Raw genomic sequence first — 57,218 nt, 5'->3', positions numbered from 1 at the left:
CGGCCAGCACCGGGGGTCGGGCCAGCCGCCACTGCTTGTTGTAGGTGGCCCGGCCGTGGAAGACCTGCTCCCAGGCCGCCGCCCCGCTGGCCACCATGGCCCGACGGGCCGGTTCGGGCAGCTCGGCCCAGGCTCGGTCGGCCGCCGGCCACGCGTAGTTCGGATCGATCATGAGGTGTCCTTCATGGTCAGGTGGATGGCGGTGGCGAGCTGGTCCCGGCCGGGCTGTACGGCCCGGTCCAGGGCGGGCGCGAACGGCAGGACCGCGCCGTCCGGTCGGGTGACCCGGCGCGGCGGGGCGAGCAGTCGCACCCGCTCCAGCACCGAGGTGATGATCTCGGCGGCCATTCCGCAGGCCCGGTTGCCGTCGTCGAACACGACGAGGCGTCCGGTGCGGGCCACCGACTCGGTGAGACCGTCGATGTCGAACGGGTACAGGGTGCGCGGGTCGAACACCTCCACCGAGACCTGGTCGGCCAGCTCGTCGGCCACCGCGAGCGCGTCGTGCACCAGGTGCCCGATCGCGACCACCGTGACGTCGCAGCCGAAGCGGTGGATCCGCCCCCGGCCCAGCGGCACCGGTGACAGGTCGTCGACGTCGTCGCGTACGTCCATCGCTCCGGCGGGCGCGAACACCACCACCGGGTCGTCGTGGCGGATCGCGGTGACCAGCAGCCCGTACGCGTCGGCCGGGGTGGCCGGTACGACGGTGACGACGCCCACGTGCGCGAAGAGGCTGTACGGGTGGTCGGAGTGCTGCCCGGCCCAGCCGGTCCGCGACCCGGAGCCGGGCACCAGGTAGGTGACCGGCACCGCGCACTGCCCCCCGGTCATCAGCGGGAACTTGTGCGCGTGGTTGACGATCTGCTCGAAGACCAGGAACAGCAGCGACGGGATCTGGAACTCGATCACCGGCCGCAGCCCGGCCAGCGCCGCCCCGGTGGCGAAGCTGGTGAACGCCTGCTCCGACAGCGGGGTGTCGCGGACCCGGTCGACGCCGAACCGCTTGGCCAGACCGGTGGTCACCATCGACGCCCCGACCTGGACGTCCTCACCGAGCACGAAGACCGCCTCGTCGCGGGTCAGCTCGTCGGCGAGGGCCCGGGCCAACGCCCGCCGGTACGACAGTCGGGGCACCTCACCCACCTCCGGTGCGGGCGGTCAGGCCGCTGGCGTACAGGTGGGCCAGGGCGTCGGCCGGGTCGGGGTGCGGGCTGGCCAGGGCGAAGTCCACCGCCGCGTCGAGTGTCGCCTCGACCTCGGCGTCCACCGCCGCCCGGTCGGCGTCGGCGAGACGTGCACCCTGGATGTCCACCGGGTCCCGGGACCGGCCCCGGGTCACCTCGTCGGGCGGGCGGTAGTCGAGGCGTACCGCGTGTTCGAAGGTGTGGTGGACGTCGAAGCGGTAGGTACGGGCCTCGATCAGCTCGGGGCCGCCGCCGACCCGCATCCGGTCGACGGCGGCGGCCGCGGCGACGCGTACCCCCTCGGGGTCCTGGCCGTCGACCACCACGGCCGGGATGCCGAACGCGGCGGCCCGGCCGGTGATGCTGCCGGCCACCGCGCCGCCGACCGGCATGGTGGTGGCGTAGCCGTTGTTCTCGCAGACGAACAGCACCGGTACCCGCCAGAGCGCGGCCAGGTTGAACGCCTCCAGCAGCATCCCCTCGTTGACCGCGCCGTCGCCGAAGAAGCTCACCCCGACGGTGTCGCGGCCCCGGCGGCGGTGCGCCCACACCGCGCCCGTGACGATCGCCCCGGAGGCCCCCACTATCGCGTTGGCGCCGAGCACACCGAGGCTCAGGTCGGCGGCGTGCATCGACCCGCCCCGCCCGGCGTTGAGACCGGTGACCCGGCCGCACAGCTCGGCGAGCATCCGGGCCGGGTCCGCGCCCCGGGCCAGCACGTGCCCGTGGCCGCGATGGGTTCCGGCGAGCACGTCGTCGGCGCCCAGGGCGGCGCAGACGCCGGCGGCGATCCCCTCCTGACCGAGGTACGGGTGGATGCCGCCGACGATCTGCCCGCCGTGGACCAGCTCCACCGCCCGCTCCTCGAACCGGCGGATCAGCCGGACCGTGCGGTAGAGCCGGACCGGGTCGGCGTCGGTCACGCCGGGCCCTTGACGGCGGCGAGGATGTCGTCCCAGAGGCGGGCCCGGGCGGCGAGCGCGGTGTTGACCGTGTCGGCGCACTCCTGCCACTTGGTGTCGTCGTCGCCGCACAGGTCGGCGAGCATCTGCATGGCCATCGGGGTGTGCTGTTCGCCGTCGACCTCGATGTGCCGTTCCAGGTAGTCGACGAACGTGTGCAGCCGGTTGCTGACCTCGTTGACCGAGACGACCTGGGTGAACATGTCCGGGATGAGGTCCTCCCGGCCGAACGCGAACGCCGCCGCCTGGCAGTGCACCGGGGTCGACTCGATGATCTGCCAGGTGGTCGCGGCGAACCTCGCCGACGCGTCCGGCACCCCGGCCTCGACGAGCGCCTCGCGTACCGGCCGCCCGGCGCGCAGCAGGTCGACGAGTGCGTTGACGGCGGTGGTGTCCGCGCCGGCCTCGCCCATGCCCCGCACATACAGCTCGAAGTGGCTGATGTAGCCGCCGCCCAGCTCGTCGCTCTCCTCGACCATGACGATGTCGTTGATCAGGCGGCGGCTGCCGGTCGGCCCGGTCGGGATCCACGGCACGGTGACGCAGGTCAACTGCCGCTGCAACGACTTCAGCAGGGACATGAAGTCCCACACCGCGAAGACGTGGTGCTCCATGAAGGTGACCAGCGCCTCGTGATTGTCCAGATTGGCGTAGAGGGGGTGCTTGACCACGGCGTCACGCCGGTCGGTCACCGCCCGCTCCAACCGTTCGATGCCCGGGTGCGTCTTCCCCCAGTCGTAGCGTGACATGTCAGCCTCCCTGTTGGGCGCGGTGGCGCCAGATGATCGGGCAGTAGTCGGGGTCGGCGTAGTCCGGTCGCCCCTCGTGGGTGCGGCGGACCAGCACGTCGTGGTTGTACGCGGCGAGCGTGCCGTCGGAGAGCGGATACTCCCGCCAGGCGTTGTCGCCGTCCTGCAGGTGCAGCGAGATCGCCTGTCGGGGGCGACCGCTGACGTTGGGGCCGCTGCCGTGGTAGGTGCGGCAGTGGTGGAAGCTCACGTGCCCCTTGGGGATCACCATCGGGATCTTGCGGATCTCCGCGCCGTTGTGCGCGGCGTTCTCCGCCAGCATCTCCTCCAGCTGGCTGCGGTCCCGGTCGGCGAAGTGCCGCACCACCGTGTCGTCGGCGCCGATCTCCTTCCACAGGTGCGAGCCGTCGACCATGGTGATGGTGCCCATCTCCTCCCCGCAGTCGTGAAACGGGATGAACGCGGTGAGCATCTTCTCCGACGACGAGGACGCCCAGTAGTGCTTGTCGAAGTGCCAGGGCACGATGTTGCTCGGCTCACCGTCGATGGGCGGCTTGTAGATCAGCGTGGACTGGAAGACCCGGATCTCGTCGGCCTCGGCGAGGCGGGCGGCGACCGCGCCGATCAGCGGCTTGCGCAGGATCGCGCCGATCCCGTCGTGTTCGTGGTGGACGTAGTCGTTGTGCCGCTGCACCGGCCCCTTCGACGGGTCCCAGTAGGCCAGCTTCGGTGGGCGTACCGGCAGCCGCCGGTCCCGCTCCCCGTCGTAGTAGCGCTGCGCGGCGGCGGCGAGCGCGTCCACCTCGTCGTCGGTGAACACCTTCTTCGACAGGTACCAGCCGTGCTCGGCGTAGTGGCGCACGTCCTCGTCGGACGGCAGCAGCGCCCGCTCCTCGGCGGTCAGCACGGTCATGCGCCCACCTCCTGTGGGGTGGCCGCCACGGCGGCCAGTTCCCGTTCCTTGGCCTCGTAGAGCGCCTTGATGTTGCCGCTGCCGAAGCCCCGCGCGCCGCGCCGCTCGATCAACTCCAGGAACAGCGTGCGGCGCACGTGCATCGACTCGGCGAAGATCTGCAACAGTTGGCCGTCGTGGTCGGAGTCGACGAGCACGCCCAGCTCACGCAGCCGGTCCAGGGGCGCGTCCACCCGACCGACCCGGGCCTCCAGGGTGTCGTAGTAGCTGCCCGGGGTGCCCGCGAAGCGCACCCCGCGCCGACCCAGCGCCTCGACGGCGGTGAGGATGTCGTCGGTGCGCAGACCCAGGTGCTGCACTCCCCCACCGGCGTGCTGGTCGAGGAAAGCGTCGATCTGCCCCGGCCGCCGGGCCCGGTCCGGTTCCAGCAGCACCACGGTCACCCGACCGGTGCGGCTCTGCACCACCTTCGAGTTCATCCCCTGCCCGTCGACCTCGATGTGCTCCTCGAAGATCTGCGCGAAGTCGAACAGCGCCTCGAAGTGCCGGACCGTGTCGTCGAGCTGACCCGGTGGCACGCACACCGCCAGGTGGTCGATCTCGGCGAGCACCGGCGGATGCTCCTGCACCGGGGACGCCGTCGGCGTGATGGCGCCGGGCAGGAAGTCGCCCCGGTCCCCGCGACGCTGCACCAACCGGTGCCGCACGTCGGCGAAGCCGTCCACCTCGGCGACCACCACCTCGGCGTCCGCGCCGGCGAGGGTGGTCGGTGGCGTCACCCCGGTCGCGCCGCGACCCACCAGCTCGGCGTACGCGGACGCCACGTCGTCGACCTCGACCGCGACGACCGCGATGCCGTCACCGTGGCGCTGCACGTACCGCGCCGCCGGATGCTCGGCGCTCAGCCCGGAGGTGAGCAGCAACCGGATGTCGCCGTGGCAGAGCAGCAGTGAGCGCTGCCCGTCCAGCCCGGTCTCCGGGCCGCCCTGGCCACAGATCTCGAAGCCGACGGCGGTGCTGAAGTAGAAGGCCGCCTGCCGGGCGTCCCCCACGTAGAGTTCGATGTGGTCGATACCACGGATGTCCATGTCCCCTGAAACCCCTCCCACACGATTCCCCCGTACTGCCGTCCGGGCGCGCCCGCCCGGGATGCCGCGTCGATCACCCCCTCGGCTCGGCGACCCGGGCGAGCAGCAGGCTCACGTTCTGGCCGCCGAACCCGAACGAGTTCGTCACCGCGTACTCCGGGTCGGCCTTACGCGGGGTGCCACGGATGTGGTCCGCCGGGCAGGCCGGGTCCGGGTCGTCGAGGTGGTACGTCGGCGGCAGCAGCCCTCGACCCAGCGCCAACGCGGTGGCCGCCGCCTCCAGCACCCCGGAGGCGCCGAGCAGGTGACCGGTGAGCGCCTTGGTGGAGCTGACCGGCACGCCGCCGACGCCGAAGACGTCCGCGAGGGCTGTCGTCTCCGCGACGTCGCCGCGCTTCGTGGCCGTGCCGTGCGCGTTGACGTAGCCGACCGCCGCCGCGGGCACACCGGAGCTGCGCAACGCGCGGCGGATGCAGGCGGCCGCGCCGGCACCGTCCGGGCGGGGCGCGGTCGGGTGGTACGCGTCGGTGGTCGCCCCGAAGCCGGCCACCTCGGCGTACCCGCTCACCCCCCGCGCGGCGGCGTGTTCGGCGTTCTCGATGACCAGCAGCGCGGCACCCTCGGCCAGGACGAAACCGCTGCGGGAGGTGTCGAACGGCCGGCTGGCGCGGGCCGGGTCGGTCCCGGCGCGGGCCAGGGCCCGCGCGTTGCCGAAGGTGTCGGCGAAGGTCGGGAAGAGCGGTGCCTCACTGGCCCCGCAGAGCACCACGTCGGCCTCGCCGGTCGCGATCAGCCGGACCGCGTCGGCGACCGCCTGCGCCCCGGACGCGCAGGCGGTGCCGACCGACGAGCTGTAGCCCCGGATGCCGTGCGCGATGGCGATCCGCGCCGCCGGCATGTTCGGCAGGATCCCGGTGAGCAGGTACGGGCTGACCGCCGCCCGGCCCCGGTCGGCGCGGGCCAGGACCTGAGCCTCCAGTGTGGCCATCCCGCCGACCCCTCCGACGATCACCCCGATCCGCTCGGGGTCGACGTCGCGGCCCACCTCGATGCCGGCGTCGGCGAGCGCGTCGGCGGCGGCGAGCAGGGCGAGCACCACGATCCGGTCCAGCACCCGGGTCTCCGGCCCGGACGTCACGGTGCGCGGGTCGACGTCGGGCAGCAGACCGGCGACGTCCAGCGACTGTGCCGCCGGGTGCCCGTCGGGAGGGCGGGTCAGCCCGGAGCGGCCGGTGGTCAGCGCGTCGAAGGTCTCCTCGACACCCCGCCCGACCGGGGTGAACAGACCCATCCCGGTGATCAGGGCGCTCACGGGATCGCCTCGGTCAGATAGCGCTCCCGCAGGGCCACCTTGCGGACCTTCCCGGTCACCGTGACCGGGATGTCGGCCGAGCGCACCGGCACGACCCGGCGCACCGTCGCGCCGACGTCCGGGCCGAGGGCCGCCCGGACCCGCTCGGTGCGGTCCTCGGCCTCGTCGGCGCCGGCGGCCAACTCCAGCAACACGTCGGTGACCACCTCGCCGGCCTCGGCGACGATCACCACGGTGCAGTCGGTGACGTCCGGGCAGGCGGCGAGGATGCGCTCCTCGCTCAGCGCGGTGTAGAAGCGTCGACCGTCACCGGCGTCGACCGCGTCCACCGCCCGGTCCAGGTGGTAGTAGCGGCCGTCGGTGTCGGCGCGGACCAGGTCGCCGGTGAGATACCAGCCGCGCTGGCGGAACCGGTACGTGGTGGCCGAGTCGTTCCAGTAGCCGCGGAACAGCGACGGCGAGTCGATGCCGAGGAAACCCACCTCACCTGTCGGCACCGGTTCGCCGTCGGCGTCGAGCACCGCGACCGTGGCGAACCGGTACGGGCGGCCGATGCAGCGGCCGTACCGGTCGGTGTCGGCGCGGTGGGTGATGTGGAACATCGAGTGCCCCATCTCGCTGGAGCCCAGCCCGTCGATGAACACCGAGCCGGGCACCTTCGCCACCCCGTCGCGGGTGACGGTGTCGTGCCAGCCGACGGCGACGAGGCGGCGGATGTGCGGCTCGTGCGAGGCGTCGCCGGTGTTGAACCACAGTCGCACCGAGTCCAGGTCGTACCCGGACAGGTCGAAGCGGGCCAACTCGGCCCAGGTGACCGAGAAGCCGAAGACACCGTCCGGGTGCCAGCGTTGGATCGCGTCGAGCACCCGTGCGCCGTCCTGCTCGGACAGCAGGAACATCTCCGCCGAGTTGCCCAGCGCCTGGTTGACCATCAACACCGTCGCGGTGTGCGGGGCGGGCAACGCGTTGAGGATCCGGTGGGTGCCCTGCGCCTGGGGCATGGTGAGCAGGTGCCGGGTGGCGGCGAAGAGGCTGGCGTGGGAGTGCAGCACCGCCTTGGGCACCCCGGTCGTCCCCGAGGTGTGGGTGATCACGATCGGGTCGTCCGGGTGGTGCCGGTAGTGCGCCGGGGCGGCGGACGGGTCGCCCGTGCCGGCCTGCGCGGGGGTGCCGAGCAGCGGTACGCCCAGGTCGTGCCCGGCCAGCGACGCGGTGTGCGCGTCGTCGGCGAGCACACCGACGCCCCGCAACCGGCGGATGTACTCGGCGGCGATCTCCGGGCGGAGCTTGCCGTTCATCAGCGCCGGAATGGCGCCGAGGCGGGTCAGCGCCAGGAAGCTGAGCACCATGTCGGCGGCGGCGGTGGCCCAGACGGCGACCGGGTCGCGGGGGCGTACCCCGTGCTCGTGCAGCCAGGCGGCGCGGGCGGCGACCCGCTCGTCGAGCCGACCCAGTGTGAGTGGCACCTCGGCCGGGTGCCCGTCGACGGCGGTGTCGAAGGTCAGGCCGGGCCCGTCCGGGTCGGCGCCGTGCGCCAGCACCCGGGCCAGCACGTTGCCCGCGCCCACCTCGGGGTCGGCGGCCAACGCGGCGCGTAGTCCTCGTCTCCTCATTGTCGTCCCTCTCCCCCCAGCAGCACCGCGACCGCCTCGGTCGGCCCGTCGGGTGCCTGTTCGATCAGGATCAGCAACACCTCGTCGGCGTCGCCGTCGTCGCGCAGCAGGTTCGCCTCGGCGACGCCGTCGGCGTACGGGTCACCGGTCGGGCTCAGGCAGACCACCGGGCCGCGCAGCCCCCAACGCGCCGCGACGTGCCCGGCGACGCTGTTCGGCACGGACTGGAAGAAGAACAGCGGTCCGACCCGTGCACCGGCCTCGACAGTGGCCCGGACGTGCTCCGCGCTGACCCGGTCGCCGCTGGCGCTGACCAGCACGATCCCGGTCCGCACCCCGACCGGTACCTCCGCCGTCGGGTACCGCCGCCGCAGGCACCGCTCCGCCACCGCCACCACCACGGGAGCGAACGGCGAGAACACGAACCCGGCGACTCCCGGTGGCTGGTCGTCGTCCCCCGTCTCCGGCCAGCGTGCCCGTGCCGACCCGCCCGGCCGGCTACTGGACCCGCTCACCCGGTCGGGGTCGTCGGTGCGGACGCCGGACGGTCGCTGGACCTCGGGGGCGGTCACGGCACGCCGACCAGGAGGGCGGTGTTGGCGCCGCCGAACGCCGCGTTCAGTGTCAACGCGTGGGTCGCGGCCGTCCGGCGGGGCCGGTCGACGATGACGTCCACGGCGCAGCCCTCGTCCGGGGCCAGCCAACCGGCGTTGACCGGCAGCGCGCCGTCCCGGAGCGCGAGCGCGGTGACCACCAGTTCGAGCAGCCCGGACGCCTCCAACGCGTGCCCGTGCACCGACTTGGTGGAGCTGACCGGCACCTGCGCCGCGTGTCCGCCGAGAGCCCGGTGCAGGGCCGCCGCCTCGGCGGCGTCGCTCTGCGGGGTGCCGGTGGCGTTGGCGTTGACGTAACCGACGGCCTGCGGTGGTAGGCCCGCTCGGCGCAGCGCGGCGTCGATCGCGCGGGCCAGCCCGCCCCCGGTCGGGTCCGGCTGGCACGGGTGGAAGGCGTCCCCGGCCCGTCCCCATCCGGCCACGGCGGCCAGCGGTTCGGCCCCGCCCCGACGCCCGTCCGACGATTCGAGGACCACGGCGGCCACCCCGTCGCCGAGCAACAACCCTCGACGGCCGGCGCTGAACGGGCGGACCGCCCCGTCGGCCGCGAGGGCTCGGCCCGCGTCGAAGAGCGCGAACTGGTCGGACTCCACCAGGTAGCCGGCGGCGACCACCACCCGGTCGACGTCACCCCGGGCGATCAGTGTCGCCGCGTCGGCCACCGCCGTGCTCGCCGACACGCACGCGCTGGTGTAGACGCGGGTGTGCCCGGACAGTCCACAGTGGTCGGCGAGCCGGTCGGCGAGCGCGCCCGGTGCCGGACCGGGCCCCGTCGGTCCGCCGTGCACGGCGAGCAGCAGGGCACACCCGGCGCGCTGCGCACCGGTCAGCCCGGCCGCGCCGCAGGCCGCGTCGACCGCGGCGGCCAGTTCGTCGGGGAGCGTACCGACGTCGGGCAGGGTGGCCGCCACGGTGACCCGGCGGGCGGTGGTGTCGAAACGGCGTACCGCGGCGAACGCCGGGACGCCGGCCAGCGCGCCGGCGAGCTGGGCCTCGGCGCCCCGACCCAGGGCACTGACCGCGTGTACGCCGGTGAGCTGCGCGACGCGCCGCTCAGTCATCTGCGGAGGTCGTCAGGGACGCCCGGAACACCGCCAGCGCGTCGTCGACGGTACGGATTCGGGCCAGCTCGTCGTCGGTGAGGTCGAGCCGCCGGTCGTAACGCTGCTCGACGAGGTGCACCAGCCAGGCGAGCTCCATCGAGCCGACCCGGTCGGACACCTCGGCAGCCGGTTTCGCGGTGAGTTCGGCGAGCATGGTCAGCAGGTCAGCTCGCCCCAGGTCGGGCTGACCGCCCATCAGGCTTCGTCGCTCGTCGCCGCCGCACCGCTCGTCGCCGCACCGCTCGTCGTCTCGGCCACGCGGTCGGCGACCATCGTAGTGAACTCCCCGACCGTCATCAGGGCGAGCTGCTCGGACTCGTCGTCGGCGAACGTCACGCCGTACCGGTCCTCCACCCGGACGGACAGGTCGGCCAGGGCGAGCGACTCCAGGTCGACGCCGGCGGGGCCGAGCGTGGTGTCGTCGTCGAGCCCCTCGACGTCGTAGTTCATGTCGGCGAGCTGCTCGACGACGAAGGCGCGGACCTCGGCTCTCATGGATAACCTCTCTGGGTGGGCCAGCTGACGGCGTCCGGTCGGGACACCGCCTACGTGTGGGTCGGCCGGCATACCGGCGGTCAGCCGGATCCGGCCGCTGAACTGCTGCGCCGGGCGGGCGCTCTGCTGCTCGACCGTCCGGCCGCCGAGCTGGTGCTGACGCACGAGCGCGACGGACGGCCGGTGCTCCGCACGGCCCGGTCGGTGCGCCTGCCGGTCAGCGTCAGCCGAACCGCCGGGCTGGTCGTGGTCGCCGCCCGCCGCTGTGGCGCGGTCGGGGTGGACGTGGAACGGATCCGGCCGCTGCCCGCGCTCGCGCTGGCCCGCCGCTGGTTCCCGCCGGCCGAGTCGACCTGGTTGACCGGCCGACCGGAGGCCGGGCGGGCGGTGGACTTCCTGCGGCTGTGGACCGCCAAGGAGGCGGTGGGCAAGACGCTCGGGCGGGGCCTGCGCGGCGGCGGGTTGCTCCGGGAGATGCCGCCCTCGGACCGGCCGTTGCGACGGGTGCCCGGCGCCGACGCCGTGTGGGTCGGCCACCCCGTGCTGGACGAGCGTGTCGTTCTCGCCGTCGCGGTGCGCGCGACGACCCAGGTCGGGGTCGAGGTGGTGCAGTGGCCCGGTCACGACGACGCCGCCGACCGCAGCGCGTCCGTCGAGCGGACCAGTTTGCCGGTGGTGGTGCGGGGCAACCGGTCGAGCAGCCGCAGCACCCGAGGGCGCTTGTAGCCGGCCAACCGCTCGGCGAGGAGCTTGTCCAGCGTCTCCTCCGACAGGGGGCCGTCCGGCTGGACGTACGCGGTGATGCCGTCGTCCCACACGACCACCGTGGCGGCCACGCCGGGCAGCTCGGCGATGCTCGCCTCCACCTCGGTCAGGTCGACCTTCATACCGCCGACGGAGACCTGCGAGTCGAGTCGCCCGCGCACGGTGACCAGACCGGTGTCCGGGTCGACGGTGCCGGCGTCGCGGGTGTGCAGCCAGCCGTCGGCCCAGCGGGTCGGGTCACTCAACCCGACGTACGGTGAGGCCGGGCAGGACACCCACAGTTCGCCGCCGGACTCGCGGACCTCGATGCCGGGGGCGGGGGCGATCGACGGTCGGTGTGCCCCGTGCAGGTCGGTGCCGATCACGCCGACCTCGGTCATCCCGTACATGTTGCCCAGCGGCACCCCGTACCGGTCGGTGAACGCCCGGGCGACCGCGGCCGGCACCAGCTCGCCGCCGGTGGTCATCCGCCGCAGCTGCGGCAACGGACCGGCTGGGCGGGTGGAGGCGAGCAGTCCGATGTGGAAGGGCACGCCCAACACGGTGGCCGGCGTCGCGTCGGCGGCGACCGCGGCCAGCACCGCGTCGCCGCTGAGCCGCTGCGGCGGCACCAGCTCGACCCCGGCGTGCAGCCCGTAGAGCAGGCCACCGACCAGGCCGAGCACGTGCACCATCGAGGGCAGCAGGATGATCCGCTCGCCGGGCAGGGCGACGCCGTCGATCTGCGTGTAGCGGCGCACCTCGGCGACCAGGTCCGGCGCCGTGCGGCCGATCACCTTGAACGGTCCGGTGGAGCCGGAGCTGAGTTGGATCACGGCGTGACCGCTGACCGCCGGTCGGCCGGCGTACGGGGTGACGCCCTCGGTGACGTCGACGAAGATCTTCAACGCGCCGTCGCCGCTGCGGATCGGCGCGACCACCACCTGCGGAGTGAGCCGGGCCAGGGCGCGGTCCACCTCGTGGTCGGTCAGCCGGTGGTCGAGCAGGATCGCCTGCGCCCCGGCGCGCCAGGTGGCCAGCAGGTTCACCACGTACGCCAGCGACGGCGGTAGCCGCAGCGCGGCGGCACCGCCGGGCCGCAGTCCGGCCGTGACGAGCCGACCCTGCGCGGCGGTGACCAACCGGTGCAGGGTGGCCCGGTCGATCGGCTCGGGCAGACGGAGACAAATGTCGGTCGATCGGCCGGCGAACAGGATTTCGTCCACCCATCCGGGGTCCGTCGCCGTAGGATCTTCTGCCGTCATTGCCGTTCACCGCCCAGCATGAAAGAGGGCGAATCCGCCCATCACGTACGCTTGTCGGGGTGCTGCGGGGAACCATACGGCGCGCACAGGACCATTGCTAGATGCAAATGGATGGATCAAAAGGAGCGGCCAGCCGGATTGCCGACAGCCCGTTCGGCGGGCAGGATCAGGCGCGTGCCTCGGCACAGCGTCACCGTGGCATGACGCCTCGTACCACCGTCGCGCGCCCTCAGCCGGACGGCCGATGGCGACTCTCCACCCGCCGCCACCCGCCCTCGACACCAAAGATCCGCGCGACATCGGGGATGGTGCTGCCTCCCGCGAATCGGAGACAGCACCATCAGCGATGTTGCGCGGATCTTGTCAGCAGCGCCGACCCGTCAGGCCAGGGCGGGTGTCTGGGCGTGGATGTGGAACCGCAGCGAACGGGCGTCGGTGAAGCACTCCCGCATCGGGCGTACCAGGTCCCGGTGCTCCGGGCTGCGTTCCCAGGTCTCGAAGTCGGCCAGGCTCGCCCACTCACTGGTGATCAACCACTGTTCCGGGTCGGTCGACGACCGGCACACCTGGTCGACCAGGTGTCCCGGCACGCCGTCGGCCACCAGGTGCCGCACCTGCTCGTACGCCTCCAGGAACGCCTCGGTACGCGGCACCGGCACCCGCACCAGGAAGACCACCCGGGCCCGTTGCTCGGTCATGACGGTTGCCCCTTCGTCGGCGCGGCCCCGCGCAGGACCAGCGTGCTGTTGAAGCCGTCGAAGCCACGCGCGCAGACCAGCGCGAGGCGGTTGCGCGGCCGACGGTGCTCCCGCAGGAAGTCCAGGTCGCACCCGTCGGCCACCTCGCCCGGACCCGCCGACGCCGGCAACGTGTCGTGCGCGAAGGCGAGCAGCGCGGTCGCCACGTCCAACGCGGACCCACCCTGGTACGCCCGCCCGGTCAGCGGCTTCTGCGTCGTCACCGGAGGCGGTCGGTCGCCGAACACCGCCCGCAGGGCCTCGGCCTCGCTGCGGTCGTAGCGGGGCACCCCGAGCGCGTCGGGCAGCACCACGTCGACGTCGGCCGCCGCGACGCCGGCCCGGTCCAGGGCCAGCCGCATCGCCCGCGCGTACTGGGCCACGTCGCCGGCGCTGTCCGCCGTGGTGTGCGCGGCGTCGTGGGTGGAACCCCAACCACTCACCTCGCCGTACACCCGGGCGCCCCGGGCCACTGCGTGCCCCAACTCCTCCACCACGAACACCGCACCCCCCTCGGCCGGCAGGTAGCCGCTGGCCGCCGCGTCGAACGGCAGGTACGCCCGCTCCGGGTCGGTCACCTCACTGAGCAGCCCGGACCGCAACTGGCACGCCAACGCGTACGGGCTGAGCGGGCACTCGGTCGCCCCGGCGATCACCACCGGAGTGCCCCGGCGCACCGCGCGGGCCGCGTGCGCGAGGCTGTCCAACCCGCCTGCCGTCTCCGCCACCAACACCCCGCTCGGACCCTTGAACTGGTGGTGGATGGAGAGCTGCCCCACGCTGGCCGCGTAGAACCAGGCGATCGACTGGTACGCCCCCACCGTCCGCGACGCCCCACCCCACAGCCGTTGCAACTCCCGCTGACCGAACAGGTTGCCCCCGGACGAGCTGGCCAGGGTCACCGCGTACCCGTATGGGTCGGGTGCCCGCTCGGGCAGACCGGCGTCGGCCAGCGCCAGCCGGGTGGCCGCGAAACCGATGTGCGTCCACCTGTCGGTCTGCACCAACTGTCGGCTGTCCGCGTAGGAGTCGGGGGTGAAGCCGGGCACCTCCCCGCCGTTGCGGGTCGGGTAGCCGGACGGGTCGAACAACGTGATCGGCCCGGTCCGGCGGGTGCCGGTCAGCACCGTACGCCAGTGCGCGTCCGCGCCGACACCACTGGGCGCGACCACACCGATCCCGGTCACCACCGCCCGGGCTGCAGGCGCGCTCACACCGTCGCGCTGCCGCGGGGCGCCCATGCCCTCGTGCAGCTCCGCGGCGTGGGCGCCGTCGCGCCGGTCAGCGGCGCTCACGCCGCCACCTTCCCGGGCAGTCGACGGAACACCATCGCCGACTGGAAACCGCCGAACCCGCTGCCCACCGACAGGGCCACGTCCACCGGGACCTCCCGCGCCTCGTTCGGCACGTAGTCCAGGTCGCACTCCGGGTCCCGGGTGCTCCAGTTGGCCGTCGGCGGCACCACACCGAACTCGATCGCGAGGGCGCACGCGGCCATCTCGATCGACCCGATCGCACCCAGCGAGTGCCCCACCATCGACTTGATCGAGCTGATCGGCACCTGGTACGCGCGCTGACCCAGCGCCCGCTTGAACGCGGCCGTCTCGTGCCTGTCGTTCTGCCGGGTGCCCGACCCGTGCGCGCTGATGTAGGACACCTGCTCCGGGATGATCCGCCCCTGTCCGAGCGCATCGGTCACGGCCAGACTCATCTCCAACCCGTCCGGCCGCAACCCGGTCATGTGGTAACCGTTGCTGCGGCTGGCGTACCCGGCCACCTCGCAGTAGATGTGCGCCCCACGCCGCAGGGCGTGCCCGGCCTCCTCCAACACCAACACCGCCCCACCCTCGGCCAGCACGAACCCGTGCCGGTCCGCGTCGAACGGACGCGAGGCGTGCGCCGGGTCGTCGTTGTCCGGGCTGGTCGCCTTGATCGCGTCGAACGACGCCACGGTGACCGGCGAGATCGGCGAGTCCGACGCACCGGCCAGCATCACGTCCGCCTCACCGTCCACGATCATCTGGTGGGCGTACCCGATGGCGTCGATGCCCGAGGTGCAACCGGTCGACACCACCTGCGCCGGACCGTGCCACCCGTGCCGGCAGGCCACGTCGGCGGCGAGGCTGCTGGGCACCAACGCCTGATAGAGGTACGGGCCACCGCGCGTCGCGTCGACCAGCCACCGCCGGCCGTGCTCGCTGACCGTGACGTACTCCTGCTCCAGCGCCATCGTGCCGCCCACAGCGGTGCCCAGCACCACCCCGGCCCGGTCCCGCTCCGCGTCGGTCAGCACCAGTTGGGCGTCCGCGACCGCCTCGGCGGAGCAGGCCAGCGCGAACTGGACGTACCGGTCGGCCCGCCGACGCTCGACCTCGCTGAGGCCCGCCGCGACCGGATCGAAGTCACACTCCGCGGCGATCTGCGACCGGAACGGCGACGGGTCGAAGAAACTGATCCGCCGGGTGGCGGTCCGCCCCTCGGTGATGGTCTTCCAGAACCGGTCCCGGCTCGCGCCGCCCGGGGCGACCACCCCCACCCCGGTCACCACCGTGCGGCGCCTGGTCATCACGCCACCTCTGTTCGCGACTGCGGGGCTCGCAGAACCGGCTCACTCCTCGCGCTCACGACGCCACCGATTGTTCGCGACTGCGGGGCTCGCAGAACCGGCTCACTCCTCGCGCTCACGACGCCACCGATTGTTCGCGACTGCGGGGCTCGCAGAACCGGCTCACTCCTCGCGCTCACGACGCCACCGATTGTTCGCGACTGCGGGGCTCGCAGAACCGGCTCACTCCTCGCGCTCACGATCCGCCTCGCTGCTCGACCAACTCGGTGTCGACGTGCCCCAACTCGGGGCGCGGGGCGAGCGGACCCAGGTGGAAGACCACCTCGGCCGGCTCGACGCCGGTGTTGCGCAGCCGGTGCCGCACGTTCACCGGGACGAACAGGCCCTCGCCGGTGGCCAGCAGCGTCGGCTGGTCGTCCAGGTCGACGGTGATCGCGCCGCGCACCAGGTACAGGAACTCCTCGCTGTACGGGTGGTAGTGCTCGGCGATCCGCTCCCCCGGCGCGAGCGTCGCCACCCCGAGGAACCCGGAGGTGCTGCCGACGGTGCGGGGGCCCAGCAGGACCCGCAGCTCACCGCCGCGCCGCCGATCGGCGGGTACGTCCCGGGCGGCGATCGGCCGGGTGCTCAGGTCACTCATCGTCGGCTCCCGTCGACTCGTCCCCGGCCGCCGGGTGGCCCTGCTCGGCGCGCTGCCGGGCGATCCGCTCCACCCGGTCCTTGATCACTGCGAGTTGGATGACGCTGTTGGTGTTGATCCGCTCGGTCATCGCGGCGTTGTCGACGGGTGCGGTCGGCTTCATCGCGAAGTCCTGCGTCCAGGTCATCCGGGTGCCGCCGGCCTCCTCGGTGTAACGCCAGTGGATCCGCATGTACTCGAACGGCCCGGTCTCCACCCGGTGGGCCCGCACCTGGCGGCTCACCGGGTCGGCGGTGCGTTCACTGACCCAGCTCCAGGCCACCCCGTTCTCGTCCGGGTACATGGTGAGCCGGAACCGCACCGTGTGCCCGTCGCGGTGCAGGATCTCCACCACGGCGTACTCGGTGAACAGCTCGGTCCAGTTCGCGACGTCGTTGGTGACCTCCCAGACGACCGGGAGCGGCGCGTCGACGACCACGGTGTTCTCGGTGTGTCCGGGCGGGTCGGCGCGGTCGGCGACCAGGTCGGCCACCGCCGCGATGCTCAGCTGCCCGGCCTCCTCGGGGATGGTCACCTGCCACCGGTCGGCGACGACGGCGGAGAGTTCCAGCAGGGCGAGCGAATCCATGCCCAGCTCCTCCAGCGACGCGGCGGGCGCCCGGGCCGCGGCGTCGGCGTCCAGCCCGCAGTGCGCCACCAGGATGTCGGTGATCTCGGCGGTCAGCGGGCGACCATGGGTGACGGTCATCGGGTCCTCCTGTGGGTTACCTCGGGCGTCGCGGCGGACGCCGAGCGCGGTGCGGGGGTGGACGTCGGCCGCTGCGCGGGCGGCCCACCGGGCACACCGAGCAGACGGTCGACCAGGCCCGTGGTGTAGCGGCCCTTGCGGAAAGCGGCGTCGTCGAGCACCCGCCGCACGAACGGGATGGTGGTGTGCACGCCCGGACCGGCGACGTCGAACTCGTCGAGGGCCCGTTCCAGCCGGTTGAGGGCCGACTCCCGATCGGGCGCCCAGACGATGACCTTGGCCAGCAACGAGTCGTACCAGGGGCCGATCACACAGCCGGCGCTGGCGTGGGTGTCCACCCGGGTGAACGGCCCGCCGGGCGGGGTGAAACGTTCCAACCGGCCGGGGGTGGGCGTGAAGCCGCGCTCGGGGTCCTCGGTGTTGACCCGGCACTCCACCGCCACGCCGCGCAGGCGGACCTCCTCCTGCCGCCAGCGCAGCGGCACTCCGGCGGCGATGTGCAGTTGCTCGTGCACCAGGTCGATCCCGGTGACCATCTCGGTCACCGGATGCTCGACCTGGATCCGGCAGTTGATCTCCAGGAAGTGGAACCGGTCCTCGGCGTCGACGAGGAACTCCAGGGTGCCGGCCCCGACGAAGCCGACGTCCAACGCGCCCCGCAGCGCCGTCTCGGCGATGGTGTCCAGGACGGCGGCGGGCAGCGCCGGGGCGGGCGCCTCCTCCACCAGCTTCTGGTGCCGGCGCTGCACCGAGCAGTCCCGGGTGCCCAGGTGCACCCCGTTGCCGTGCGAGTCGCACAGCACCTGCACCTCGACGTGCCGGGCCTCGGTGAGGTAGCGCTCGACGTACACCCGGTCGTCGCCGAAGGCGGCCTGGGCGGCGGCCCGCGTGCGGGTGTACGCCCGACGCAGCTCGCCCGGGGTGCGGACCACCGTCATTCCCCGGCCACCGCCCCCGGCGGCGGCCTTCACGATCACCGGATAGCCGACGGCCTCGGCCACCTCGGCGGCCGCGGCGGCGGTCGGCACCGGCGCGACGCTGCCCGGCGACAGCGGCAGACCGGCGCGGCTCATCAGGGCGCGCGCCGAGGACTTGTCGGCCAACGCGGCCATCACCGCCGGTGGTGGGCCGATGAAGGTCAGCCCGTTGTCCGCGCAGATCTCGGCGAAGTCGGCGTCCTCGGAGAGGAAGCCGTACCCGGGGTGCACTGCCTGCGCGCCCACCTGCCGGGCCGCCTCCACGATCGCGGCGGCGTTGAGGTAGCTGCGCCGGCTCGACGCGGGTCCGATCCGGATCGCCTGGTCGGCGAGGCGGACCGCCGCCGAGTCGGCGTCGGCGGCCGAGTAGACCACCGCCGTCCGCACGCCCAACTCGCGGCAGGCGCGCAGCACCCGCAACGCGATCTCGCCCCGGTTGGCGATCAGCACGGTCTCGAACATCGTCACCCACCCCGCGCCGTCACGCCGGGTCCAGTTCGACCAGCGGCTGGTCGTACTCCACCGACTGGCCGTCCTCGACGAGGACCGCCACCACCCGACCCGCGCGGTCGGCGGTCACCTCGTTCATCAGCTTCATCGCCTCGACGATGGCCACCGGCTGTCCCGGGCGGACCAGGTCCCCGACCGTGACGAACGGTCTGGCGCCGGGCTCCGGCGACCGGTAGAAGGTGCCGACGATCGGCGCCCGAACCGCGGCGCGACCGGGCACCGGCGGTGGGGCCGACGCCGCCGGTTCCTCGGCTGCCGGCGACGCCGGCACCACGGTCGACGCAGGGGGTACGTCCGCTTGGGTCCCGTTCTCCGGATGCCACTCGACCTCGAGGACCGCCGGGCCGCTGCGCAGCCGGATCCGGCGCACCGGCCCGGCCAGCTCGGCGATCAGGTGCTGCGCCTGCCGGCGCAGTCCGGCCAGTGCCTCCTCCTCGCCGACCTCGTTGTCCTCGGGCACCTCGACCGTCGACACCGTCCCGTTCTCGGCGCTCACCGGGCACCTGCCCGCTGACCGCCACGGGTCGCGCCGAACCGCCGGAACCGCTGCCGGCGGAGCCGGACGAGCATGGCCGGTGGCACGTCCAGAAGCGGCAGCAGATTCGCCACCAGGGCGGCCCGCAACCGCAGCGCGGTCTCCGCCGGTTCGTCGTGCGCGGCGGCCGGCGGCTCCGGCACCACCTCGTCGACCACGCCGAGGCGGCGCAGGTCGGGGGCGCTGAGTCGCAGCGCACGGGCGGCCTGCGGCGCCGCCGAACGGTCCGGCCAGAGGATCGCCGCACAGCCTTCGGGGCTGATCACCGAGTAGACCGCGTTCTCCAGCATCAGGACCCGGTCGGCGACGGCCAGGGCCAGCGCACCGCCGCTGCCGCCCTCTCCGGTGATGACCGCCAGCACGGGGGTGGGCAGCACGGTGAGGGTGAGGATGTTCTCCGCGATGGCCGCCGCCTGGCCGTGCTCCTCGGCGCTCACCCCGGGGTCGGCACCGGGGGTGTCCACGAGCGTCACCACCGGAAGTCCGAGGCGGGCGGCCAGGCGCATCAGGCGCAACGCCTTGCGGTGCCCGGCCGGGCTGGCCATGCCGAAGTTGCGAGCCACCAGCTCGGCGGTGGTGTGCCCCTTCTGGTGGCCGATGACCATCACGTGCCGGCCGGCCAACCGGGCCACACCGCCCACGATGGCCGGGCAGTCCCCGCCGAGCCGGTCACCGTGCAGCTCCACGAAGCCGTCGAAGACGGAGTCGAGATAGTCCAGTGTGGTCGGTCGGCCGGGGTGCCGGGCCATCCGGACGGTGTCCCACGCGTCACGTACCGCCGGGGTTCCGTCGGCTTCCGTGGTCGGCGGCGAGGGCTCCTCCTCGGCGAGGCGCTCGCGGTGCGGCGGCGGCTCCTGCCGGGGTACGGACGGACGGGCCGGACGGCCGGCGCGGGTCGCGGCGAGCAGCGCGATCAGCCGCCCGCGCAGTGACCGGCGTTGCACCACCATGTCCACCTGCCCGTGCCGGAGCAGGAAGTCGGCGGTCTGGAAACCCTCCGGAAGCGCACGACCGGTCACCTGACGGATCACCCGGGGGCCGGCGAAGCCCATCCGCGCGCCGCTCTCGGCGAGCACCAGGTCGGTGTTGGTGGCGAACGACGCGGCCACGCCACCGTAGGTCGGGTCGGTCAGGACGCTGACGGTGAGCAGACCCGCCTCGCGTAGCGCGGCGATGGCCTGGCTGACGGTGGCCATCTGCATCAACGACAGCACGCCCTCCTGCATCCGCGCACCACCGGAGGCGGTCACCAGGACGAGTGGGACCCGGTCGTCGAGAGCCCGTTCGGCCGCCCGGGTGATCAGCTCGCCGACGGCGCAACCCAGGCTGCCGCCGAGGAAGCGGAAGTCCATCACCGCCATCACGACCGGGTGTCCGCCGATGGTGGCCGTGGCACAGACGACGGCTTCCACCAGGCCGGTGCTGGCCCGCGCTGCGGTGAGCCGGTGCGGGTACGGCACCACGTCGACGAAGTCGATCGGGTCCGCCTCCGGCAGCCGGTCGGCCAGCGGGCGCAGCGATCCGGGGTCGACGAGTTGGCGCAGGCGTTCCGGCGCGCCGAGGCGAGCGTGCTCGCCGCACTCCGGGCAGACGTCCAGGTTGCGGCGTAACCGTTTGCGGTAGAGCAGGCTGGCGCAGCCGGCACAGCGGGACCAGAGCTGCTCCTCGCGCGGCGCGGTGGCCGTCACGACCGCCCTCCGGTGTCCGGGGCGTCGAACCGGTAGAAGCACTGCGCCATCGCGTCGCGCGGGGAACGCCAGGTCGACAGGTACGGCGAGACGTACGGACGCAGGCGGTCGCTGACCCGGATGAACTCCGGGTGCCCACGGGCTGCCTCGACCGCGCCCTCCGCCGGCTGCTCGGTTTCGAGCAGGTGCACGTAGAGGTCGTGCAGGCGGTACAGCGAGCGGTGCCGGACGCCGACCAGGCGCGGCAACTCCGTCGCGTCCGACTCGGCGAAGATCTCGGCGACCCGCTCCGCAGCGGCCGGATCCACCTTCGCGACGATCAGCGATCGGTCCATACTGGGCCTCCCCCCACGGCGTCCGGCCGGCGACGGGTGGCCCCCGGACGCACTGGACGACTGCCCACACGATGCGGCAGTCCTCGTCACGGCGGCGTCACCACACAGGACTGACCAGCGACGCACCTTCGTGACGCTGCGTTGACGCAAGCTGTGCATCAGCTATGCGTCAGCCATGCATGCAGCGCGCGATCGATCTGATGTTTGAGCAGTTCAGAACCGATCTCAGGTTGACTGTCGCGAATAGAGCGCCTACAGCGACATTGACGCACCGTGACCGTAATTGATAATCTTCACGGTGGTCAGCCCGGCCGCCCCGGCGGGTGGGGCCGCGCCCGGCAGCCAGGGTCGCGCCCCCATCGTCGGGGTCGACAGAGGCGTCACGGGCAGCCGATCCAGGACGCAGCAGACAGTCGGGACGAGCGTTCCGCAGGGGGTGCCGCCGTGGCCGCTGATCCGACCGTGCCGACCGCCGGGGGCCCGCCCGAGGAGGGCGTCTCACTCCACCTGCTCGGCGGCTTCCGACTGCTGCGCGACGCGACGCCGATCGTGGTGCCACGCGGGCTGCAACGGGTGATCGCGTTGATCGGGCTGCGTCCCGGCGCCACCCGCAGTCAGCTCGCGGGGCTGCTGTGGCCCGACGCCTCCGAGGAGCGGGCGCTGTCCTCCCTGCGCACCGCGCTGTGGCGACTGCGTCAGGACCCGTGCTGTCCGATGACCGTGGCCGGCGACACCGTACGGCTCGACCCGGCGGTCCGGCTCGACGTGGACGACCTGGTCGGCACCGCGGTCCGGGTCCGCGACGGCGACGACCCGCGTACCGCCGCCGGGGCGCTCGCCGCCGGCCGGCACGACCTTTTGCCCGGGTGGTATGACGACTGGGTGCTGCTGGACCGGGAGAGGCTGCGCCAGCTCCGCCTGCACATGCTGGAAGAGGTGGCCGGGCACCACCTCACCGCGGGGCGGCACGGCGAGGCCCTCGAAGCCGCACTGGAGGCGATGGCCGCCGAGCCGTTACGGGAGACCCCTCACCGGCTGGTCGTCCGCATCCACCTGGCCGAGGGCAACGCCTTCGAAGCCGTGCACGCCTTCTACGTCTACCGGGACCTGCTGCGCCGAGAGTTGCGCCTGGAACCGAGCCCGGCGATGAGCGCCCTGCTCGACGACACCCTCGCCCCGATCCGCCAGGCCAGCCGGGAGGCCGTCGCCGATCGTCCGTCACCAGCCGGGCGACGTGCGTGACGACGACACCGTCCGACATCGCCGGGCAGTGCCCGTGACGGCGCGGCCCGTCACCGACTGCTCGGCCTACGTGACGGTGACGTGACAGGCGCTACGGCACGGTGGGCGCACAGAGCACGTGGCACCGATCCGAGGGTCGGGAAGGCCACCGGCGGAAGGGGTCCCATGAGTCGTCTACTGATCGTCAGCCGGATCATCCCGGGCGCGGAGGGGCGGGTCGCGCAGATCTTCGCCGAATCCGACGCCACCGAACTGCCCGGCCTGACCGGCGTCACGCACCGTTCGCTGTACTGCCTGCACGACCTGTGCGTACACGTGATGGAAACCTCGGACGTCGACCCGGACGCCCTCGCGGCGGCCCGCAACCACCCGCTCTTCCAGCAGGTCAACGAGCGGCTCTCCGCGCACACGTCGCCGTACCTGCCGACCTGGCGCTCCCCCCGGGACGCGATCGCCGGCTGCTTCTACCGGTGGGACGCCACCGACGCGCCGACGGCGCGCCAAACCGCCACCGACGTGCCCACGGCGCGGCCAGCCGGCACCGACGCGCCCACCGCGCGGCCGGACGCTGCCGACCTACCCGCCGCGCGCCCGGCGGGCACCGACGCGCCTGCGGCGCACCCGGCTGGTTGACATGGGCGGCGCGCCACCGCACGTCCTGATCATCGGCGCCGGCACCGGCGGGCTGTGCCTGGCGCACGGCCTGCGCCGGGCCGGGATCACCGTCGCCGTCTACGAACGGCACCGCGACCGCGCCGACGGGCTGCTCGGCTATCGGGTCGGCATCGGCCCGACCGGCAGTCGAGCGCTACGCGAGTGCCTGCCACCGGAATTGTTCGCCACCTTCCTCGCCACCTGCGCCCGGCCCCCGCACTACTTCAACGTGGTCACCCAGGGGCTGCGCCAGACGGCGTCGTTCCCCCTGCGGCCGAACGCCGACCCGGTGCACACCGAACACTCGGTGGCCCGGATGGTGCTGCGCCACGTGCTGCTGACCGGCCTCGACGACGTGGTCCACTTCGACAAGACCTTCACCCACTACGAGCAGCGTGACGACGGCACGGTCACCGCGCACTTCTCCGACGGCACCACCGCCACCGGGGACCTGCTGGTCGGGGCGGACGGCACCCACTCGGCGGTACGCCGGCAGTACCTGCCGCACGCCGTCACCCGCGACGCCGGCACCATCAACATCGCCACCCGCATCCCGCTGACCGAGCGCACCCGTGCTCTCGTCCCCGAACGCGTCGCTCGGGGCATCTCACTGATCTTCGGCATCGGCGGGATCATGGGCGTGCTGCACGTGATGGAGTTCAAGTGGGACGCCACCCGGGCGATCAAACCCGGCGTCGGCGACACGGACGCCCGGCTGTTGAAGAACTGGCCCGGCCTGTCCCAGGACACCACCACCGACAACATCAACCTCATCATCTGGAGTGCGGCCCGTCGGTTCCCGGCCGACGTGATGGAGCGTCGCGGCGAGGACCTCGTACGGGTCGCCCTCGGCCTCACCACCAACTGGCACCCCGACCTGCGGGAGTTGCTGACCCGGGCGGAGCCGGCCAGCGCCCTGCCGATCAAGGTGTCGACCTCCGAGCCGGTGCCTCCCTGGAAAAGCAGCACCGTCACGTTGCTCGGCGACGCCATCCACACCATGACCCCCGGTCGCGGTGTCGGCGCGAACACCGCCCTGCGCGACGCCCGCCTGCTCTGCGAGCAACTCACCCGGGCCACCGCCGGTGACAAGACCCTGCTCCAGGCGGTCGCGGACTACGAGGCGGCGATGGCGCCGTACGGCTTCGCGCGGGTCGCCGAGTCGTTGAACCGCAGCGGCACCAGCGGCGACGATCGGATGTACCGGCCGGTGGTGGGTCGGCTCGCGCTGCTCGGCGCGCGTGGCTACTTCGGAGTGACCAGTCGGGTGCCGCGGCTGCGTCAACGGTTCGTCGACGACTTCCACACCTACGAGGGCGATCGGGACTGAATCGGGCGACGGCCCGTCGGCCCGGGCTCGGCGTACCCCGCCGGGCCCGGGTCGCGCCGTGCCGGGCCGCGGTCTCGCCGGGCCGGGCTGTTCTCGCGCTGGTCGGGGCGACGCTGTGTCACCCGACGAGCACCGGCTGAGGTGAGCGGGCCACCCGCGACGCCCCTGGCCGATCCTCTCTCTCGTCGGTAACAGGCGTGTGCGAAGCTGCGGCGAGTTTTTCTCGTGACTTTTCCAACGAGGTGAGAGGGAGGTTCGCCGTGACGTGGTCTATCGGACACTCGCTGATAGTGGTACTGGCACTGTTGCTGGGACTGGCCGCCGGGTGGCTGCTGCGCGGACGGCGGGGTGGTCAGGGCAGCTCGATTGTGGATGGTGACCCCGTCGCCGGACTGGCCGTGATCTCCACGCCGACGCCGGCTGCCACCACCGACGAGCCCCGGCCCGCCGCCGCCGTCGACCCGGCCCCGACCGCCGTCGCCGACGAGCCGGTCCCGGTGGACACGGTCAGCGCGCCGGCTGCGGTGACCGCCACGGACGACCACGGCCCGACGCCCGTCCCGGCGGAAGCGTCGAGCACCGTCGACCCGGGCGACATGGCGCTGACCGAGCCCCCGCCGCCCGTGCCGTCGGCCGAATCAGACGCGAACGAGCTGCGGCCGGAGCCCGCCGTCGAGTCCACTCCCGAGCCGGTCGCGGCCGACGAGCAGCGCACCTCGGCAACCGTGGTGGCCCCGCGCCGGCCTGCGGACGACCTCCCGCCCGCGAACGCCACGCCGATCGACACCACCCCGGCCGACACCACCCCTGCCGACGAGCCGGTCGGCGCCGTTTCGGCAGCGGAGCCGGTAGCGGCCACCGACGCGGACGACCGGATCACCGCCGACCCGGCCGACGACGCGGAGGCCAGGCCCTCGTCGGCCGAGCCGGCGGTGGTGACCACCGACTCGGCGCACACCGACCCGGTGGACGCTCACCACGCCGACGCGGAGCCGGTGACCACCGACTCGGCGAAGGCGGAGCCGGTGGCCGCCGACCCCGACCCGGTGGACGCTGAGGCGGCGCGGCCGGCCGTGGCCACCCCTCCGGTCCGACCGGCCGCCGCCACGTCCCCTGCGGCCGAGGACACCGACATCACCGGCTACCCGGGCGACCCGACGGGTCCGGCCGACGACTTCCGCCGTATTCAGGGGATCGGGCCGAAGATGGCGGCGGCGTTGCAGGACGCCGGCGTGCGCACCTACGGCCAGCTCGGTGACCTGGACGAGCCGGCGCTGCGCGACCTGATCCGAGCCGCCGGTCTCCGCGCCGCACCCGGCCTGGCCAGCTGGCCGCAGCAGGCCCGCGTGCTCGCCGGTGCCGCCGGCGAGATGGCCGCCGTGCTGCCGAACGGCAACCAGGCCTGACCGCCTGACCTCTGGTCCCCGGCCGGCCGTCAACGCGACGACCGGCCGGGGACCTGCTCGTTCCAGGGGGCGGGACGACTCCGGTGCCGGCCGTCCGACGATCGGCCCGACATCCGGGGACCGAGGTGACCATCCGGGCCGGACGTCCCCAGAGCCGCGTCGGTCGACCCGGTCGGGGGAAGACGAGGCGAATACCGGCCCGTACGGTCGGCCGGTCGTTACCGTCCGTTGAGGTGGGCCGGACGGGTCCGTCGAGTCGAGCGGTTCCGCAGGAGTGACCCGTGCACCTCCCCGCGCCGGAGCCTGCGTCGCCGCAGGCCAGCGGCCCTCCGGTGCGAGACCCGGAGGGCCCGCGCCGGGTGACCCTCCTCGAACTCTTCTTCGACCTGGTGTACGTGGTCGCGCTGGCCCTCATCTCCCGGACGATGGTCGAGCAGCTCGACTGGCACAGCGCCGGGCAGGCACTGATCATGCTGGCCGCCGTCTGGTGGACCTGGGCGATCACCACCCTCGTCACCGACCTGTACGACCCGGAACGCACCGAGATCAAGCTGCTGATCAGCGCGGTGATGTTCGGCGCGCTGCTGATGACCACGGCGATCCCGGAGGCGTTCGACGACCGGGGGCTCGTCTTCGCCGGCACCTACGTGGCGATCCACCTCGGGCGCGGGCTGTTCCTGATGCCCGCGGTACGGCGTCAACCGCAGACCCAACGTCGCGCGGCGCGCATCTTCGTCTGGTTCCTGGTGTCGGCGATCCCGTGGCTCGTCGGCGCGTTCGTCAGCGGCGACGCCCGGATCATCTGCTGGACGATCGCGCTCGCCATCGACTACGTCGGTTTCCGGCTCGCCTACCCGGTGCCCGGCCTCGGGGTGGTGCCGGAGAAGCAGCGCAACGTCCAGGCGGAGCACCTGTCCGAGCGCTACCAGCAGTTCTTCATCATCGCCCTCGGCGACTGCATCCTGACGATCGGCACCATGTTCAGCCTGGAGCACAACGAGGCCGAGAACATCGCGGCGTTCGCGGTGGCGTTCCTGACCACCCTGCTGCTCTGGCGGATCTACGTACACAAGTCCGGCGAGTTGCTGCCCAGCGCCATCCAGGCGGCAAAGTCGCCGAGCAAGTTCCTGTTCACCGCGCCGTACACCCATCTGTTGATGATCTCCGGCGTGGTGACCACGGCGGCCGGCTTCCACCTGGTGCTGCACGAGCCGACCGGGGAGACCCCGCCGGCCTGGCTGGCGGTCTTCCTCGGCGGCCCGGCGCTGTTCCTGACCGGCCGGGCCTCCTTCGAGTACGAGGTGTTCAGCCGGGTGTCCTGGTCCCGACCGGGAGGCATCCTGGCGCTGCTGACCATCGCACCCGTCGCGTTGTACGTGCCGCCGATGATCGCGTCACTGGGGGCCCTGCTGGTGCTTGCCGGGGTGGCGTACGCGGACCACCGGCGCAGCCACGGCAAGCCGGCGGAGACTCCCAGCCCACCGCACTGAGCCGGGCGCGAGCGCGACGCCGCCGACGGGCGACCGTCGGCGGCGTCGGCTGCCGCTCACACCAGCGCCCCGGCGTACCCCCGGACCTGCAACCTCCGCCCGGCGGTGCCGCCCAGACGCACCTGCAGGCCCAGCGGGGCGGCGGCCCGGCGGACGTCGTCGAGGTGCAGCGATCCGTGCCGGTCCACGGTGAGCACCGGGGGCTCTTCGAGTTCACCGACGGGTGCGTGGAAGGAGAGCAGGGTGACCGAGGTGGTGAGATAGCCCGGGTACGCGGCGCGGGCCGCCGCCTCGTCCGGGTGCGAGAGCACCACCAGGTCGTCGAGGTGGGCGAAGTCGGCGGCGAGTGCCCCGGCCTTCCAGTGCGCCGGTTCGTCGGCCGCGCCGGTGAGGTGTCGCGACCGGTTCGCCGAGGTGATGTAGAGGTGATCCGTCCCCGTCTCGGCGAGCGCCCGCTCGAAGAACGCGTTGGACGGGCAGGTGAGACCGGGTGCGATGACCTGTGTGGTTCGCAACCCCTGGTCGACCTGCACGAGGTGCTCGGGAAGCCGTTCCGCCGCCGGCCCCCGGAAGCCGAACGGACCGGCCCCGTAGAGGGTGTCCATCAACGCGCGCACCCGTCCGACCGGCAACCGCGGTGAGATCCGCGTCCAGTCGTACATCCCGGGGATGCGTCCGACGGCAGTGGTGATGCTGCCGACGTGGTGGGCCGGACGACCCTTGGCCAGGTTGACCCGGCGCACGGTGGCCGCGTCGGGACGGGTGACGATGGCGTAGAAGTTGGCGAACGCCGCCGCGACGACCGCACCGCCGGCGAGCGCGCGGGCCGCGACCGCGACGTCCTCGGGGCGGTCGATGTACAGGGGCGGTGTCGGGGCGTCCATGAGTCCTCCTCGGCGGGGGCCGTGAGGCAGTTCTACGTCCACCGGCCGGTACGGCGGCCAGGTCGGTCGGCGATCCGATAGCGCGCCGGGGCGACCCGAGGCGGGCGGCCGATGCGTGGACGGTACTCACCGGTGGACCGCATCGGCCGGACGGACGATTCGGTGGGTGGTAGGCGGCGACAGTTAGTCGCGTGACCCGATTGGGTACAACGCCTGCACCTCAGCAATCCACCACATTCCTCAGGAGGCAGCGATGCGCGGCACCTCGATACTCGGAGTCATCGTCGTGATCTGGTTGTTGATCGGCGCGGTCGCCGCCGGTCAGCGCGGTTACTACAGCGGCGACGACACCAACTGCGCCGAGGCCGGCACCATCCTGGTCACCATCGTGGCCGGGCCGTTGAACTACATCGGCGCCAACCCCAAGGTCGACTGCAAGCTGCCCGAGCCGTCCAAGTAGGACGGACGTTCACCGGCCCAGGCTCCCGGCGGGGGCCTGGGCCGACGCGTGGGCAGAGCGTCTCAGTTGTCGTAGACGCAGCGGCCGTCGTGGTCGCCGGTGAGGGCCGCCCTCCCTGGTCGGAGGCCGCCGCCGCGGTGGCTGGTACGCCGCGCACACCCCGTACGGCGTCCTAGGAGGCTGGTCTGCGGTCTCCCCCGCGTTTGTCGCTGCTCCCGCCGGGAACCGACCCGGCGTCAGTCACGCGGACGGCGTCGGGAGCATGGCATGCAGATCGGCTACAAGCTGGCCTCGGAGGGGTACGGCCCCCAGGAGATCATCCGGCAGGCCGTCCTGGCCGAGCAGGCCGGTTTCGACTTCGTCGAGATGAGCGACCACTACCACCCCTGGCTCGACGCGCAGGGGCACTCGTCGTTCACCTGGAGCGTGCTCGGAGCCATCGCGGCCAAGACCAGCACCCTGCGGCTGGCCACCGGTGTCACCTGCCCGACCGTCCGCTACCACCCGGCGATCATCGCGCAGGCGGCGGCGACCATGGCACTGGTCTCCGACGGACGGTTCACCCTCGGCGTGGGGGCCGGTGAACGGCTCAACGAGCACGTCGTCGGGCAGGGATTCCCCAGCTTACGAGGGCGGCACGAGCGGCTCCGCGAGGCACTGGAGATCATCCGGCTGCTCTGGCAGGGCGGCTACCAGTCCTACGAGGGTCGGCACCTGCACCTGGAGGACGCCCGGGTCTTCGACCTGCCGGACACCCCGCCGGTGATCGCCGTGGCGGCCAGCGGCGAGGCGTCGGCCCGGCTCGCCGCCGAACTGGGCGACGGGCTGTTCGCCACCGAACCGGACGCGTCGATAGTCGAGCACTACCGGCGCGCGAACGGCTCGGGCCCCCGCTACGCCGAGGTTCCGCTGGCCTGGGCCACCGACGAGCAGCAGGCGGTGCAGGCGGTGTTGCAGACCAGCCGGTGGATGGTCACCGGCTGGAAGGTGATGAGCGAACTGCCGAACCCGGTCAACTTCGACGCGGCCAGTGCACACGTCGAGGAGAAGCACATCCGCCGACTCTTCGCCGTCGGCCCCGACCCGGAGCCGTACGTCGCCAAGGTCCGCTCGTACGTCGATGCGGGCTTCGACCACATCGTCCTGCAGAACGCCGGCCCCGATCCGGACGGGTTCCTGGACTTCTTCGCCGGTGACCTCTCCGGCCGCCTGCGCGCGCCGAGCTGAACCGGGCGCCCGAAGGGCGGGAGGCGCCGAGCCGCCCCGACCGGTCGTCGGGGCGGCTCGTTGCGCGTTCGGGATGGGCGCGGTGTGCTCAGCGGAAGCAGTGCGCGACGGGCACCTGGCTGCCCTCGCAGTTGGTGGGCTCGTTCTCGACGATCACACTCTCATCGTCGATCTTGACCTGGGCGTGCGAGGCGAAGACCCCACCGGGCTTCACCGTCGAGGCGTTGTGGGTGATCTTGCTGGTGTAGACCGCGACCGAGCCCGCCGTCGCGTAGATGCCACCGCCCGTGGAGGTGGCGCCGACCGCCTCGTTGCGGGTCACGTCACTGCCGCGGACCAGCAGGTTCGCCTTCTCGGCGTAGATGCCGGCGCCGAGGCCGTGGGTGGTGTTGCCGTCGACCACGCTGTCGTCGAGCGGCGTCAGGCCCTTGACCGTCGAGATGCCGCCGCCGTTGACCGTCGACGTGTTGCCACGGATGGTCATCTTGCGCATCACCAGCACCGCGTCGGAGTTCGCCGCACCGCCGCCGACCTGCGCGGTGTTGTTCAGCAGCTCGGTGTCGGAGACCTTGGTCCGGGCCGAGAAGCTGGCCAGGCCGCCACCCTGCGCGGCGCTGTTCCGGGTGAACGAGACGCTCTCCACCTCGGCCGCGCCCCGGTAGTTGCCGAGCCCGCCGCCGTACGCGTTGGCGCTGTTGCGGTGGAACTCGGAGCGCTTCAGCGTCAGCACGCCACCGTTGAGCAGGCCCCCGCCCTTGCCCGCGGCGCCGGAGGCGCTGTTGCCGACGAACGTGGAGTCGGTGACCACCAGGTTGCCGTCGTTGAAGATGCCCCCGCCGCCGCCCTCGGGCGACAGCGACGTGCTCTGCGAGACGGTCACCCGCTCCACCAGCGCCGTCGCGCCGTGCACCACGTGCACGCTGCCACCCTCGATCGCCGAGCGACCGTTGTGCAGTTCCACGTCGCGCAGGGTCAGCTCGCCGCCGTCGCGGACGGTGAAGAACCGGAACGCGGCGGCCTGGGCGTCGCGGGCGATGGTGGCCCCGGCGCCGTCGATGGTGATGGGTTGGTAGATCACCGGCAGACCGGCGGTGTCGTCGGCCGGGTTGCGCGGAGGCGCCTCGGCGTCACCAGGGGTCTCCGCGGCGTCGGCGGCCTCCCGCGCGTCGCGGATCCCGCCGTCGTACTGGTCCTTCTCGTGGAACGCCTCGGTGAGGACGTAGCGGCACTTGGGCGCGAGACGAAGTTCCGCGCCGCCCTCGGCGTTGGCCGTCACCAGCGCCGCCACCAGCTTCGCGGCGTCGCAGGGCACCGACACGACGCCCCGCTTGCCGGTGCCCGGGGTGTTCGGGCGATCCCGCTCGCCATCGCCCTGTTCGCGGTCCTCGCCGCGCCGGTCGTCGGCCCGCCGGTCGTCGTCGCCACCGGCCGTGGTGAGCCGGCCCAGACCGGGAAGGGCGAGGGCCCGGTCGGCGGCGGCGGCCACGCCGGCCGCTCCGGCCGCCCCCACCACCAGGCTCCCCGCCAGGAAACCGCTGGCTAGGAGCCATCGGGACCGGCGCCTGGGTCGGGTCGCGCGGCCTCCTCCTGGGTACGTGGACATCAAGAATGCCTACCTTCCTGCCTACTTCCGTGACCGCGCGCCGATCCGGGCGCGGGGCGCTCGACGTACCGCCGACCACCAGACGTCACGATAAGTCCGCAATACGGACAGGAAGGTGTGAACGTGAATAGTGCCCTTATTCATCTTCGGAACCCATGAAACGGGGCACCAGGGAATCATCCGCCGACGTGGATTCCGGGACGTCGAAGCGGGTCGCGCTCGGTCCGGCGGATGATCTCCCGTACCACCGGCGGGGTGTCCCCACGGCCGAGGATGAGATAGCGCGCCAGGTGCGCGATCGGGCTCCCCTCCGACCACTCGAAGTGCGCGTGCGGCCGTACGCCGGTCGCGTCCCGCAGGGCCAACAGGATCGCGGCGATGGCGTTGGGCGCGGCCGGGCTGCTGGCCCGCAGCACCCGGAAGCCACTCACCTCGATCCCGTGCACCCGCAGCACCTGACTGAACTCCGACGGGTCGACCACGTCGATCTCCAGGAACAGCACGTCCGCGGCCCCGGGCACCGGGTTCATCCCGCGCTGCGCCCGTTCCTTGACCGTGTACTCCTTCACCGAGCCCTTCTGCCGCTTGTTCGCGATCAGGTGCAACTGCCCGTCGTGGGCCAACGACTCGGTGATGAACCGACGCGCCGGCTCGTCGAACTCGATCCGCTCGGCCCGCAGCTCGGTGGTCCGGGTGACCCGGGACACCAGCGAGACGGCGATGATGCCGAGGATGAACAACGCCGAGATGGTGATCCCGTCCGGCTGCTCGATGACGTTCTCCACCAGCGCGTACAGCAGCACCAGCGTCAGCACCGTGAAGCCGGTCGCGCCGACGCGCTGGTGGCGGCGGGCGGCCGCGATCGTCACCGCCACCGCGCCCGAGACCATCATCGCCAGGATGCCGGTGGCGTACGCGCCGGCCTGGGCGTTGACGTCGGCCCGGAACGCGATCGTGATGGCGACGCTGACGACGGTGTAGACGATCACAACCGGGCGCACCGCCCTCGCCCACTCCGGCGCCATGCCGTACGAGGGCAGGTAACGCGGCACGATGTTGATCAACCCGGCCATCGCCGACGCGCCGGCGAACCAGAGGATGAGCACGCTGCTCACGTCGTAGACAGTGCCGAATGCCTCACCCAGATAGGTGTGCGCCAGGAACGCCAGCGCCCGCCCGTTCGCGCTACCACCCGGGCGGAACTCCTCCGCCGGGATGAGCGCCGTGGTCACGAACGTGGTCGAGATCAGGTACACCGACATGATCAGGGCGGCGGTGGTGAGCAACCGACGCGTGTTGCGGATCCGGGCGGCGAGGCGGGCCTGCTTGTCCGGCCCGTCGGCCGAGATCAACGGCATCATGCTGACCCCGGTCTCGAAACCGGACAACCCCAGCACCAGCAGCGGGAAGGCCAACACGGCGGTGAACAGCACGTGGCCCGGCCCGCCCCCGGTGGCGGTCAACGCGGCCGTCCAGTCCGACACGATGTCCGGGTTCTCGACGATCCGGGCCACCGCCACCCCGACGATCACCGCGTTGAGCACCAGGAAGATCGCGACGAGGGGGATGGCCACGACCACCGCCTCGCGGAACCCGAGCAGGAACACCCCACCGAGGATGAGCAGCAGCACGACGGTGACCACGACCGGCACCAGGGCGCCGTGCGGGACGTCCGGCAGGTACGGGTTCTCCAACAGGTGCACTGTGGCGTCGGCCGAGGACAGCGTGATCGTGATGATCCACGAGGTCGCCACGAAGCCGAGCAGCACCAGGACGAAGATCTTCCCGCGCCAGAACGGCAGCAGCCGCTCCAGCATCGCCACCGAACCCTGACCGTGCGGGCTGTCGTGGGCCACCCGCCGGTACATCGGCAGCATGCCGAACAGGGTCAGCGCGACGATCAGGAGCGTCGCCAGCGGGGACAGCGCACCGGCGGCCACCGCGGCGATGCCCGGCAGGTACGACAGCGTGGAGAAGTAGTCCACCCCGGTCAGGCACATCACCTGCCACCAGGCGTGCCTGCGGTTCTGCCCCTCGGCCGTCTCCGGCCCCGGCGGCTGCACCTGGTGCTGGAAGAGCCACCGGCGCAGCGGGCTGGCCGGCGGCACCGACCGGGCCGGGCTGGCCACCTGATCGGGCACCACGACCCCCGGCCGGCCACCCGCGTGCGGGCGGGCCGGGTCACGCGCCGCCCGCAACGCCGGGTCCGGTCCGGTCGGCGCGTGGCGGCGTCCACCCCAGCGTCGTGCTCTCCCCCGGTGCTCGTCACCCATCGTCAGTCCCCACCCTCACAGGTCCTGACCCGACGGTAGGCGGTAGCCGGGTGCCCAGCCTGCCGAACCGGGGACGTGAACGCGCTGCTCAGGGCAGGTCCGGGAGGGCGAGCAGTCGGGCCAGCGCGGGCGGGTCGGCGACGGTCACCGTGGCCGCCGGGTGGCGGACCAGCCCGCCGGGCACCAGGGCCGGCACCGGCGCGCCGAACCGCAGACAGACGCCGCCGGCCGTGCTACTGCCGAAGCTCACGCCCCGGTCGACCATCGACACGTGCGGCCCGATCACCCGCCACCAGCGGTACGGGCCACCCACCTCGACGGCCGTCACGTTGTCCCGGCGGGTGCGCAGCCGCCACGGCCCGTACCGGATCACCAGGTCCTGGTCTGTCACCGCGACCCAGGCCGTCGCCGGGCGGACGCCCACCAGCGCCAACACCGGGCGGAACGCCGGATCGAAGCGGAACGGGAACCGTGTCGCGACGTCGGTCATCGCGCGCCCGGTCGGGCGGTGGGTCGGGACACCGGGCCGCCCGGTCGCAGGGGCCCGGGTCGCGCGGGCCGGGGTCGGGCGGCGGGCCGCCGCCGGGCCAGGACGGTCATGGCGCGGGCGTACCCGTTACGCGCCCGCCGACACCCGGGAATCTCGCACCGCCGACTCCAGTGCCCCACCGCCGGCCGACACCCCCCGGGCCGGCCGACGGTGGCAGACGGTCGACACCCCCCGGGCCGACCGGCTGCACCCCCTGGGTCGACCAGACCTCGGCCGACCCCGTGGGGTGGGTGGAGCTGGTGGGACGCGCTCCCGCGCTCCGCCGCCCCCCACGGGGCGGAGCGCGGGAGCCCCCCGTCCCGGCTACTGCAGGAACGCCCCGAGGGGCGAAAGCAACAGCCGGCCGAGCGCGGCGGCGTTGTCGTCCAACCGCGTGCGCTCACACTCGTGGGCGTCCGGATCGTGCCGGCACCGCCAGATCCTCTGTGCGTTGCGCCAGGCGACATCGCGGGTGTACTCGACCAGTTCCCCCTGGTACCAGTCGTCGATGTCGCCGTTGAGCATGTCGATGAGCAACTGCCACCGCTCCAGATAGCCACGGCGCAGGCCGGGGATCTTGTCGGCGAAGATGTTGTTGATCTCCAGGTAGTCGCGGTGCTGGTCGCTACCGTCGACCGGCTCCGACTCCAGGTGGTCGAACGTGGTCACCAACGCGAACGGCAGGTCGAAGTTGATGTGCGCGTTCACCCCGGCCGCCGCCGAGGGCAGCGGGCGGGCGTCCGGCCCCCGCATCCGCTCGAAGAGACACGACCACGCCTTCGGGGTGCCCGGGCTGGAGTCGGTCCACAACCGCATCGCGTCGAAGTACCGCGCGGCGAACTCCACGTCGAGCCGGGACAGGAACGCCGGGTCGACGAAGCGATCGTCGTACAGCCCGTCGAGGACGCTGCTGGTGATGGTCAGGTAGAGCTTGTTGAAGTCGGCGAGGGGGCAGCTCTCCTCCAACGGAGGAAGCCGCACCAGCAGATCCTGGAGCTTGGTGAGATGATCGACGACGGCCGGCACGTCCGCGGGATGGTCGGCGAGCAAGTCGACGATGTCCCGGTGAACGGGCCCCCAGACCGGTTCGGTCATCTCTCCTCCATGGTGGTCGGCGGCATCCCCCGTGCCGTCGTCGACGCGGCTCAGCCTTTCAGCCCGCACCCGTCGGCCGGATCAGTAGAACGACGTATCCCGGCGCGCACAGGCGCGCCGGGATACGTCGTGGTCGGTCAGCCCCGGTGGTTACGCAGCTGGATCGCGCTGGCCTGAACGCGGGTGCGGACCTGCAACTTGTCGAAGATGTGCGAGACGTGCACCCCGATGGTCCGCTCGCTGATGAACAGCCGCTGCCCGATCTCCTTGTTGGTCAGCCCCTCCGCGACCAACGCGAGCACTTCCCGCTCCCGCGCGGTCAGCGCCGCCAACTCGTCGTCGGACGCCTGGGCCGGTGCCCCCCGGGTGGCCCCGGCGGTGGTGTCGCTCTCCTCCAGCGACACCCGGGCCCGCCCGGCCAGCTCGCGGATCTCCGAGGTCAACGGCACCGCGCCCAACCCCTGCGCCACCTCGTACGCCTCGCGCAACAGCTTGCCGGCGGTCGCCAGCCGACTGCGCCGAGCCAACAACGCCTCGGCCTGCCGCAGCCGCGAGTACGCCGCCGGATAGGGGTGGTTACGCCGGTCCCACTCGGCGACCGAGGTCGCCCACAGCTCCGGGTCACTGCCGTCGAGGCGGCTGACCTCGGCGGCGCAGAGCGCCAGGAACCCCTCCACGACCGAGCGCACCGGTCGGGCCGCGCCGGCGCTCTTGCGGGCCATCCGGTCGGCGACGTCGCGCAGTCGGCGCACCGCCGTCGGGTCCACCTCCAGGGTGCGGCTGGCGTGCGCCTCCGCCTCGGCGCGCAGGCCGTGCCAGACCAGGGCGGACAGGATCATCACGTCGTCGGAGCGGCTCTCGGTGAGGCCGCGCTGCACCGCCAGCCGCGCCACGTCGTGCCGGCCCTCCCACATGGCCAGCCCGGAGCGCAGGGTGAGCAGCGGGATGACGTGCCGCGCCCCGCCGCCGGCGAGCAGGGTCGCCACGGCGTCCAGGTCCCGACCGGCGGCCTCGATGTCGCCGTAGCCCACCGAGAGCCGGCACCGGGCGAGCAGCAACTCGACGGCGTCCGCACCGGACGGTCGCTGCCGCAACGCTACGGCGACGACCTTCTCCGCCTCGGCCCACTGACCGACCCGGAACAACCCGTTGATGGCGATGGCCAACAGCCGGGTGCCCCAGGTGCGGCCCAACCCCAGCTCGGCCACCCGTTCGGCACCCCGCCGGGCCACCACCACACCCTCTTCGAGGATGTTCAGCGGCCCGGTCAGCAACTCCGCCAGGTGCAGGTACGCGCAGGCCACGTCCTCGGGACGGCCGGCGCGTTCGGCGGTGTCGAGGGCGTCGCGCATGACCGCCAGGCCGGCGTCCGGATCCTCCAGGAAGGCGTCGCTGAAGCCCAGCGCCGAGCTGGCGAGCACGACCTCGGTGACGGACCCCTCCACGTTCTCGGCCAGCGCCAGCGCCTCGCGTGCCCGGTCACCGGCATCGGCGTACCGGCCCAGGTGCAGCAACAACTCGGCCAGGCGCGCGGCGGCCGCGGCGCGGTCGCGCGGGGAGCAGTCCGCCGCCTTCAACGCCCGCTGGTACTCCTCCTCGGCCAACGCGGAGCGACCGGCGGCGGCCAGGTAACGGGCCCGGCGGATGTGCAACGCGCAGCTCGGTTCACCACCCTGGAGCGTGGCCAGCTCCTCCAGTAGGGCCAACGCGCGGGCGTGCTCCCCACTGTGGTGGGCGGCCTCGGCGGCGTTCCCGAGCAGCTCGACGCGGTCCACCGCGAGAGGGCCCGAGTCGGCGGCGAGCTGCAACGCCACCGACCAGTGGCGGTGCGCCTCGGCGTAGCCGCCCAGCCGCTCGGCCTCCTGCGCGGCGGCCACCGCCGCCGGTAGGGCGCGCGCCGGGTCACCGGCCAGCCGCCAGTGGTGTGCCAGTCGGGCCTGGTGCAGCTCACCGGGCGCCGAGGTCAGCGCCTCGGCGTAGCGGCGGTGCAGCCCGGAACGCTCGGCCGGCAGCAACTCGTGCGCCAGCACCTCGGCGACGAGGCGGTGCCGCAGCCGGTAGCCGTCGTCCGCGCCGACCAGCAGCCGGTGTGCCACCGCCGCGCGGGCCGCGTCGATCAGCTCGTCCTCGGGCAAGCGCAGCACCTCGGCCAGCAGCCAGTGCTGCACCGGCTCGACGCCGGCGGCCACCGCGTGCACCACCGCGTGCGCGTGCTGCGGCAGCGCGTCGACCCGGTCGAGGAAGATCTCCCGCAGCGTCTCGGACAGGCCGTCGCGGCCGTCACGCAGGTCGCGGGCCAACTCCTCGATGACGAACGGGTTGCCACCGCTGCGCTGCCACACCTGCTCGGCGGCGTCCCCGGACAGGGCGCGGCCGACCACCGCGGCGGCGAGCTCCTCCGTCTCGGCCCGGCCCAGCGGCGCCAGGTCGAGCACCCGCACCGTCCGCAGACGACGCAGCTCGGTGAGCACCCGGCGCAGTGGGTGCGCACCCTGCAACGACTCGGCGCGCACCGCCGCCAGCACCGAGAGCTGGAGGTCGCCCAGACCGGCCAACAGGTAGAGCAGCAGTTGCCGGGTGCTGCGGTCGACCCACTGGAGATCGTCGAGGATCAACACCAACGGTCTGCCCTCGGCGATCAGGTGCAGCCCACGCGACACCCGCTCCAGCAACGCGCCCGCGCCGTCCGGGCCGGCGGTCTCGTCGGCGACCATCTGCAACAGCCCCCGCACCGCCGAGGAGCTGCGCGCGCGGGCGGCGGACAGGTCCGCGTCGTAGCGGCGGAGCGCCTGCAACAGCGGGTGCAGCGGGGAGGCGTCGCCGATGTCCAGACAGCTGCCGGTGAGCACCACGGCGCCCTGGTCACGCAGCCGGTCACCGATCTCACCCAGCAGCCGGGTCTTGCCCACACCACTCTCACCGGTCAGGAAGACGGCGGCGGTCTGCCCGTGCGCCGCGTCACCGAGCAACGCGGACCGAACCGACCGCACCAGCTCAGCCCGACCCACGAGCGGTGCGGTGTCCACATCGCTGGCCATGGCACGCAGCCTAATCACAGTGCCCCGCACCGTTCTACGGCCGCCCGCCGCTTGTGGTACTCCTCGCGTCGACTTTGCGACTAAAGGTTGCGGGTGGCCGACATACGTCGTTCTGCAGATCCCCCGGGAGCCCAGGGATGCCAATCTCCGGAGGTCATCAGGCAGAGAACGCGGAGAAGGGCCGGTGCGATACCCATGACCAGCAGCATCGTCGTCGTCGACCCGCGACGGACCGGCACCGGGCACTGGCCGGTGCCGGTGGAGAGACGCATCGTCACCGTCCTCTTCGCGGACATCGTCGGCTCCACCGGCCTGGTGGACCGGCTCGACCCGGAGGACGTCCGCGCCCTGCAACGGGCCTACTTCGACGCCGTCGCCGGCGTGCTGCACCGCTGGCAGGGTGTCGTGGAGAAGTACGTCGGCGACGCGGTGATGGCCCTCTTCGGCGCTCGGCACTCGGACGGCTTCGACGCGTACCGGGCGGTGCGCGCCGGGCTCGAGATCCAGGCCGCGCTGGACCGCCGGCCGATGGTCGACGACATCAAACTGCGCGTGCGCGTCGGTGTCGCCACCGGCGAGGTCGTCGTCGACCTGGGCGGTGCCGTCAGTGGCGGGCACGGGGTGGCCAGCGGCGCGGTGATCACCACCGCCGCCCGTCTGCAGGAGTACGCGGAGCCCGGCGCGGTGGCGCTCTGTGCGGCCACCGCAGGCGCCACCGCCGGCCTGATCACCCAACGTCAGCTGGTGGCGGTGCCGGTGGCCAGCCGGGTGCCTCCGATGCCGGTCTGGCACGCGGTCGGCCCGGTACGCCCCGGCACCGACCGCCACGACGGCCCGCTGATCGGTCGTCGCCGCGAACTGGCCACCATCCGCGACCAGGTGAGCCGGGCCGTCCGCGAGCAGAGCCCGAGGTGGCTGTCGCTGGTCGGCCCGACCGGCAGTGGCCGCAGCCGCCTGCTGCACGAGCTGACCCGTGGGCTGACCACCGTGGACGGCCGGCCGGTGCGCTGGTGTGTGGCGACCTGCCAGCCGTACCCCGATCAGGCTCTGGCGCCCGCCGCCGACCTGCTCCGCGGCCTCGCCGGGGTGCGGCACGGCGACGGCCCGGCGGTGGTCCACGACCGGTTGGTCGCCGCCCTGACGTCGCTGTTCCCGCCGGAACGGGTCGCGGCGGCGATCCCGGCCCTGCAGCGGTTCCTGACCAGCCCGGACAGCTCGTCGGCCGCGCTGGCGGGGGCGGCGGCCTGCCGCGACGTCCTGCTGCGCCTGGCCGCGCACCAACCGCTCGTCGTCGCCGTGGACGACGTGGACCGGGCGGCGCCCGCGATGAGCCGGTTCCTGCACGCGCTGTTCACCGCGGCGACGGCGCGCGGTCTGCCGCTCGCCCTGATCACCCTGCACCAACCGCAGTGGGCCGATACCCGGCCCAGCCCGGCGCGACGGATGACGATCGGACCACTGGCCACGGTGCAGTCCGGGCGGCTGCTGCGCCACCTGCTCACCCGGGCCGGACAGCCGGTGACCCTGGTCGACCGGCTGCTGCCACTGGTGGGAGGCCGACCCGGGCACGCGGCGGCGTACGTCGCGTCGCTCGTGGACGGCGCCGACCCGGTGGCGCTCGCCCTGCCCGAGGCGCTACGCCGGGTCGTCGGCGCCGAGCTGGACACCCTCGACGGTGAACGGCGGGCGGTGCTGATGGCCGCCGCCACCCTCGGCGGGGTGATCTGCGGCGACGCCGTCGACCGGGCCCTCGGCTGGCCGCCCGGCCGGTCCGCGCCCACGCTACGGGCATTGGTCGCCGCCGGGCTGCTGCTCCCCCGCCGTGTCGGTGGGTACGCGTTCGCCGCGCCCGCGCTGCGTCAGGTCGCCGCCGAGCGCCTGCCCCGCGCGTTGCGGGCCGTCTTCGGCCGCCGCGTCGCCGACGTCGTGGACCTCGACACCGTCCACCCCAACGTCGTCCGCGCCGACGTCGACCGCGCCGGCGCTGACCCGGCAGGCGCCGGTCGTGCTGCCGCCAGCAGCAAGGCCGTACGGCGCGCCGAGGGCGTACCGCGCGCCGAGGTCGTGCCCCTCGACGCCGTTCGTGCGCGGAACAGCCGGCTCGGCGCCGCCGTCGCGCGCACCAACCGCCTCGACGCCGTCTTCGCGATGTCGCCCTCCGACGTGTCGCGCCACCGCCCCCGCAGCCCGACGGTGACCACCTCACCGGCCGCGTCCACCAGCGGAACGGACCCGAGGCTCCGGGCCGTCCCGTCGACGGGCGGCGTGCCGCCGACCCGAGGGTCTACGAGGGCTACCCATGCGGGCGGGCAGCGGGCACCCGGTGCGGACCGGGCCTCGCCAGCGATCCGCGTCGTGCCTGCCGTGCCGGGGTCAGCCGAACGCACCGCGCCTGCCGACGTCGGGAGTCCACCTGGGGTGGTGCGCGCCCTGCCACGCCCTCCGGCGACCCATTGGGGGGACGGTCTGGCCGCCTCGGCGTGAGGCTCCGTCTCTATGGTCGTCGGAGGCCGAGCGGCTCGACACGCCGAGCACCGCCCTGTCGAGCTGGCACGGTCGGCCCGACCATCCCACTCAGGTCGGCGGGAGCGGGGTCAGGCCGGTCGCCCGCCGAACTGCCAGTCGTGCACCTCGACGTCGGCGTACCGGTCCACGGTCAGGATGGCGCGGGCCGCGTCCCGGGACGACGCCCGAAGCAGCGCGGCGGTGCCCAGCCACGTGCCGCCGTCGTCGGACAGCAGCGGCCCGTACGCGATCAGCTCGTCCGGGTCGGGTGGCACGGCCAGGTCGACGGCCTGCCCCTCCCCGAGACCGAGCACCAGGTACCTGTCACCGCCGGTCCGACCGCCCGGGAAGTCCCACATCGTGCGGCCCAGCGTGTTGCGCCACCGGCGCACCAGCACATCCCGGTAGACGCCGGCCTGGTAGTTGGGCTCGTCGAAGGCGAACGCCCGCGCGGCGGCCGAGTCGGGCAGATCGACGATGTGCACGCTGCCGGTGGCAGTGTCACCGGACAGAGTCGGGCCGCGAGCGATCATCTCGGTAGCGAACCGGTCCATGTAGGACCAGTGCTCGGCCAACAACTCGTCGCGTAGCGCCCCCGAGCCGGGCCGGTCACGGTGGTAGCACAGGAATTCCATGCCGCACATTGTCGACGCCGGGTCCCATCCCCGCCGAGCCGAGGTCGGCCATCGGTTCTAGGGCACGGTCGCCGAGGCCAGCAGTGCCGCCGTGGGCAGCGCGAGCAGGCCGTCCGCGTCCCGGTAGGGAGCGGTCACCTCGTCGTACACGGCCCGGATGCGGGCCAGCACGTCCGGAGGTTGGGCGATCAGCACCAGGCCGGGCTTGCTGATGCCGTTGGCGGGGCCGCTCCACCACGTCTCGGGGTCGGTGCGATGCGCCCACGTGATCGTCTCGCAACGCACGTCGGCGAGACCAGCGGCGTCGAGCAACCCGCCGAGACCATCCGGGGTACGGGGGAAGTCCCGGTCCGCGTCCACCGTCGGCGCGGTCGGACGGTCGACCCCGGCGGTGTCGAAGACCGTCCCCCACAGGCTCTGCGCCTCGGGCGCGGGGTCCGGCCACACCGTCACCGCGATCCGGCCGCCCGACCGGACGACCCGTCGCAGCTCGTCCAGCGCGGCGAGCGGATCACCCACGTGGTTGATGACGAAGTTCGCCACCGCCGCGTCGAAGGATCCGGAGGCGAACGGGAGGCGCGGCAGTGCCGCGAGGCGGACCTCCTCGGCCGACGGGACACGGCGGCGCGTCAACTCCACCATGCTCGGCTCGGCGTCGACGGCGACGACGACCGCGCCACGGGCGCTCGCCAACCCGGCCACGGTCCCGGATCCGGTGCCGGCATCGAGCACCCGCGTGCCCGCACCGACGTGCGCGGCGTCCAACAGCGCTGGTGCCGGATGGGCGCAGAGCGCGGCGAGGCTGCGGTCGTACGCGGCAGCCCGCCCGGACCAGTGCGACCGCACGTACTCGTCGTAGGCAGTCGTCGTCATCGCCCGTACCCCCCTCAATGATCTTGATGATGGTGCCACGATATCGAACGGGATGCGTCCCCGAGCGCCCCGCGCACCGACGGGACACCACGCGGCCCCCGGGTGAACTGGCCGTTCGTTGTCCACGGCGACCGGTGGGCCGCCCACGGGATGACTAGGATCGGCCCAGTCATGCTGCTACGGGTGCTCGGGCCGCTTGAGGTCGAGGTCGACACAGGCGGACCGGTCGACCTCGGCGGCCCCCGTCAACGCGCCGTGCTCGCGCTGCTGCTGGCGGCCCGAGGCGAGGTCGTCCCCGTCGGTCGGATGATCGAGGATCTGTGGCGGGGTGCCCCTCCGCCCCGGGCGATCGCCTCCCTGCAGGCGTACGTCTCGCACCTGCGCCGCCTGTTGGAACCCGCCCGGGAACGCCGGGCACCGGCGCGGGTCCTGGTGACCGCGCCGCCCGGCTACGCGATCCGGGTGCCTACCGACGCCGTGGACGCCGGCCGGTTCGAGGCGCTTCTCGCCGAGGCACGGGCGGTCAACGCCGCCGAGCCGGGCCACGCACGGCGGCTGCTGGACGCCGGGCTCGACCTGTGGCGCGGGCCCGCGTACGCCGAGTTCGCCGAGGAGCCGTGGGCCCAGCCGGAGGTGCTGCGGCTGGAGGAGCTGCGCCTCGCCGCGCGGGAGCTGCTGCTCGACGTGACAGTGCGTGGGGGCGGCGCGGCCGAGGCGGTGCCGGAGGCGGAGGTGCTCACCCGGCAGGCGCCACTGCGGGAGGAGAGTTGGCGGCTGTTGGCGCTGGCGTTGTGGCGTACCGGTCGGCAGGGCGACGCCCTCGCCGCGCTGCGTCGCGCCCGGGCGACGCTGGCCGACCAGCTCGGCCTGGACCCGGGTCCGGCCCTGGTCGAGCTGGAGTCCGCGATCCTGGGTCAGCGTGTCGACCTGCTTGCGCCGGTGGCCACGACGGCGGCGAGCGTCGCCGCCCCGGCGAGCGAGGAGGTGTTCGTCGGACGGGAGGCCGAGCTGGCCGCCCTCGGGCGGGCGGCCACCGAGGCCGCGACGAACGGGCCGCGCGTCGCGCTCGTCAGCGGCGAGGCCGGCGCGGGCAAGACGACGCTGCTCGCCCGGTTCCGGGAGGAACTCGGCTCCCGCGGCTGGCTGGTCACCGTCGGCCGCTGCCCGGAGGTCGAGGGCGCTCCACCGGCCTGGCCGTGGGTCGAGGCGCTGCGGCAGCTCGCCGAGCAGGTGCCGCCGGGAGGGCTCGCACCGGCGCTCGCGCCGCTGCTCGGCGGCGGCGACGGCGAGGCGGGTGGTGACGTCGCCGCGGGCCGGTTCCGCCTGCACCGCGCGGTCGGCGCGTGGTTGGGCGAGGCCGCGGCCGGAAGACCGGTCGCGGTCGTCCTGGACGACCTGCACGCCGCCGACGCCGAGACGCTGCTCCTGCTGAACAGCGTCACCGAGATGACCACCGGCGCCGCGCTGTTCGTCGCGGCGATGCGGCCCACCGACAACCGCGAGCGGCTCGCCGACACGATGGCCGTCCTGGCCCGGCGGTCACCCCACCGGATCCAGTTGGGCGGCCTGACCACGGCCCAGGTCGAGCGGATGCTCGGCGCGCTGGCCCGGACCCCCCTCGACTCCGACACGGTCGCCGCGCTGACCGAACGCACCGGGGGAAACCCGTTCTACGTACGCGAGTCGGCCCGGCTGCTCGCCGCCGAGGGCACGCTCGTCGCCACCTCCGAGGTGCCGGAGGGGGTACGCGACGTGCTGCGCCGCCGACTCACCCGCCTGCCGCCGTCGGCGGTCTCGGTGCTGCGCCTCGCCGCCACCCTGGGGCGGGAGGCGGACCTGCGGACACTCGTCGACGCCTCCGACACCGACGAGGCGTCCACCCTCGAAGCCGTGGAGGTCGGGTTGACCGCCGGCCTGCTCACCGAACCGGCGCCCGGGCGGGTGCGCTTCGTGCACGGCCTGGTCCGCGACACCGTCTACACCGACCTGTCCCACCTGCGCCGGACCCGCCTGCACGCCCGGGTCGCCGACGCCACCCGCCGACTGGCACCCGAGGACTACCCGTCGCTGGCCCACCACTACGCCCGCGCCGCGTCGGCCGACACCGCCGCGCTCGCCGTCGACTACGCCGTCCGCGCCGCCGAGCTGGCCGAGCGGCGGTACGCGTACGACACCGCGATCGAGGTACTGGGCCACGCGCTCGACGCCGCCGCGACGGTCGCCGGGGACCGCGACGCGCTGCGGGTCGATCTGCTCGGCCGACTGCTGCGCGCCCAGGCGCGGGCCGGCGCGGTGGCCGCCGCCCGGGCGACCCGCGCCCGGGCGATCGACGTCGCCGCCGCGTCCGGTCGGGACGACCTGCTGGTCGCGGCGTTCACCGCGTGGACCGTCCCGACGCCGTGGCTGACGCACGCGTACGGCGTGGTGGACCACCGGGTCGTGGAACTGCTCACCCGGCTCCTGCGGACCGGCGACCTGGACCCGGTCGCCCGCTGTCGACTGCTCGACGCGCTCGCCACCGAGCTGGACGGCGAGGCGGACCCTCGGGGCGCGGCGTCCGGGCGGGAGGCGCTGGCGTTGTCACGGCGGCTGGACGATCCCGAACTGCGCGCGCTCGGGCTGGCCGCGCGGGTCCGCACCATGAGCTACGAACGGGAAGCACGGCACCGTCGGGACCTGGCTTTGGAGCTGCGCGACCTCGCCGACGAGAACGGGCTGGTGACGTACCGCTCGGTCGCCGAGCAGGTGCTCGGCCACTGCGCCGCCGCGCTCAACGAGCCGGGCGAGCTCCGCGCCAGTGTCGCCCGCCACGGGTGGCTGGCCGACACGTACCAACTCAACGAGGCGCAGGTCATCCACCTGTGTGCCCTGGGTGCCATCGCGCACGTCGCCGGTGACTTCGTCGCGGCGCGGCGACACTACGACGAGGTCGCCGTGCAGATGCGGCGGCAGGGTTCGCTGCACGCCGAGGCCTTCCACTACTTCTCCGTGGCGACCCTGCTGATCAGCCAGGGACGCTTCGGTGAGCACGTGGAGGCCACCCTGCGGGTACGCGAGTCGTTGGGGCCGATCGTGGACGACCTGCTGGCGCTGGCGCTGATCGACAGCGGGCGGGTGGACGAGGCGCGGGCCATGCCGCTCGGGCGGCACACCTACCGCCCCGACTACTTCGAGTCGGCGCTGCTGAGCGTACGCGGGATGGTCATCGTGGCGCTGGGCCGACGGGACCTGGCCCAACCGGTGATCGACGCCCTGCTCCCGGTACGCGACCAACTGGCCGGTTTCGCCACCACCGCGGCCGTGGTACGGCCGGTCGCGTTGACGCTCGGGGAGCTGTTCCGCCTGCTGGGGCGCACCGAGGAGGCGACGCGGCACTTCACACTGGCGGCCGGGGTGGCCCGCCGGTGGGAGTCGCCGCACTGGCTGGCCGCGGCGACGGCGGCACTGGCGGACTGACCGTCGCGGTCGGTGGATTCCAAGTCGCTTCCAAGTGGCACCGGGCATGATCGACGAATCTGTGCCAGTTGATCCTCGGAAAGGTCACCGTGAACCAGAACCACCGCGAAGCCATGGCCGACGTGCGCGACATGTACATGGCCCACACGACGTTCCGTCGCGAGTTCAGCCTGCTGCCGCAGCTCGTCCGCGACGTCGCACCGGGTGACGCCAAGCGAGCGGAGGTCGTCGGCGCCCACGCCGAGCTGCTCTGCCACATGCTGCACCTGCACCACGAGGGGGAGGATCTGCTGCTGTGGCCGCGGCTCGTCGAGCGCGGCGGCGAGGAGGCGGCGGCGATCGTGCCCACGATGGAGAAACAACACCACGCCATCGAGGAGGCCCACGCGGCGGTGGTCGCCCTGCTGCCCGGCTGGCGGCGTACCGGGCGCGGCGGTGACCAGCTCGCTGACGCGTTCGAGCACCTGCGCGTCGCGCTGATCGAGCACATGGCCATGGAGGAGGCCGAGATCCTGCCCCTGGCGCAACGGCACGTCACCGCCCGGGAGTGGATGCAACTCGGCGAGCACGGCATGAGCAACTCCCCGAAGAAGCAGCTGCCGCTGGCCTTCGGCCTGGCCATGTACGAGGGCGACCCCGAGGTGATCAAGGCGGTGCTGGCCCACGCCCCGCTGCCGGCCCGGCTGCTCATGCCGATCATCGGACCCCGACTGTTCGCCGGCCACGCCAAGCGGGTGCACGGCACCGCCACTCCCCCGCGCATCGGCGCCGGGGCCCGCTGAGCGAGGTCGACGACCGAGCAGGCCGGACGAACGCGAGTTCGGCGGGGGCACCGAGGTCGACCGCGTCGTTGAGGGGCAGCGCGGTCGTCACCCGGGGTTGACGTGACCGCCGTCGGGGGCAGCGCGGTCGCGTCCGGACACGGTGACGTGAGCGCGTTGGGGTCAGCGCGGTCGCGTCGGGGGGACGCGCTCGCGTTGGGGGACGCGCTCGCGTTGGGGGCAGCGCCGTCGTGTCGGGCCTGGTCAGGGGGCGGCCAGGAAGGCCAGCACCCTGGGCCAGGTCGCCGCGCTGGCGGCCGGGGAGTACTCGCCGGCTTCCGGGTCGGTGAACAGGTGACCGACGCCGGGGTAGCGGAAGACCGTCAGGTCGGCGCCCGCGTCGGTCATCGCCTGCTGCCACTCGTCGACCTCGTCCGGGGTGTCGTACGGGTCGGGGTGGGCGAGGTGCAGCTGCACCGGCAACCCGGACCGGACCGCGTCCGGCGCGCCGCCGGTGCCGTGCAGCAGGAGCAGCCCGCCCGCGTCGGGTCGCTCGGCCAGCAGCGCCCCGGCCACGCCGGCGCCCATCGAGAAGCCGGCGAGAACCGTCTCGGGTGGCAGGTCGGTCAGCGCCTGCCGGGCCCGGTCCAGCACCACCTCCTGACCGACCTTGTCGAGCAGCGCGAAGCCCTCCTCGACGGTGTCGGCGGCCGGAACGCCGTACAGGTCGGGGGTGCTGACCTGGTGCCCGGCGGCGCGCAGCCGGTCGGCGGCGGCGCGTACGGCGGGCCGCAGCCCGTACACGGAGTGGAACAGCACGACGTGTCGCATCACGTCATCCTGCCGCAACCGGCCGCCTACCAAGGGTGGCCACGCGGGGCGGCGGTCAAACCAACGCCGCCAAGCGCGCGCGGGACGGCGGTCAGACCAACGCCGCCAGCCGCGCGACGAGGTCGGCCGGCGGCGGCATCGCGGCGATCTCCCGACTGACCTGCCCGGCGGCGGTGCGCAGGGCGTCGTCGGTGAGCAGGCGGGTCAGCGCCTGCGCGGTGATGTCCCGGGGGCGCAGCGCCAGACCGGCGCCGCGACGGGCGACCAGCTCGGCGTTGTGCCGCCGGTCCCCCGCACCGACGGTGGCGAGCTGGGGCAGACCTGCGGCGAGGGCGCCGAAGACGCTGCCCGCCCCACCGTGGTGGACCAGCGCCGCGCTCGCCGGCAGCGCCGCGTCGAGCGGGATCCAGTCGACGACCCGCACGTTGCCGGGCAGCGAACGGGCCGACCGCTCGTCCGGTCGGACCAGCACGATCTCGGCGTCGACCTGAGCGGCGGCGGCCACCACGGCGGGCATCGGCCCCCGGTCGCCGGGGCCGGTCAGGGTGCTGCGGGTGACCAGGATCCGGGGCCGGTCGCCCGGCTCGCGCAGCCAGGTCGGCAGCTCGCCGCCGCCGATGTAGGAGTCGTACCGCATCGGCCAACCGGCCTGGGTGGCGACGCTGGGAGGGGCCACGGCGAGGGCGGCGGCAGGTGGCGGCAGTTCGGTCAGACCGTGTCGGCGCAGTGCGGCGCCGAGCCGGGCGGTGGTCGCGCGGACCAGGTCGCGGCCGTCGAAGAGGGCGTTCTCCTGGCGTACGGCCGGCACGTCGAGGCGAGCGGCGGCCACCGCGCCGGCGACCGCGAACGGTTCGTGCAGCACCAGATCCGGCCGCCAGCGGGCGGCCAGTGCGACCACCGGATCGGTGAGCTGGTCGTTGAGCGCGCCGAAGAGCAGGCCGGCGCCCCGGGTGCCGGCGGTGCCGGCCATTTCGGCGCGGGCGATCAGCGGGTGGCGGGGAAAGACGCGCAGCGCGATCCGGCCGAAGTCGAAGCCCGGTGCGATGTCGTGGACGGCCAGCCCGGCGTCGGCGGCGGTCAGACCGCCGCCGCCGGTGGCCAGCAGCACGTCGTGGCCGGCGTCGCGCAGCGCGACCGCGAGCGGCACCAGCGGGAAGACGTGCCCGACGAGCGGGGCGGAGACCACCAGCACGCGCATGGGCAGGATCCTATGTCTTCACCGACGTCGAGGCGGCCCGGTGCACCTGCCCCGTTCCCGAGGCGGCTCTACCGGGAACGGCACCGGCCCTTCGCGATGCCGGCCGTCAGACCGCCGCCGGTCGCTGGTCGACGATGCGGCGCATCTTGCCCATCTAGCGTTCCACCCCTTCATCGCGTGCCTCTGGTGCGGCGGTCCCGTGGGGTTGCGCGTACCGTACGCCCGCCATCGCGAGGTTGACGCGGCGGTCAGCGGGCGGCCGGCAGCCGGTGCAGGGCGTCGACCAGGGGGGCCAGCTCGGGGGTGGCCGCCGCGTCGGCGAGCGCGTCGCCGAGCACCCGGTCGTGGGTGGGCCGGGCCTGGTCGAGCAGCTCGGAGCCGGCCGGGGTCAGCTCGGTGTAGATGCCGCGCCGGTCGTCGGCGCAGAGGATGCGGGTGAGCAGGCCGCGCTGCTCCAGGCGGGTGACCAGGCGGGTGGTCGCGCTGCCGGAGAGCGCGGCGGCGCGGGCGAGCTGACTCATCCGCATGTGCCAACCGTGCTGGCGCGAGAGCGCGTCGAGGACCGTGTATTCGACGACGGACAGGTCGTGACCGGCCTGCAACGCCCGCTCCAGGGACGTCTCGATCAGCCCGTGCAGGGCGGCGAGGGTGCGCCAACCCTGCGCGCGGATCTCGACGGCGTCGTCGGCGATGCCCATGCCGGCCCTCCTCGATGTGATCTGGACGGCCTAAGGCTACCACGCTTGCGCCGATATAAAGCGCGTGCAATTATTTCGTTGCTGACGCGTGTAGTTGCACGCGCCTTCCATCTGACCCCTCCCCCGATGGGAAGACCATGTCCGTACGCCAACAGTCCCTGCCACCCGGCCTGATCGCGCTGGCCATCGGCGCCTTCGGCATCGGGCTCACCGAGTTCGTGATCATGGGTTTGCTGCCCGAGGTGGCCGCCGACTTCGCGGTCACCGAGCCGGTGGCCGGCTGGCTCATCTCCGGCTACGCGCTCAGCGTGGCCGTCGGCGGGGTCGCCCTCACCGCGGCGGTCACCCGGCTGCCCCGTAAGCCGGTGCTGCTCGGCCTGATGGTGCTCTTCATCATCGGCAACCTGCTCTCCGCCGTCGCCGGCGACTACGCCGTGATGATGGCCGGTCGGATCGTCGCCGCGCTCTGCCACGGCGCGTTCTTCGGCATCGGCGCCGTGGTGGCCGCCAACCTGGTCGCGCCGGCCCGCCGGGCGGGCGCCATCGCCATGATGTTCGCCGGCCTGACCATCGCCAACGTCCTCGGTGTCCCCTTCGGCACCTTCCTCGGGCAGCACTTCGGCTGGCGGTCGACGTTCTGGGCGATCACCGCGATCGGTGTCGTCGCGCTGATCGGGCTGGCCCTGCTCATCCCGGCTCGCGACACCGCTCCGGCCGACCGTCCGGCCGCCGGGCTGCGTGGTGAGCTGCGCGCCTTCACCCACTCGCAGGTCTGGCTCTCCCTGGTGATCACCGTCCTGGGCTTCGGCGGGATGTTCGGCGCGTTCACCTACATCGCGTTCACGCTGACCGACGTCAGCGGCTTCGCCGCCGGGACCGTGCCGTGGCTGCTCGTCCTCTTCGGAGTGGGGCTCTTCGTCGGCAACCTGCTCGGCGGCCGGGCGGCGGACCGGTCCCTGTCCCGCACCCTGGTCATCGTCCTGGCCGCGCTCACCGTCGTGCTCGTCGGCTTCGCGCTGACCGCGACGAGCCCGGCGCTGACGATCGTCTCGCTGGTGCTGATGGGTGGGTTCGGTTTCGCCACCGTGCCGCCGCTGCAAATGCGGATCATGCACTACGCGCACCAGGCGCCGACCCTGGCGTCCGGGGCGAACATCGCCGCGTTCAACCTCGGCAACGCGCTGGGCGCCTGGATCGGCGGTGTGACCATCGCCGCCGGGCTCGGCTACACCTCGCCGATCTGGGCCGGCGCGGCGCTCACGCTGGCCGGGCTGGGCGTCCTGCTCGGGGCGCTGCGCCTGGCCCGTCGCGGCGAGCCGGCGCAGACCGACGCGGACCTGGTCGAGACGGCGGCCTGAGCCGCCGGGAGGAGTACGCCGGGCCGGGCGGATACCCGACCCGGCGTCACTCTGATCATCGCCCCGCCATCATCTCGCAATTGCAAGTTATGTGCAACAAGGTCTGGACAACGTCGACGCGTCGTAACTAGCCTTCCCTCCATGAGTCCTTACATCACGGATCCGTGGGCGTGGCAGGAGAGCTGGGACCGCCAGCAGGAGGCGTTCATGCCGGACCGGGAACACCGGTTCACCGCCATGCTCGACACCGTCGACGCGATCCTCGACGGTCAGCCACCGCGCGTGCTCGACCTGGCCGGTGGCACCGGCAGCATCTCGCTGCGGACACTGGCGCGCTTCCCCGACGCGGAGGCGACACTGCTGGACCTCGACCCGGCGCTGCTCGCCATCGCCCGCGCCTCACTGGGTGATCGGGCGACCATCGTCACGGCCGACCTCGGCACCCCGGACTGGCGCTCCGCGCTCCCGCACCGCGAGTACGACGCCGTGCTCACCGCCACCGCCCTGCACTGGGTGCCGGCCGACCGGCTCGGCCGGCTCTACGCCGAACTGCGCGACGTGCTACGACCGGGAGGGGTCTTCGTCAACGCCGACCACATGCCGGACGACGGCCTGCCGGAGCTGACCAAGCGGCTGATGGACCGGGCCCGGGACCGGCGTAACGCCCGGTACGCGACCGGCACGATGCTGTCCTGGTCGGACTGGTGGGACCGGGCCGGCGCGGATCCGGCGCTGTCCCCGTCGGTGCGCCAGCGACAGGACATCTACCCGACCGGGCACAGCCCGGAGTGGAGCCCGCCGGTGTCCTGGCACCTCGCCGCGCTCACCGCCGCCGGGTTCGGCGAGGTCGGCACGGTGTGGCGGGGTGGCGCGGACGCCGCGGTCGCGGCAGTGCGCTGACGCAGGCAGCGCGCTCGGGGCCTGTCGACGGCACTACGCTGGGGACCCGTGGCAGAGCCGCTGGACCCGCGTACCGACCCGGACGTCGACCTCCGGGTCCCCGCCGACCGGGGTGAGCTGACCGCGCACCCCGCGACGACCCTCGCCGCCATCGCGGTCGGCGGGGTGCTGGGCGCGCTGGCCCGGGCCGGCCTGCAACACGCCGCGCCCCACTCACCGACGGGCTTCCCGTGGGCGACCTTCGGCATCAACACGTCCGGGTGCCTGCTGATCGGCGTGCTGATGGCGGTGCTCGGGCACCTCGACGGCGGGCCTCCCCTGGCTCGCCCCTTCCTCGGGGTCGGGGTGCTCGGCGGGTTCACCACGTTCTCCGCCTACGCGGTCGACATCCAGCAGGCGCTGGTCGCGGGCGCTCCAGGTACCGCGCTGGCCTACCTGGCCGCGACGCTGCTCGGGGCGCTCGCCGCGGTGGGGTTGGGCGACGCCGTGACCACCCGAGCCCTGCGACGGAGGGCGGCCCGGTGACCGTCCTGCTCATCGCCCTGGGGGCGGCCGTCGGCGCCCCGTTGCGCTACCTCACCGACCGGGCCGTGCAGTCCCGGCACGACTCGGCGTTCCCCTGGGGCACGCTGACCGTCAACGTGGTCGGGTCACTGCTGCTCGGCGCGCTGGTCGGGTGGCCGGTCGGCCCGGCGGCCACCGCCGCACTGGGAACCGGATTCTGCGGCGCGTTGACCACCTACTCCACCTTCAGCTACGAGACGTTGCGACTCGCCCGGGGCGGAACCCGGTTCCTCGCGAGCGCCTACGTGCTGGGCAGCGTCGCGGCCGGGCTCGTCGCGGCCACCGTCGGCTACGCCCTGGCCCGCGCCCTGCACGGCTGAGCACCCACCCTGGCCGCGCGATGTCGCCCCCTCATACACCGAGTCTATATACGCGAGGTATACCCTCGGTGTAGTCTCCTGGCATGAGCGTGCCACTGACCCTCCTCGGCCTCCTCGAACGAGAGCCCAGCCACGGGTACGACCTGAAACGCGACTACGACGCCTTCTTCGGGCGCGGCAAGCCGCTGCCGTTCGGCCAGGTCTACTCCACCCTCAGCCGCCTGGCCCGGGACGGCAAAGTGGTGATCAGCGACGTCGCCCCCGGCGCCGGGCCGGACCGCAAGCGCTACATCATCACCGACCGGGGCGCGACCGAGGTCGAGCAGTGGCTCACCCAGCCGGTCGAGCCGGAGCCACACCTGCAGACGGTGCTCTTCGCCAAGGTCGTGCTCGCGCTGATGCTCGACCGCCCCGCCGACGAGTACCTCGACATGCAGCGCAGCTCGCATCTGCAGCGGATGCGCGAGCTCACCGAGATCAAACGGGCCGGCAACCTGGTCGACGCGCTGCTCGCCGACCACGGCCTGTACCACCTGGAGGCGGACCTCCGGTGGATCGAGATGACCAGCGCCCGGCTGGACGCCCTACGCAAGGAGGTGCGGCGATGAGCGTCATCATCGAGGCCCGCGACGTGGAGTTCTCCTTCGGTCAGACGCCCGCCCTGCGCGGGGCCGGAATCGCCGTGGACGCGGGTGAGATCCTCGCCATCATGGGCCCCAGCGGCTCGGGCAAGTCCACCCTGCTGCACTGCCTGGCCGGCATCCTCGTACCCGACTCCGGCGAGGTCCTCTTCGACGGCGCCCGAATCGACACCCTGCCCGAGAGCGGACGCAGCGGCCTGCGACGCGACCGCTTCGGCTTCGTGTTCCAGTTCGGCCAGCTCGTCCCCGAGCTGACCGCTGTGGAGAACGTCGCCCTGCCGCTGCTGCTCAACGGCGTACGCCGGACGGCGGCGCTGCGCACCGCGCGCGGCTGGTTCGAGCGCCTCGGCCTGGACGGGTTGGAGCAGCGCCGCTCCGGTGAGCTGTCCGGCGGGCAGGCGCAACGCGTCGCCCTGGCCCGCGGCCTGGTCGCCGAGCCGCGGGTGCTCTTCGCCGACGAGCCGACCGGCGCGCTCGACTCGCTCACCGGCGAGCAGGTCATGGACCTGTTGGTCGGCGTCGCCCGCGAACAGAACACCACCGTCATCCTGGTGACCCACGAGGCCAGGATCGCCGCGTACGCCGACCGTGAGGTCATGGTCCGCGACGGGCGCGTGAACGCGCCGGACCGGGTCGCCTCGTGATCGGCTTCGGGCTCCGCCTCGCCGTGGCCGGCGGCCGTGAGGCGCTCACCCGCCTGCTCGTCATCGCCGCCGCCGTCGCGATCGGCAGTGGGCTGCTCCTGACCACACTGGCCGGGGTCAACGCGGTCAACTCCCAGCTCACCCGGTACGCGTCGATCTACCCCAACGCCTCGACGGGCGGCGACGTCGACCCGCTGTGGTGGTCGACCCGGGACGACTACTTCCACGGCACACAGATCATCCGCATCGACGTCGCCGCGACCGGGCCGAGGTCGGACACCCCGGCCGGCATCCCGACCATTCCGGGGCCCGGGGAGTTCTACGCCTCGCCCGCGCTGCGGGAACTGTTCACGGCGTACCCGGCCGACCACCTGGCCGACCGTTACCCGGGGCGCGACCTCGGCACCGTCGGCCCGGCCGGACTGACCTCACCGGACACGCTGCTCGCCGTCGTGGGCGGCACCCCGGACAGCGTCGGCAAGCTGCCCAACGCCCGGCAGGTCGGCAGCGTCGGTGACGTACCGGCGCTCCCCGAGGCCACGGTGAACCTCATCCTGGGCGTGATCGCGGGCGGGCTGCTGTTCCCGGTGCTGATCTTCATCGGCACGGCCACCCGGCTCAGCGCCGCGCGGCGGGAGCAACGATTCGCCGCCATGCGCCTGGTCGGCGCGACGCCCCGACAGATCTCGACCGTCGCCGCCGTGGAGGCGACCGCCGCGGCCGTCGTCGGCACCGCCGTGGGCTTCGCCCTGTTCTACGCGTTCCGGGGCCCGCTCACCGGCATCCCGTTCACCGGCATGCCGTTCTTCCCCAGCGACATGTCCCTGGGCCTGCTGGACGTGCTACTCGTCGCGCTCGGCGTACCGGCCGGCGCGGCGGTGGCGGCCCAGGTCTCGCTGCGCCGGGTACGGATCTCGCCGCTGGGCGTCACCCGACGGGTCACCCCACGGGCACCGCGCGCGTACCGGCTGATCCCGATCGCGATCGGCGTGGCGGTGCTGTTCTCCGCCATCGGCTTCCGGCCCGCGACGTCCGACGGCCAGACCGCTGTGTTCCTGCCCGCCCTGCTGCTCATCATGGCCGGCCTGGTCTTCGCCGGCCCGTGGTTGACGATGGTCGGCGCCCGGGTCATGGCCCGGTACGCCAGCCGCCCCGCCACCCTCATCGCCGCGCGCCGCCTGGCCGACAACCCGAAGGCGGGCTTCCGGGCGATCAGCGGGATCATGCTCGCGCTGTTCGTCACGAGCGTCGCCGTCGGCGTGATCACCACGATCGTCGACAACCGCGGACCGGCCCCGGTCGGCTCGACCGACGCGGGCACGGTGACCACCGTCTTCGACGAGAAGGTGGCGTCGGTGCCCGACACGCTCTTCACCGACCTGCGCGCGATCTCCGGGGTGCGGTCCGCGACCGCCATCCGCGAGAACCCGAACCTCATGAACGGCGGCGAGACCGGAGTGATCGCGTGCACCGACCTGCCGGGCACGTACGGCCGGTGCGCCGAGGGGGCGAGCGTCATCGAGGTGCCGATGGGGCTCAGCCGATGGCGGGAGTCGGCGTCGCCCGCGACGGTCTGGCCCGCCGCGTCGCTCACCCTCGACGAACTCCAGCGGCTTCCGGTGGTGTCGATAGTGGTCGGCACGGACGGGTCCGCCGCCGCCGTCGAACGCACCCGCACCGTGCTGGAGATCGCCTACCCGACGTTCTGGGTGGGGCCGAACGTGCCCGGCGACTTCGAGTCGGACTTCGCCGACACGCTGCGCGGCTGGGAACAGTTGGCGAACGTCATCATCATCGCCAGCCTGGCGCTGGGCGGGTGCAGTCTCGCGGTCAGCGTGATCAGCGGTCTCACCGAGCGCCGACGCCCGTTCAGCCTGCTGCGCCTCAGCGGTGCACCGGTGCGGGTCCTGCGCCGGGTGGTCGCGTTGGAGAGCGCCGTACCGATGCTCGCCGTCGCCGCCGTCGCCATCGGGATGGGCCTGCTCGCCGCGCACCTGTTCCTGCGCGCGCAGATGGGTTACCCGCTCGTCGCGCCGGAGCCACGGTTCTACGTGATCGTGGTCGTCGGGTTGGCCGCCTGCCTGGGTGTCATCGCCTCCACACTGCCGCTGCTGGAACGCGTCACCGGCCCGGAGACCGCCCGCAGCGAGTGATCGTCAGCCGGTGGGCCCGGTGGTCGGGACGGCGACCACCGGGCCGACGACGAAGACGGCGGGCGGACGGATCTCCTCCCGGGCGGCGACCGCGCCGATCTCGTCCAACCGGGCGGCCACCGATCGCTGGGCGGGTAGGCCGGCGTCCTGCACGGCGAGCACCGGGGTCTCCGGGGCCCGGCCGTGCTCGATCAGCACCGCCGCGATCTTGGCGATGGTGTCGACGGCCATCAACAGGACGACGGTGCCCCGGGCGCGGGCCGCCGCCGCCCAGTCCACGAGCGAGTCGGGGTGCCCGGGCGGCAGGTGCCCGGACACGACGGTGAGGTCGTGCGCCACCCCCCGATGGGTGACCGGCACACCGGCGAGGGCCGGTGCGGCGATCGCGCTGCTCACCCCGGGCACCACCGTCACCGGCACCCCGGCCGCCGCACAGGCCTGCACCTCCTCGTGGCCGCGCCCGAAGACGTACGGGTCGCCGCCCTTGAGCCGGACCACCCGCCGACCGGCCTTGGCGTGCGACACCAGGGCCGCGTTGATCGCCTCCTGGGCCATCGACGGGCCGCGGGGCACCTTGGCGGCGTCGACCACCAGCACGTCGGGGCGCAGCCCGGCGAGCAGCCCCTGCGGGGCCAACCGGTCGACCACCACGACGTCCGCCGCGTCGAGTAACGCCTTCCCGCGTACCGTGATCAGGTCGTCGGCGCCCGGCCCGCCACCGACCACCGCGACCGACCCGTGGTGGTGGTCGTGGTCGTGGTGATGGTGCTGGTCGACCGGGTCGTCGGGGTGGTCGTGCGGGCGTTGCGGGCGACCGACCTTGTCGGCGAAGCCGGGCATCAGCACCCGGTACGCGCAGGTGTCGCAGTTCATCCGGATGTCGCCGCCCAGCGCCTCGGCGTAGCGCTCCCGCACCAGGTCGGCCAGGGCGTCGCAGTCGCCGATCACCTCGGCCACCCGCACGTCGAGGTCGGGGTGGGCGGCGGCGAACTCGGCCGACTGGGCGACGATGCGGTCCGGCAGCACCCCGGCGAACAGGAAGTACGGCGCGACGACGATCCGCCGCGCGCCGAGGCGGCGCAGCCGCTCCAGCACCGCCGTGACCGACGGTTGGGCGAGGGAGATGAAGCCCGGCTCGACACCGGCGTAGCCGCGACCCTCCCAGAGCAGCCGGGCGACCTTGGCGACCTCGGCGTTGGCGTCCGGGTCGGTGGACCCCCGCCCGATCAACGCGACCCACGTGCCGGCCCGGTCGGCACCCGCCGGCTCCGTGCCGGCCCGGTCGGCACCGGCCAGCGCGGCGTCGATGCGTTCTTCGAGGGCGGTGTGCAGCAGTGGATGCGGGCCGAGCGGACGCCCGTAGCGGTAGCTCAGCCCGGGGTGGCGCTCCTGTTCCCGGGCCATCGCGGCGGGGATGTCGCCCTTGCCGTGCCCGGCGCCGGTGAGCACCAGCGGCAACGCCACCAGCGCGCGGTGCCCGCGCGCGACGAGCGCGCCGACCGCGTCGGTCAGCGGCGGGCGGGACAGCTCGATGAAGCCGCCCTCGACGTCCCCGATGTCACCGCGACGGCGAACCCGCTCCACCAGTGCGGCGAACTGGTCGACCCCGGCCGCGCTGCGCGTACCGTGCCCGACGATGACCAATCCGGTCATGACTTCTCCTCGACGT

General features: G+C 73.3%; 51 protein-coding genes and 2 pseudogenes (2 of these 53 only partly in view). 18 read left to right on the top strand and 35 right to left on the bottom strand.

The annotated features are described in order from the left end of the window. The 12 genes from O7617_RS28355 to O7617_RS28300 all read right to left on the bottom strand — a co-directional run. Positions 1–172 carry the start of a hypothetical protein gene (locus O7617_RS28355; protein ID WP_282259304.1) on the bottom strand. 1,187 nt of this gene lie to the left of the window's left edge, so only the first 172 of its 1,359 coding nucleotides appear in the window; it begins with the start codon at positions 170–172; the stop codon falls past the left edge of the window. After that, positions 169–1,137 carry a transketolase C-terminal domain-containing protein gene (locus tag O7617_RS28350; RefSeq protein WP_282259302.1) on the bottom strand — a complete coding sequence of 323 codons (969 nt, stop codon included), beginning with the start codon at positions 1,135–1,137 and terminating at the stop codon, positions 169–171. The genes O7617_RS28355 and O7617_RS28350 overlap by 4 nt, the downstream gene beginning before the upstream one ends. 1 nt (position 1,138) lies before the next feature. Continuing rightward, positions 1,139–2,110 (bottom strand): thiamine pyrophosphate-dependent dehydrogenase E1 component subunit alpha, encoded by a 972-nt coding sequence (locus O7617_RS28345; protein WP_282259300.1) that lies wholly within the window; start codon positions 2,108–2,110, stop codon positions 1,139–1,141. Further along, positions 2,107–2,898, bottom strand: a complete 792-nt coding sequence (locus tag O7617_RS28340; RefSeq protein ID WP_282259299.1) for a DUF3050 domain-containing protein — start codon at positions 2,896–2,898, stop codon at positions 2,107–2,109. The genes O7617_RS28345 and O7617_RS28340 overlap by 4 nt, the downstream gene beginning before the upstream one ends. 1 nt (position 2,899) lies before the next feature. Next, entirely contained in the window at positions 2,900–3,811 is a 912-nt protein-coding gene (locus O7617_RS28335; RefSeq protein WP_282259298.1) for a phytanoyl-CoA dioxygenase family protein, read from the bottom strand. Then, positions 3,808–4,899: a 4-hydroxyphenylpyruvate dioxygenase gene (gene hppD / locus O7617_RS28330; protein WP_282259296.1), complete on the bottom strand. Its 1,092-nt coding sequence runs from the start codon at positions 4,897–4,899 to the stop codon at positions 3,808–3,810. Before hppD ends, O7617_RS28335 begins: the two co-directional genes overlap by 4 nt. Before the next feature lie 73 nt (positions 4,900–4,972). Beyond that, positions 4,973–6,211 (bottom strand): beta-ketoacyl-[acyl-carrier-protein] synthase family protein, encoded by a 1,239-nt coding sequence (locus tag O7617_RS28325; RefSeq protein WP_282259294.1) that lies wholly within the window; start codon positions 6,209–6,211, stop codon positions 4,973–4,975. Then, on the bottom strand, positions 6,208–7,824 hold the full coding sequence (locus O7617_RS28320; RefSeq protein WP_282259293.1) for a class I adenylate-forming enzyme family protein: 1,617 nt from the start codon (positions 7,822–7,824) through the stop codon (positions 6,208–6,210). Before O7617_RS28320 ends, O7617_RS28325 begins: the two co-directional genes overlap by 4 nt. Then, entirely contained in the window at positions 7,821–8,339 is a 519-nt protein-coding gene (locus O7617_RS28315) for a beta-ketoacyl synthase chain length factor (protein WP_282264889.1), read from the bottom strand. Before O7617_RS28315 ends, O7617_RS28320 begins: the two co-directional genes overlap by 4 nt. 53 nt (positions 8,340–8,392) lie before the next feature. Further along, positions 8,393–9,499: a beta-ketoacyl synthase N-terminal-like domain-containing protein gene (locus tag O7617_RS28310; RefSeq protein WP_282259292.1), complete on the bottom strand. Its 1,107-nt coding sequence runs from the start codon at positions 9,497–9,499 to the stop codon at positions 8,393–8,395. Next, positions 9,492–9,737 (bottom strand): acyl carrier protein, encoded by a 246-nt coding sequence (locus tag O7617_RS28305; protein WP_282259291.1) that lies wholly within the window; start codon positions 9,735–9,737, stop codon positions 9,492–9,494. Before O7617_RS28305 ends, O7617_RS28310 begins: the two co-directional genes overlap by 8 nt. Then, positions 9,737–10,036 carry an acyl carrier protein gene (locus O7617_RS28300; RefSeq protein ID WP_282259290.1) on the bottom strand — a complete coding sequence of 100 codons (300 nt, stop codon included), beginning with the start codon at positions 10,034–10,036 and terminating at the stop codon, positions 9,737–9,739. Before O7617_RS28300 ends, O7617_RS28305 begins: the two co-directional genes overlap by 1 nt. A 15-nt stretch (positions 10,037–10,051) precedes the next feature. Here O7617_RS28300 and O7617_RS28295 point away from each other — a divergent pair, with 15 nt between their 5' ends. Further along, positions 10,052–10,762 carry a 4'-phosphopantetheinyl transferase superfamily protein gene (locus O7617_RS28295; RefSeq protein ID WP_282259289.1) on the top strand — a complete coding sequence of 237 codons (711 nt, stop codon included), beginning with the start codon at positions 10,052–10,054 and terminating at the stop codon, positions 10,760–10,762. Here O7617_RS28295 and O7617_RS28290 read toward each other — a convergent pair. The 10 genes from O7617_RS28290 to O7617_RS28245 all read right to left on the bottom strand — a co-directional run bounded on the left by O7617_RS28290 (position 10,657) and on the right by O7617_RS28245 (position 20,781). After that, a complete protein-coding gene (locus O7617_RS28290) occupies positions 10,657–12,045 on the bottom strand; it encodes a class I adenylate-forming enzyme family protein (RefSeq protein ID WP_282259288.1) in 1,389 nt (462 codons plus the stop codon). The two genes, O7617_RS28295 and O7617_RS28290, sit on opposite strands and share 106 nt — an antisense overlap. Before the next feature lie 380 nt (positions 12,046–12,425). Then, complete coding sequence (locus tag O7617_RS28285) at positions 12,426–12,743, bottom strand: antibiotic biosynthesis monooxygenase family protein (protein WP_282259286.1); 318 nt, start codon at positions 12,741–12,743, stop codon at positions 12,426–12,428. Then, on the bottom strand, positions 12,740–14,023 hold the full coding sequence (locus O7617_RS28280) for a beta-ketoacyl synthase N-terminal-like domain-containing protein (RefSeq protein ID WP_282264888.1): 1,284 nt from the start codon (positions 14,021–14,023) through the stop codon (positions 12,740–12,742). The genes O7617_RS28285 and O7617_RS28280 overlap by 4 nt, the downstream gene beginning before the upstream one ends. A 50-nt stretch (positions 14,024–14,073) precedes the next feature. Next, positions 14,074–15,348, bottom strand: a complete 1,275-nt coding sequence (locus tag O7617_RS28275) for a beta-ketoacyl-[acyl-carrier-protein] synthase family protein (RefSeq protein ID WP_282259284.1) — start codon at positions 15,346–15,348, stop codon at positions 14,074–14,076. Positions 15,349–15,583: 235 nt separating this feature from the next. Then, positions 15,584–15,988, bottom strand: coding sequence for a cupin domain-containing protein (locus tag O7617_RS28270; protein ID WP_282259282.1), 405 nt, complete (start codon positions 15,986–15,988; stop codon positions 15,584–15,586). Continuing rightward, entirely contained in the window at positions 15,981–16,736 is a 756-nt protein-coding gene (locus O7617_RS28265; RefSeq protein WP_282259281.1) for an SRPBCC family protein, read from the bottom strand. The genes O7617_RS28270 and O7617_RS28265 overlap by 8 nt, the downstream gene beginning before the upstream one ends. Beyond that, positions 16,733–18,175, bottom strand: a complete 1,443-nt coding sequence (locus O7617_RS28260; RefSeq protein WP_282259279.1) for an acetyl-CoA carboxylase biotin carboxylase subunit — start codon at positions 18,173–18,175, stop codon at positions 16,733–16,735. Before O7617_RS28260 ends, O7617_RS28265 begins: the two co-directional genes overlap by 4 nt. Before the next feature lie 19 nt (positions 18,176–18,194). Beyond that, a complete protein-coding gene (gene accB / locus O7617_RS28255) occupies positions 18,195–18,698 on the bottom strand; it encodes an acetyl-CoA carboxylase biotin carboxyl carrier protein (protein WP_282264887.1) in 504 nt (167 codons plus the stop codon). A gap of 17 nt (positions 18,699–18,715) precedes the next feature. Continuing rightward, on the bottom strand, positions 18,716–20,446 hold the full coding sequence (locus O7617_RS28250) for an acetyl-CoA carboxylase carboxyltransferase subunit alpha (RefSeq protein WP_282259278.1): 1,731 nt from the start codon (positions 20,444–20,446) through the stop codon (positions 18,716–18,718). Next, complete coding sequence (locus O7617_RS28245; RefSeq protein WP_282259277.1) at positions 20,443–20,781, bottom strand: TcmI family type II polyketide cyclase; 339 nt, start codon at positions 20,779–20,781, stop codon at positions 20,443–20,445. The genes O7617_RS28250 and O7617_RS28245 overlap by 4 nt, the downstream gene beginning before the upstream one ends. 444 nt (positions 20,782–21,225) lie before the next feature. Between O7617_RS28245 and O7617_RS28240 the strand changes: the two genes are divergently transcribed. The 5 genes and pseudogenes from O7617_RS28240 (at position 21,226) to O7617_RS28220 (ending at position 26,903) form a co-directional block, all read left to right on the top strand. Further along, a complete protein-coding gene (locus O7617_RS28240) occupies positions 21,226–22,023 on the top strand; it encodes a BTAD domain-containing putative transcriptional regulator (protein WP_282259276.1) in 798 nt (265 codons plus the stop codon). A 165-nt stretch (positions 22,024–22,188) separates the two neighbouring features. Beyond that, positions 22,189–22,503, top strand: a pseudogene (locus O7617_RS28235) (TcmI family type II polyketide cyclase); the annotation flags it as partial. A gap of 154 nt (positions 22,504–22,657) precedes the next feature. Next, positions 22,658–24,007: an NAD(P)/FAD-dependent oxidoreductase gene (locus O7617_RS28230; protein WP_282259274.1), complete on the top strand. Its 1,350-nt coding sequence runs from the start codon at positions 22,658–22,660 to the stop codon at positions 24,005–24,007. Positions 24,008–24,996: 989 nt separating this feature from the next. Beyond that, positions 24,997–25,413 (top strand): annotated as a pseudogene (locus O7617_RS33495) (hypothetical protein); the annotation flags it as partial. A 281-nt stretch (positions 25,414–25,694) separates the two neighbouring features. After that, on the top strand, positions 25,695–26,903 hold the full coding sequence (locus tag O7617_RS28220; RefSeq protein ID WP_282259272.1) for a low temperature requirement protein A: 1,209 nt from the start codon (positions 25,695–25,697) through the stop codon (positions 26,901–26,903). Positions 26,904–26,959: 56 nt separating this feature from the next. Here the strand turns inward: O7617_RS28220 and O7617_RS28215 are convergent, their stop codons facing one another. Next, the gene (locus O7617_RS28215; RefSeq protein WP_282259271.1) at positions 26,960–27,787 is read right to left on the bottom strand and encodes a hypothetical protein; all 828 of its coding nucleotides are present in this window, start codon (positions 27,785–27,787) and stop codon (positions 26,960–26,962) included. 253 nt (positions 27,788–28,040) lie between these two features. On the opposite strand from O7617_RS28215, the gene O7617_RS28210 reads away from it, so the two are divergent. Together O7617_RS28210 and O7617_RS28205 are read left to right on the top strand one after the other, a co-directional pair. Then, entirely contained in the window at positions 28,041–28,247 is a 207-nt protein-coding gene (locus O7617_RS28210) for a hypothetical protein (RefSeq protein WP_088989422.1), read from the top strand. A 267-nt stretch (positions 28,248–28,514) separates the two neighbouring features. Beyond that, complete coding sequence (locus O7617_RS28205) at positions 28,515–29,474, top strand: TIGR03557 family F420-dependent LLM class oxidoreductase (protein ID WP_282259270.1); 960 nt, start codon at positions 28,515–28,517, stop codon at positions 29,472–29,474. Between the two features lie 88 nt (positions 29,475–29,562). Here O7617_RS28205 and O7617_RS28200 read toward each other — a convergent pair whose 3' ends face one another. The 5 genes from O7617_RS28200 to O7617_RS28180 all read right to left on the bottom strand — a co-directional run bounded on the left by O7617_RS28200 (position 29,563) and on the right by O7617_RS28180 (position 38,012). Further along, positions 29,563–31,077, bottom strand: coding sequence for a hypothetical protein (locus O7617_RS28200; RefSeq protein ID WP_282259269.1), 1,515 nt, complete (start codon positions 31,075–31,077; stop codon positions 29,563–29,565). Positions 31,078–31,253: 176 nt separating this feature from the next. Beyond that, complete coding sequence (locus O7617_RS28195) at positions 31,254–33,350, bottom strand: amino acid transporter (RefSeq protein WP_282259268.1); 2,097 nt, start codon at positions 33,348–33,350, stop codon at positions 31,254–31,256. 88 nt (positions 33,351–33,438) lie between these two features. Then, positions 33,439–33,840 carry a hypothetical protein gene (locus O7617_RS28190; protein ID WP_282259267.1) on the bottom strand — a complete coding sequence of 134 codons (402 nt, stop codon included), beginning with the start codon at positions 33,838–33,840 and terminating at the stop codon, positions 33,439–33,441. Between the two features lie 363 nt (positions 33,841–34,203). Then, positions 34,204–34,974: a DUF5995 family protein gene (locus O7617_RS28185; RefSeq protein ID WP_282259266.1), complete on the bottom strand. Its 771-nt coding sequence runs from the start codon at positions 34,972–34,974 to the stop codon at positions 34,204–34,206. 137 nt (positions 34,975–35,111) lie between these two features. Beyond that, positions 35,112–38,012: a LuxR family transcriptional regulator gene (locus O7617_RS28180; RefSeq protein WP_282259265.1), complete on the bottom strand. Its 2,901-nt coding sequence runs from the start codon at positions 38,010–38,012 to the stop codon at positions 35,112–35,114. Between the two features lie 195 nt (positions 38,013–38,207). On the opposite strand from O7617_RS28180, the gene O7617_RS28175 reads away from it, so the two are divergent. Next, complete coding sequence (locus O7617_RS28175) at positions 38,208–40,496, top strand: adenylate/guanylate cyclase domain-containing protein (protein ID WP_282259264.1); 2,289 nt, start codon at positions 38,208–38,210, stop codon at positions 40,494–40,496. Between the two features lie 110 nt (positions 40,497–40,606). Here the strand turns inward: O7617_RS28175 and O7617_RS28170 are convergent, their stop codons facing one another. Both O7617_RS28170 and O7617_RS28165 read right to left on the bottom strand, forming a co-directional pair. Continuing rightward, the gene (locus O7617_RS28170; RefSeq protein WP_282259263.1) at positions 40,607–41,152 is read right to left on the bottom strand and encodes a YciI family protein; all 546 of its coding nucleotides are present in this window, start codon (positions 41,150–41,152) and stop codon (positions 40,607–40,609) included. Positions 41,153–41,209: 57 nt separating this feature from the next. Further along, positions 41,210–42,025 carry a class I SAM-dependent methyltransferase gene (locus O7617_RS28165; protein ID WP_282259262.1) on the bottom strand — a complete coding sequence of 272 codons (816 nt, stop codon included), beginning with the start codon at positions 42,023–42,025 and terminating at the stop codon, positions 41,210–41,212. A gap of 171 nt (positions 42,026–42,196) precedes the next feature. Between O7617_RS28165 and O7617_RS28160 the strand changes: the two genes are divergently transcribed. Both O7617_RS28160 and O7617_RS28155 read left to right on the top strand, forming a co-directional pair. Next, positions 42,197–45,481, top strand: a complete 3,285-nt coding sequence (locus O7617_RS28160) for a BTAD domain-containing putative transcriptional regulator (RefSeq protein ID WP_282259261.1) — start codon at positions 42,197–42,199, stop codon at positions 45,479–45,481. Between the two features lie 68 nt (positions 45,482–45,549). Next, entirely contained in the window at positions 45,550–46,263 is a 714-nt protein-coding gene (locus O7617_RS28155; RefSeq protein ID WP_282259260.1) for a hemerythrin domain-containing protein, read from the top strand. A gap of 243 nt (positions 46,264–46,506) precedes the next feature. Here the strand turns inward: O7617_RS28155 and O7617_RS28150 are convergent, their stop codons facing one another. The 3 genes from O7617_RS28150 to O7617_RS28140 form a co-directional block, all read right to left on the bottom strand. Then, the gene (locus tag O7617_RS28150) at positions 46,507–47,073 is read right to left on the bottom strand and encodes a dienelactone hydrolase family protein (RefSeq protein WP_282259259.1); all 567 of its coding nucleotides are present in this window, start codon (positions 47,071–47,073) and stop codon (positions 46,507–46,509) included. A 91-nt stretch (positions 47,074–47,164) separates the two neighbouring features. Continuing rightward, positions 47,165–48,271 carry a nucleotide disphospho-sugar-binding domain-containing protein gene (locus O7617_RS28145; protein WP_282259258.1) on the bottom strand — a complete coding sequence of 369 codons (1,107 nt, stop codon included), beginning with the start codon at positions 48,269–48,271 and terminating at the stop codon, positions 47,165–47,167. Positions 48,272–48,519: 248 nt separating this feature from the next. Next, positions 48,520–48,969, bottom strand: a complete 450-nt coding sequence (locus O7617_RS28140) for a MarR family transcriptional regulator (protein WP_282259257.1) — start codon at positions 48,967–48,969, stop codon at positions 48,520–48,522. 137 nt (positions 48,970–49,106) lie between these two features. Between O7617_RS28140 and O7617_RS28135 the strand changes: the two genes are divergently transcribed. From O7617_RS28135 to O7617_RS28105, 7 genes are all read left to right on the top strand, one after another. Then, complete coding sequence (locus tag O7617_RS28135; protein ID WP_282259256.1) at positions 49,107–50,327, top strand: MFS transporter; 1,221 nt, start codon at positions 49,107–49,109, stop codon at positions 50,325–50,327. 141 nt (positions 50,328–50,468) lie between these two features. After that, entirely contained in the window at positions 50,469–51,227 is a 759-nt protein-coding gene (locus tag O7617_RS28130) for a class I SAM-dependent methyltransferase (RefSeq protein WP_282259255.1), read from the top strand. Positions 51,228–51,275: 48 nt separating this feature from the next. After that, a complete protein-coding gene (locus O7617_RS28125) occupies positions 51,276–51,752 on the top strand; it encodes a CrcB family protein (protein WP_282259254.1) in 477 nt (158 codons plus the stop codon). After that, on the top strand, positions 51,749–52,111 hold the full coding sequence (crcB, locus tag O7617_RS28120; protein ID WP_282259253.1) for a fluoride efflux transporter CrcB: 363 nt from the start codon (positions 51,749–51,751) through the stop codon (positions 52,109–52,111). Before O7617_RS28125 ends, crcB begins: the two co-directional genes overlap by 4 nt. An 83-nt stretch (positions 52,112–52,194) precedes the next feature. Next, positions 52,195–52,719 (top strand): PadR family transcriptional regulator, encoded by a 525-nt coding sequence (locus O7617_RS28115; RefSeq protein ID WP_282259252.1) that lies wholly within the window; start codon positions 52,195–52,197, stop codon positions 52,717–52,719. Next, positions 52,716–53,396, top strand: coding sequence for an ABC transporter ATP-binding protein (locus O7617_RS28110; protein ID WP_282259251.1), 681 nt, complete (start codon positions 52,716–52,718; stop codon positions 53,394–53,396). The genes O7617_RS28115 and O7617_RS28110 overlap by 4 nt, the downstream gene beginning before the upstream one ends. Beyond that, positions 53,393–55,549 carry an FtsX-like permease family protein gene (locus tag O7617_RS28105; protein WP_282259250.1) on the top strand — a complete coding sequence of 719 codons (2,157 nt, stop codon included), beginning with the start codon at positions 53,393–53,395 and terminating at the stop codon, positions 55,547–55,549. Before O7617_RS28110 ends, O7617_RS28105 begins: the two co-directional genes overlap by 4 nt. 3 nt (positions 55,550–55,552) lie before the next feature. On the opposite strand, the gene cobA is transcribed toward O7617_RS28105, so the two are convergent. Both cobA and O7617_RS28095 read right to left on the bottom strand, forming a co-directional pair. Beyond that, the gene (cobA, locus tag O7617_RS28100; protein WP_282259249.1) at positions 55,553–57,202 is read right to left on the bottom strand and encodes a uroporphyrinogen-III C-methyltransferase; all 1,650 of its coding nucleotides are present in this window, start codon (positions 57,200–57,202) and stop codon (positions 55,553–55,555) included. Beyond that, positions 57,199–57,218: the 3' portion of a precorrin-8X methylmutase gene (locus O7617_RS28095; protein WP_282259248.1), read on the bottom strand. It continues 577 nt past the right edge of the window; 20 of the gene's 597 nt are visible here — the last part of the coding sequence; the start codon falls outside the window, past its right edge — the gene reads right to left on this strand; it ends in the stop codon at positions 57,199–57,201. Before O7617_RS28095 ends, cobA begins: the two co-directional genes overlap by 4 nt.

Origin of the sequence: Micromonospora sp. WMMD1155, from assembly GCF_029581275.1 — a bacterium.
Taxonomy (GTDB): Bacteria; Actinomycetota; Actinomycetes; order Mycobacteriales; family Micromonosporaceae; genus Micromonospora.
This window is presented reverse-complemented; position numbering and strand designations above follow the sequence as displayed.

Coding starts and splice junctions, on each gene's coding strand:
- O7617_RS28310 (WP_282259292.1), bottom strand. CDS start 9,499: ATGACTGAGCGGCGCGTCGCGCAGCTCACCGGCGTACACGCGGTCAGT.
- O7617_RS28150 (WP_282259259.1), bottom strand. CDS start 47,073: ATGCGACACGTCGTGCTGTTCCACTCCGTGTACGGGCTGCGGCCCGCC.
- O7617_RS28335 (WP_282259298.1), bottom strand. CDS start 3,811: ATGACCGTGCTGACCGCCGAGGAGCGGGCGCTGCTGCCGTCCGACGAG.
- O7617_RS28190 (WP_282259267.1), bottom strand. CDS start 33,840: ATGACCGACGTCGCGACACGGTTCCCGTTCCGCTTCGATCCGGCGTTC.
- O7617_RS28135 (WP_282259256.1), top strand. CDS start 49,107: ATGTCCGTACGCCAACAGTCCCTGCCACCCGGCCTGATCGCGCTGGCC.
- O7617_RS28160 (WP_282259261.1), top strand. CDS start 42,197: ATGCTGCTACGGGTGCTCGGGCCGCTTGAGGTCGAGGTCGACACAGGC.
- O7617_RS28115 (WP_282259252.1), top strand. CDS start 52,195: ATGAGCGTGCCACTGACCCTCCTCGGCCTCCTCGAACGAGAGCCCAGC.
- O7617_RS28290 (WP_282259288.1), bottom strand. CDS start 12,045: ATGACGGCAGAAGATCCTACGGCGACGGACCCCGGATGGGTGGACGAA.
- O7617_RS28170 (WP_282259263.1), bottom strand. CDS start 41,152: ATGGAATTCCTGTGCTACCACCGTGACCGGCCCGGCTCGGGGGCGCTA.
- O7617_RS28110 (WP_282259251.1), top strand. CDS start 52,716: ATGAGCGTCATCATCGAGGCCCGCGACGTGGAGTTCTCCTTCGGTCAG.
- O7617_RS28275 (WP_282259284.1), bottom strand. CDS start 15,348: ATGACCAGGCGCCGCACGGTGGTGACCGGGGTGGGGGTGGTCGCCCCG.
- O7617_RS28175 (WP_282259264.1), top strand. CDS start 38,208: ATGACCAGCAGCATCGTCGTCGTCGACCCGCGACGGACCGGCACCGGG.
- O7617_RS28215 (WP_282259271.1), bottom strand. CDS start 27,787: ATGGACGCCCCGACACCGCCCCTGTACATCGACCGCCCCGAGGACGTC.
- O7617_RS28320 (WP_282259293.1), bottom strand. CDS start 7,824: ATGAGGAGACGAGGACTACGCGCCGCGTTGGCCGCCGACCCCGAGGTG.
- O7617_RS28195 (WP_282259268.1), bottom strand. CDS start 33,350: ATGGGTGACGAGCACCGGGGGAGAGCACGACGCTGGGGTGGACGCCGC.
- O7617_RS28140 (WP_282259257.1), bottom strand. CDS start 48,969: ATGGGCATCGCCGACGACGCCGTCGAGATCCGCGCGCAGGGTTGGCGC.
- O7617_RS28340 (WP_282259299.1), bottom strand. CDS start 2,898: ATGTCACGCTACGACTGGGGGAAGACGCACCCGGGCATCGAACGGTTG.
- O7617_RS28145 (WP_282259258.1), bottom strand. CDS start 48,271: ATGCGCGTGCTGGTGGTCTCCGCCCCGCTCGTCGGGCACGTCTTCCCG.
- hppD (WP_282259296.1), bottom strand. CDS start 4,899: ATGGACATCCGTGGTATCGACCACATCGAACTCTACGTGGGGGACGCC.
- O7617_RS28300 (WP_282259290.1), bottom strand. CDS start 10,036: ATGAGAGCCGAGGTCCGCGCCTTCGTCGTCGAGCAGCTCGCCGACATG.
- O7617_RS28130 (WP_282259255.1), top strand. CDS start 50,469: ATGAGTCCTTACATCACGGATCCGTGGGCGTGGCAGGAGAGCTGGGAC.
- O7617_RS28180 (WP_282259265.1), bottom strand. CDS start 38,012: ATGGCCAGCGATGTGGACACCGCACCGCTCGTGGGTCGGGCTGAGCTG.
- O7617_RS28280 (WP_282264888.1), bottom strand. CDS start 14,023: ATGGGCGCCCCGCGGCAGCGCGACGGTGTGAGCGCGCCTGCAGCCCGG.
- cobA (WP_282259249.1), bottom strand. CDS start 57,202: ATGACCGGATTGGTCATCGTCGGGCACGGTACGCGCAGCGCGGCCGGG.
- O7617_RS28165 (WP_282259262.1), bottom strand. CDS start 42,025: ATGACGACGACTGCCTACGACGAGTACGTGCGGTCGCACTGGTCCGGG.
- O7617_RS28305 (WP_282259291.1), bottom strand. CDS start 9,737: ATGGGCGGTCAGCCCGACCTGGGGCGAGCTGACCTGCTGACCATGCTC.
- O7617_RS28245 (WP_282259277.1), bottom strand. CDS start 20,781: ATGGACCGATCGCTGATCGTCGCGAAGGTGGATCCGGCCGCTGCGGAG.
- O7617_RS28200 (WP_282259269.1), bottom strand. CDS start 31,077: ATGTCCACGTACCCAGGAGGAGGCCGCGCGACCCGACCCAGGCGCCGG.
- O7617_RS28230 (WP_282259274.1), top strand. CDS start 22,658: ATGGGCGGCGCGCCACCGCACGTCCTGATCATCGGCGCCGGCACCGGC.
- O7617_RS28270 (WP_282259282.1), bottom strand. CDS start 15,988: ATGAGTGACCTGAGCACCCGGCCGATCGCCGCCCGGGACGTACCCGCC.
- O7617_RS28260 (WP_282259279.1), bottom strand. CDS start 18,175: ATGTTCGAGACCGTGCTGATCGCCAACCGGGGCGAGATCGCGTTGCGG.
- O7617_RS28205 (WP_282259270.1), top strand. CDS start 28,515: ATGCAGATCGGCTACAAGCTGGCCTCGGAGGGGTACGGCCCCCAGGAG.
- O7617_RS28210 (WP_088989422.1), top strand. CDS start 28,041: ATGCGCGGCACCTCGATACTCGGAGTCATCGTCGTGATCTGGTTGTTG.
- O7617_RS28265 (WP_282259281.1), bottom strand. CDS start 16,736: ATGACCGTCACCCATGGTCGCCCGCTGACCGCCGAGATCACCGACATC.
- O7617_RS28285 (WP_282259286.1), bottom strand. CDS start 12,743: ATGACCGAGCAACGGGCCCGGGTGGTCTTCCTGGTGCGGGTGCCGGTG.
- O7617_RS28185 (WP_282259266.1), bottom strand. CDS start 34,974: ATGACCGAACCGGTCTGGGGGCCCGTTCACCGGGACATCGTCGACTTG.